Here is a 56,903-nt window from a genome sequence, read left to right as displayed (position 1 = left end):
GGCGCGGCGATCTCGGTGGACAGCGACCTCGACACGACAGCCCAGGGGCCTTTCGCCGCGGCGCAGTACCTCATGCAGGGCGCCGTCTCCCGGCTCCTCATGGGCCTGTTCCTGATCGCCCTGGGAATCGCCGTGTCGAAGCTCGGCCTGCTCCCGCGCTGGGTGGGCCGCTCCGCGTACGTCCTCGCCGTGATCAACCTCGCCTTCCTGCCGGCCGTGTTCTTCGGTGACAACCCCGCCGACTTCTACAGCGCACAGGGCTGGGGGACCACCGCCAGCATGGGCGCCCTCTGGAGTCTGTGGACTCTCGCGGTCAGCATCAGCACACTGCGCAGCGCCCGCCACGTCGCGCCCGCGGCCACGAGCGCCGTCGTGACTCCGGCTGCCGCCGTGGCCACGACACCGTAGTCGGAGGGCATCACAAGGTCGAGGACGGCAGGAACACGGCAGCCTGCTCTCCTCGACCTCATCTCGTACACGGTGAAGATCACCCGCTGATGCGGGACGGCCGCCTTGACCGTGCGCGCGTACTCCATCGCCTTGGTGAACTCCGGCCGCACCCGCCAACCGGCTCAGCGGCTCACTGCCCCTTTCTCGCGTACTTGGTCTGCCTCCCCGTTAGGCCGGCACCAGCGTGAGCAGCAGGGCCCAGGGACTCATGCGAGCAGCAAGGCCAGCGCGAGCGTGAGCAGCAGGGAGTCCAGCCGGTCCAGCAGGCCGCCCGCGCCCGCCAGCCACGACGCCGAGTCCTTGGCCCCGGCCCCGCGCTTGACCATCGATTCCAGCAGATCGCCCAGCGGGGCACCCAGCGCCACGGCGAGCGCGATCGGGACCGTGAACGCGCCCAGCAGCGCCAGCACACCCAGCCCCGCGACGGCGCCGGCCAGCGCGCCGCTCCAGCGCTTGGCCGGAGACAACGGCGACAGAGAAGGCCCGCCCAGCAGCCGCCCGGCGAACGAGGCCGCGATGTCGCCCACCGACACCGCGACGAACACCGCCAGCACGACCGGGCCAAGCAGCACCACCCCCACCAGCGGCAGCAACCAGACCACCCCGAACACCCCCAGCGACACCCTCCTGAGCCCGCCCGCCGCGTCGCCGCCGAACAGCGGGACGAGGGTGACGACCAGGACGGCGGCGATCAGCACGCGCGGCAGATACGGCAGAGCCAGCCAGGCCACCAGCGGTAGCGCGACCACCACCGCCACAAGCACCGCCCGGTCCGGGACGGCCAGCCCCATCAGCCCGCCGTACTCGAGCGCGCACTCGACCCCGACCATGACGGCCAGCGCCGCGGCCCCGCCCGGCCCGGCGTACAGCGCGGCGACCACCACGGGCACGGCCACCGCCCAGACACACCAACGCAGGATGTACTCCCGCCTGCGCGACAGCGCGACGGCGATCCCACCGACAACGAGCGCGCCCGCGATGTACGGGATCGCCACGCCAGGGGTGACCAGGTCCGTGGTGTGCGGGATCGCCGTGTCAGGCGTGATCACGCGGCGGTCCGCAGGTGGTTCAGCGTGGTGGCGACGGTGGCGGCGATGTCGTCGTTGGCGTCGGGGTCGCGTACCGAGATCCGTACCGTTCTGCCCTCGAAGGCGGGTGACAGCGGCGACAGGTCGCGCAGGAACACCCCGGCCCGCCGGCAGGCCGCCACCAGAGCGGCCGCGCTCGGGCCGGACCGGGGCAGTGTCAGCAGGACGAAGTTGGCGGCCGACTCGTGGACGTGCAGGTCGTCGCCGATCGCGGCGAGCCGTTCGGCGAGGCCGGAGCGCAGGGCGCGGGTCTGGGCCCAGCGTTCGGCGTAGTAGCCGGGGTCGCGCAGCGCGTGTACGGCGGCGATCTGGGCGGGCAGGCCGAGGCCCCAAGGCGGGGTCCAGCGGCGCAGCTCGGCCGCGAGCTCCGCCGGTCCGGTGAGGTAGGCGGCCCGCAGACCCGACAAGGCGTACATCTTGGACAGCGACTTGCACACCACGGTATTGCCGGAGGCCGCGGCGTACGTCTCCAGCGATTGCCCGGGACCGGCGTACTCGACGTAGGCCTCGTCGATCCAGAACCGCGTCCCGCCCGGCGCGTCCGCGATCACCCGGCGCAGGTCCGCGGCATCGGTGTGGACGCCGGTCGGGTTGTTGGGATTGACGATGACCACCAGGTCGTAGCGCTCGCGCAGCGCGTCCCGCAGGCGGTCGGGGTCCGGCCGCCAGTTGTCCGCCCGGCGCAGCGGGAAGCGGTCGGCGCGGCAGCCGATCACCTGCTCGACGACGTGGGCGTACTCGCCGTAGACGGGGTCGGGCAGCAGCACCCTGGAGGAGGGGTCCAGCCAGCCGCGGAACGCGCGGAAGATCAGGTCCGAGGAGCCCGCCCCGGCCGCCACGGCGTCCGGGGGCAGGTCGCGGCGTTCGGCGATCTCCTCGACGAGCCCTTCGGGGTGGGCCGGGGGAGAGGTGCGGGCGAGCCAGCCCAGATCGTCGCCCAGCAACTCGACCACGGCGGGAGCGGGCGGATACCACGCGTCGAGCACGTCGGCGGGAACGACGTCGCCGCGCGCCGGCAGGGTGTCGAACCGGTGGCCCAGCGCCCCGATCGAGGCGCCGCCGTGCTGGCAGGCGGGCGGGCCGGGCAGGAACGGCATCTCCAGACTCCAGCGCACCCTCGGCTCCAGGGCGCGCAGCAGCGGGCCGTGGTCCCGCAGCGCCCGTTCGGCCAGGTCGCTCACCTGCCCGGACAGCACCTCGAAGGTGACGGCCCCCGCGCGCACCCGCGTCCCGGTGCCGGTCAGCCCGGCGGCCAGGTACATGCCGAGGATCTCGGTCCGTCCCAGTGCCACGACGGTGCGGCCGCCGTGCGCGGCCACCCAGCGCAGCGCCGCGTGCATGAGCAGCGGCGCCGCCGCCGAACCCCGCCAACGCTGGTCCACGGTCAGAATGCGGATCTCGAACAGGCCGTCCCGGCTCAGGACCGGGTGCCCGTCGCGGCTGAGGTACTTGTCGATCGAATAGCGACCCGCCCAGGGCGGTGTCACGCTGATGAACCCCACGGGCCGGTCGCCGTGGGCCGCGACGAGGTAGACGTTGTCGTCGTCGAGCGCGTCGGTCAGCCGTTCGGCCTGGTTGGGCGCATGCTGGCCGAGCTCGTGCGCGTAGACCTCGTGCCGCAGCCGGTAGATCCACTGTCTGTCGGACGCGGACCCGGGGCGGATCTCCAGCATGATCATGCTTATCTGACGTACCCCGGGACCGGCCGGTTTCCACGGCCGTCAGTTAGTGGGCGGCGAGCAGGCGGGTGCGGCTGTTGCCCAGGTGGACGCGGGCCGCCGCCCGGGCGCCGTCGCTGTCCTGGCGCTCGATGGCCGCGTAGATGTTCTCGTGCTCGATCACGATCTGCTCGAAGTGCCCCTGCCCGGCGGGCGACAGCCGATCGCGCGGCACGATGATCATGGACGGGCCGAACGAGGTGATCAGGTCGGCGAAGTAGCGGTTGCCGGTGGCCAGGGCGACACGGAGGTGGAACTGGTAGTCGGCGTTCACCGCCGCGCTGGGGTTGCCGGCGCTCGCGGCGAACCGGTCGAGCGCCGCCCGCAGGTCCTCCAGGCGGGGCCCGCCGCGCCGGCGGGCGGCGAGCGCGGCGGCCTCGACCTCGAAGGCCGTGCGGAAGTCGAGCAGGTCGACCACGTCATCGAGGGTCAGCTCACCGCTCTGACCGAACTCGAACCTGGCCGAACCCGGCCGGGCCAGGACGAAGCTGCCGCGGCCGTGCTGGGTCTCGACGAGGCCGGCCGCCTGCAGCCGCGAGATGGCCTCGCGGACGACCGTCCTGCTCACGCCGTACGTCTCCACCAGGCTGCTCTCGGTGGGCAGCTTGTCGCCGGGGTGGATGACGCCTTCCTGGATGCGAGCCGTCAGGTCGTCGACGAGGGTCTGGGTCAGGCTCGCCATCGGGGGGTCAGTCCTTCCTGGTGCCGAACTCGCACTGGTCCGCGGTCCACTTGGCGGCCTGCTCGCTCGGAGTGCACCCGATGCCGGGGCGGCCGGGCACGATCATCCTGCCATCGCGGATCTCCAGGCGCTCGTCGAACAGCGGCTCCAGCCACTCGAAGTGCTCCACCCACGGCTCCAGCCCGTAGGCCGCGGCCAGGTGCAGGTGGATCTCCATCGCGAAGTGCGGGGCCAGTTGCAGGCGGTTGTGCTCGGCCAGCGCCGCCAGGCGCAGGAACGGCGTGATGCCGCCGATGCGCGGCGCGTCGGGCTGGATGACGTCGGCGGCGCCGGCGCGGATCAGCTCGGCGTGCTCGGCGACGCTGGTGAGCATCTCGCCGGTCGCGATCGGCGTGTCGAGCGAGGCCGCGAGCGCCGCGTGGCCGGTGCTGTCGTAGGCGTCCAGCGGCTCCTCGATCCAGACCAGCCCGAACTCCTCCAGGGCCCGGCCCATGCGCTGGGCGGCCGGCCGGTCCCACTGCTGGTTGGCGTCCACCATGAGGGGCACGCCGTCGCCCAGGTGCTCGCGGACCGCGCGGACCCTGGCCAGGTCGACGCGGGAGTCGGGGTGGCCGACCTTGAGCTTGATGCCGCCGATGCCGCGTTCGAGCGAGGCGCTCGCGTTCTCCAGGACCTGCTCGATGGGGGTGTGCAGGAAGCCGCCGGAGGTGTTGTAGCAGCGTACGGAGTCGCGATGGGCGCCGAGCAGCTTGGCCAGGGGGAGCCCGGCGCGCTTGGCCTTGAGGTCCCACAGCGCGACGTCGAGGGCTGCGATCGCCTGCGTGGCCAGCCCGCTCCGCCCGACCGACGCCCCGGCCCAGACCAGCTTCTCCCACAGGCGGGCGATGTCGCTGGGGTCCTCGCCGAGCAGCTCCGGGGCGATCTCCCTGGCGTGCGCGTACTGGCCGGGGCCGCCGGCCCGCTTGGAGTAGCCGAAGCCGAAGCCCTGGTGGCCGCTCTCGGCACCGATCTCCGCGAACAGGAAGGCGATCTCGGTCATGGGCCGCTGCCGCCCGGTGAGCACCTTGGCGTCACTGATCGGGGTGGCGAGCGGCAGGTAGACCGAGGAGAGCCGGACCCAGGCGATGCGATCGGAGGAAGTCATGGCAGTCATCGTACAACTCGCCATGTCGTCATACAACGACTAGAACTCGCCCAGGTCCATGGGGGCCATGCGCTCGATGGCCAGCCTGGTGCGCTCCATCGCCTCGGTGATCTCCTTCGCGCGCTCCTCGGTGAGGTTGGCGATGGGCACCGAGCAACTGATGGCGTCGGTCGGCGGGCTGGTGTAGCGCAGCGCGAAACCGAAGCACATCACGCCGACGTAGTTCTCCTCGTCGTCGATCGCGAAGCCGCGCTTGCGGGTCAGCTCCAGATCCCGAACGAGGGTCTCGCGGTCCACCAGCGTCTTGGGCGTCAGGGGAGTGAACTGCTCGGGGATCGGCACCTCCAGGCCGGTGCCGAGCCGCTCGGCCAGCAGCGACTTGCCCATGGCGGTGCTGAAGGCGGGGAGCCTGCGCCCGACGCGGCTGAAGGGGCGCAGGTACTGGCTCGACTCCTTGGTGGCCAGGTAGACGATGTCGCCCCGGTCCAGGCGGCCGAAGTGGATGGTCTCGTCGAGGAGCACGCTGAGGTCGTTGATGTGCGGCTGCACGATGCGCAGATAGGGGTCGGTGTCGAGGTAGGTGGTGCCCGCGAGCAGGGCGCGGATGCCGATGCTGTACAGCGTCCCGCTCGCGTCGGTGCGCACCCAGCCACGCTCGACCAGCGTCCGGATCAGCGCGTAGATGCTGCTCCTGGGCGCGCCGAGCGCGTCGCTGAGCTCGCGCAGCCGGGCCGGCCGGTTCTGCCGTGAGGCCAGGAGTTCCAGGAGTTCGACGGTACGGGCGGCGGACTTCACGCCTCGCACGCCGCCCTGCGCCGTGCCCTCGGCCTCGTCTAGGGGGAGTGTCATCGCACCTCATCTGTCATGGGAACGGCTGGTTGACACATTACCAATTTGCGAGCGAGACTGCTCGCCACGTAACAGGCATCTACATATGGAGACAGGATGACCGCTACGTATACAGTCGATGATGTACGCGCCAGGCTCCGCCGGGGCATGGAGAGCGCCGTGTTGTCGTTCCCGCTCACGCCGTTCGACACCGGCGGCGCCGTTGACCTCGACTCCTTCCGTGCCTATATCCGCGACCAGGTCGCGGCCGGACCGGGCGCGCTGTTCCCGTGCTGCGGGACGGGCGAGTTCTTCTCCCTGGCCGAGGACGAGTACGAGAGCCTCGTCACGGCCGCGGTCGAGGAGACGGCCGGGTCGGTGCCGGTGGTCGTGGGAGCCGGGTACGGCTGGGCCCAGGCGGCGCGCTTCGCCGCCATCGCCGAGCGGGCCGGGGCCGACGCGTTGCTGCTGATGCCGCCCTACCTGGTGGAGGCGCCCCAGGAGGGCCTGGTCGAGCACGTACGGCGGGTCGCGGCCAGTACGTCGCTGCCCGTCATCGTCTACCAGCGCGCCCAGGTGAAGGTGGCGGTGCGCAGCATCGCCGGGGTGGCCGAGATACCGAACGTGATCGGGTTCAAGGACGGCCACTCCGACCTCGATCAGTTGCAGCGGCTCAAGCTGGCCGCGCCGCCGGAGTGGCTGTTCTTCAACGGCGCCGCGACGGCCGAGATGCAGGCCCGCGCCTACCGGAGCATCGGCGTGCCCGCCTACTCCTCCGCCGTCCACGCCTTCGCCCCCGAGATCGCGAAGGCCTTCTTCCTCGCCTTCCACGCCGACGACCACGCGCGGGTCGACCTGCTGCTGAGCCGCTTCTACATCCCCCTGGTCGAGCTGCGCGACAAGGGGATCGGTTACAGCGTCTCGCTGGTCAAGGCCGGGGCGCGGCTCCGCGGCATCCCCGTGGGCCCCGTACGCGCCCCGCTCGCCGACCTCCCCCCAGAGCACCTCGAAGAGCTCCGTGCCCTGCTGGACACGGGTCTCGCCCTCGTCCGGTAAGGAAGGAATCCCCCTATGTCGCAACCCATCCCCCGGATCGTCAGGGCGACCGTCACGCCGATCCTGATCAGCGACCCGCCGCTGCTGAACGTCCTCGGCGTCCACCAGCCGTACACGCCGCGCACCATCGTCGAGCTCGAGACCGACACCGGCGCCACCGGGATCGGCGAGACCTACGGCGACACCGAATACCTCGAGGTGGCGCGGAACCTCGCCAAGGCCGTCATCGGCCGGCCGCTCACCGCGCTGAACGGGCTGCACGACCTGGCCTACGACTCGGCGGGGCTCACGCCCGGCAAGATCAACGAGTTCGACCCGGCCGGGCTGCGCGGCAGCCGGACGAACGAGAAGATCGTCCGCAGCGTGGTCTCGGCGTTCGAGGTGGCCAGCCTGGACACCCTCGGCAAGGCGCTCGGCCTGCCCGTGCACGCGCTGCTCGGCGGCAAGGTCCGCGACCGGGTCGACTACAGCGGCTACCTGTTCTACCGGTGGGCCGAGCACCCCGTGGCGGACGCCCCGCGCGACGACTGGGGCGCCGCCCTCGACCCCGAAGGCGTCGTACGGCAGGCGCGGCGGTTCACCGACACCTACGGATTCCGCTCCTTCAAGCTCAAGGGCGGCGTCTTCCCGCCCGAGCAGGAGATCGCCGCCATCAAGGCGCTGGCCGCCGCCTTCCCCGACCACCCGCTGCGCCTGGACCCGAACGGCGGCTGGTCGGTCGAGTCGAGCGTGCGCGTCGCCGAGGAGCTCGACGGCCTGCTGGAATACCTGGAGGACCCGACCACGGGCATCGACGGCATGGCCGAGGTGCGCGCCAGGACCGGCGCGCTGCTGGCCACCAACATGTGCGTCACCACCTTCGGTGAGATCCCCGAGGCGTTCGCCAAGGACGCCGTCCAGGTGGTGCTGTCCGACCACCACTACTGGGGCGGCCTGCACGCCACGCGCGAGCTCGCGGCGCTCTGCCGCACCCACGGGGTCGCGCTCTCGATGCACTCCAACACCCACCTCGGCATCAGCCTCGCCGCGATGACCCACGTCGCCAGCGTCATTCCGGACCTGGAGTACGCCTGCGACAGCCACCGGCCCTGGCAGACCGAAGACGTCATCACCGAACCGCACCGCTTCACCGGCGGCGCCCTCGAGGTGTCCGACGCCCCTGGCCTCGGGGTCGAACTCGACCGCGACGCCCTGGCCACCCTGCACGAACGCTGGACCGAGCTCGCCGGCTTCCGTGACCGGGACGATGTGGCCGCCATGCGACAGGCCGACCCCACGTGGGTCCAGCCCCCGCTCCCACGCTGGTGAAAGAGAGAACACCATGAGAATGCCCTCCACGATCGGCCTGCGCATCGGTGGCGCCCTGCTGGCGGTGGTCGCGCTGACCGCCTGCTCGGTCAAGGGCGGCGGTGCCGGCGACGGCGCCGCCTACCCCAGCAAGGCCGTGGAGTTCACCGTCCCCACGGAGCCGGGCGGCAGCACCGACCTGGTCACCCGCGCCCTGGCCAAGAGCATCGAGCAGCCGCTCGGCAAGCCGGCCGTGGTGGTCAACAAGCCGGGCGCCAACGGCAAGATCGCCGGCAAGGACGTCTTCAGCAGCAAGCCGGACGGCTACCGGGTGGCCGTGATGCCGCAGTCGCTGTTCGCCATCGGGCCGCTGATGGTCCAGGACCCCGACGCCATCAAGCTGGAGGACATGACCTTCGTCAAGGGACTGGCCGTCGAGGACTACGCCCTGGTCGTGCCGGCCGCCTCGCCGTACAAGACGCTCAAGGACATCCTCGCGGCCGACGACGTCAAGTACGGCACCACGGGCGCGGGGACGGGCAGCCAGCTGTCCCAGGCCCTGCTGTTCGGGGTGGCGAAGGTGAAGGCGACGCCCGTGCCGTTCGACGGCGGCGCCCCCACGATCACCGCGGTTCTGGGCAGCAAGGTCGACGCGGCGTCCGTGCAGATCGCCGAGGCCGCCAAGCACGTCCAGTCGGGCAAGCTCCGGGCGCTGGCCGTGTTCGGGAGCAAGCGCGTCGAGGCGCTGCCCGACGTGCCGACCGCCACCGAGTCCGGCTATGACGTCGTGGTGGACCAGCGCAGGTTCGTGGCCGGGCCCGCCGGGCTGCCGGCCGACGTACGCGACAAGCTGGCCGGCGCCATCGACAAGGCCATCGCCACGCCCGAGTACGGCGACCTGCTGAAGTCCAACTACATCGGCCGCTGGGAAGTCGGCGGCGACGAGGTCAAGACGCAGCTCACCAAGGCCCAGGGCGAGTTCGCCGCACTGACGAAGAAACTCGGGATCGACCTCACGGGCCAACAGTGACCAGCGTCACGCCGGAGGAAGACCTGCCGCGGGAGGACGGGCCGGAGGAAGAGGGCCTGCCCGTCCCGCCGAGCCCGGAATACGCGCGCCGGCAGAACATCGTCGCGGCGGTCATCCCGCTCGCCGTCGGCGTGATCGCCGGGATCATGTCGTGGAACCTCGGCATCGGCTCGCTGTCCAACCCGGGTCCGGGCCTGTGGCCGCTGGCCGTCAGCGTCGCCATGGTCGTGACCGCGGCGGTGCTCGCGCTGCGGTCCGGGCCGACCGGTGAGGAGGAGACCTTCACCCGGGAGACGCTGATCGTCGTCGTGGCGGCCGTCTCCCTCCTGGGCTACGCGTTCCTGTTCGAGCGGATCGGCTTCGAGATCCCCACCGTGGCGCTGCTGGTGCTGTGGCTGAAAGGGCTCGGGCGGGAGGGCTGGCGGATGACGGCGATCATCTCGCTCGGCACGACCGCCGCCCTCTACCTGCTGTTCGTCACCGGGCTCGGTGTGTCACTCCCGCACATCCTGCCCTTCTGAACGAGATCGGCTGACCATGGATTTCTTCTCCCCGGTGATCGCCGGGTTCGGGGTCGTCTTCCAACCGGAGAACCTGTTCTACTGCCTGCTCGGCGTCACGCTGGGCATGCTCGTGGGCGTGCTGCCCGGCCTCGGCCCCGCCGCCACGATCGCCATCCTGCTGCCGGTCACGTACAACATCGAGCCGACGGCCGCGATCATCATGCTCGCGGGCATCTTCTACGGCGCCCAGTACGGCGGCACGATCACCTCGGTGCTGCTGCGGCTGCCCGGCGAGGCGTCCAGCGTGGTGACGGCCATCGACGGCCACGAGATGGCCAGACAGGGACGGGCCGGCTCCGCGCTCGGCATCGCGGCGATCGGCTCCTTCATCGGCGGCACGGTCGCGGTCCTCGCGCTCACCTTCGTCGCCCCGCTGGTGGCCGGGTTCGCGCTGGACTTCGGCCCCGCCGAGTACACGGCGCTGGCCCTGCTGGGCATCCTGCTGGTCTCCACGCTCGGCACCGGCTCCACGACCAAGAGCATCCTGATGGCCACCATCGGCCTGCTCCTGGCGGCCATCGGCCAGGACCCGCTGGCCGGCACCTCGCGTCTGACGTTCGGCAGCGACCAGTTGCTCGACGGCATCGACTTCGTCATCGTGGCGATGGGCCTGTTCGGCGTCGGCGAGATCCTCTACAGCCTGGAATCGCTGCGCGGCAAGAGCGTCCCGCCCCCTCGCGTCGGCTCCGTCTACCCCTCGCGCAAGGACGTCAGCGAGTCCAAGGGCGCCATCACGCGCGGCTCGCTGGTGGGCTTCGTGCTCGGCATCCTGCCCGGCGGCGGCGCGACCATGTCGTCGATGGTGGCGTACGCGGTGGAGAAGAAGGCCGCCAAGCATCCCGAGAGGTTCGGCAAGGGCGCCATCCAGGGCGTCGCCGGACCCGAGACGGCCAACAACGCCGCCGCCACCTCCTCCTTCATCCCGCTGCTCACCCTGGGCATCCCGGCGAACGCGACCATGGCCATCATGTTCGGCGCGCTGCTGCTCCAGGGCATCACGCCGGGGCCGCTGCTGGTGCAGGAGAAACCGGACCTGTTCTGGGGCGTCGTCAACTCGATGTACATCGGCAACGTGCTGCTGCTGGCCATGAGCCTGCCGCTGATCGGGATCTTCGTCAGGATCCTGCGCATCCGGGCGGCGATCCTGGCCCCGCTGACGATCCTGATCACCATGATCGGCGTCTACACCGTCCGCATGAACGTCTTCGACATGTTCCTGATGGTCGGCCTCGGCATCGTGGGCTACCTGATGAAGAAGGTCGGCTTCGAGCCGGGGCCGCTGGTGCTCGCCTTCGTCCTCGGCAGCCTCCTGGAGTCGTCCTTCCGGCGCTCGATGCGCCTGTTCGACGGGCAGCTCACCGGCTTCTTCGGCCAGCCGATCGCCGCGACGCTGCTGGTGGCGATCCTGATCATCATCGCGGTCCCGCCGCTGACCCGCCTGCTGCGCAAGCCACGGAGAAAGGCCGAAGCATGACCGTCATCGTTGGATACCTGCCCAACAAGCTGGGCAGGGTCGCGCTCCAGCAGGCGATCGCGGAAGCCGTGCTCCGAGGGGCGCCGCTGAAGGTCCTCAACGTCTCGCGGCCCGGCGCCTACGTCGACGCCTCGACCGCGGACGCGGAGGAGCTCGGGCGCCTGATCGCGGAGCTGGCTCCGGGCGGGCTGGCGCACGAGTTCGAGCAGGTGACGGAGGACGACGTCGCCGAGGCCGTGCTCGCGGTCAAGGAACCTCGGGCCTGAGCCGCGGCTACCTGGTGATGGTCCCCGCCGCGACGAGCCAGTCGACCGCCTCGGCGATGGCCTCCAGCGAGGTGTGGCGCGGCCGGTGGCCAAGCAGGCGCTGGGCCTTCTCCATGGCGCAGTGGGGACTGTGCGCGATGTGGTCGTAGGTGGTGCGGGCCTGCTCCTCGGACACCGTGTCGCGCCACTGCTCCCACGGCAGGTAGGCGAGCCGGGCGTCCCGCCCGAACCAGCCCGCCACCGCCTCGGCGTAGCCGCGCAGCGTCAGGGCGGTGGTGGCGACGGAGTGGAAGCTCTCGCCCACGGAGCCGGCCGGGTTGGCCAGCGCGTCCATGAACAGGCGCGCCACGTCGTCGGCGTGGACGTGCTGGACGGTCTCCATGCCGAGGTTGGGGAGGGTCACCTCCGTGCCGTCGGCCAGGGCCTGGAACACGGCCGGATCGAGGTTGCCCGCCGGGTTGACCGGCACCCATCCCGGGCCGGTGATGTGGCCGGGATGGATGACGGTGGCCGGGAAGCCGTCACGGTGGGCGCGGTCGAGCAGGTGCGCCTCGATGGCGGCCTTCTGGCGGCCGTAGTGGGCGATCGGCCGCCGTGGCCGATCCTCGGTCGTGGGCACCCGGGTGCTGGGGCCGTGCACCCAGATCGTGCCGCAGTGCAGGAAGTGCCGGACGCGACCGGTCAGCGCGGCCGCCAGGCGGCGCGCGCTGGACTCCTCGAAGCAGATGAGGTCCATGACGACGTCCGGCTCCAGCGCGACCACGCGCTTGCCGAACGTGTCGTCGGCCTCCTCCGCATCGCGGTCGGCGGTGATCGTGGTGACCCGCTGCCAGGCGCCGTGCGGGGTGTAAGGGTCCCGCCGGCCCCGGCTCACGGCGACCACGTCATGCCCCGCGTCGACGAGACGGGGAATGAGGTAGGTGCCGATATGACCGCTGGCGCCGATCACCACTACTCGCATGAACTAAAGGCTAGTCCACGTATTCGTAGGCGCCGGCTTCGATGTTGCCGTCCGAGCCCACCGCTACCGAGTCCAGGTCGAGGGGGTTGAAGGCGGTGACGCCGAGACCGATCGCCGGGCTGCCGCTCAGCAGGTGCAGGGGGTTGTTCGGGTCGAACTTGGGGTCCCGGCGCACGTTGGCGGTGCCCGCCGTCATCTGGTACTGGCCGCCGTAGAAGATGTTGTGGTCGTTGGCGGTGAAGGTGGAGTCGCCGTACGCGCTCTTCCCCGCGGCCACGATGATGTTCTGCGACAGCTTGAAGTGCGCGTTCGTGCAGCCCGCGTAGCAGACGACGCCCTCGGATTCGGCGTTGGGCAGGTTCATCGAGTTGTTGCGGAACACGGTGCCGAACACCGGGCCGTTCGTCTCGATCTCGCCGTTGTCCTTCGTCGGGCCGCGGGTGACGATGCCCGACCGGGACCTGTCACCGTAGATGCCGTTGTACTCGAAGACGTTCCCGGAGGTCCCGTCGGGGTCGTTCGTCGATCCGTCGTCGTTGCGGCTGGTGCCCAGTTCGGTGAAGGTGTCGACGTCGATCGCGAGGTTGTGGTGGACGTAGTTGCGGGAGCCCATGAAGATCTCCACGGCCGCGCCGTCCCACTCGTAGTCGTAGCTGAAGGCCACCGATCCGGTGATGGTGTTCCAGCCGATGTTGGAGTCGTCGCCCTGCACCAGCATCGCGAACGCGCCGGAGTCGTCGTTGTCGTTCTCCTCCTGCGGCGTGAGCTTGCTCATGAAGTTGTTGTTGACGAAGTCGTTGCTGGTCACCGAGGTGTACTGGGCGCTCGTCTCGATGTAGACGCCCGCCGCGGCGCCGGTGATGTAGTTCTTCTCGATGACGTTGTTGCTGCCGCCTACCTTGATCCCCGACCACGAGCAGCGGCCCTGGTCCTGGTCCACGCCGATCTGCAGGTTGTAGACCTCGATGTGGTTGCCTTCGAGGGACAGGCAGGCCTCGATGTCGTCCTTGAGCACGGGGCTGTTGCCCGTGCCGTAGGCGTCGACGACGATCGGCTTCGCCGCCGTGCCCGACTCCGTGATGGTCAACTGCCCGGACCAGGAGCTGCCGCGCTTCAGCTTGAGTTTGGCGCCGGCGACCAGGTTCGCGGCGTTCGCCTTGGCCAGCGTCTTCCATGGCGTGGCGTCCGAGGTGCCGTTCGCCGAGTCATTGCCGTTGACGCTGTCGAGGTAGTAGGTGGGGGGTTCGTCGGCAGCGGAAGCGGGGGCTGGCACGGCCCCCGCCATGACTGATGCGAGTGCCGCCACACTCGCCGCGTACGCCGTTAATTTCCGGGTCGGTAAGTTCCAGGCACGCAACTGAGTTCTCAGCCTCCTGATCGCGGTGACAAGAAGCCGGATGAAGATCATCTGGCTTGCGGGGTCACTGTAACCGCGATGCCTGGTTAATTTCGACACCTAAAATGACCATTTTGTGTCCGGAAAGTGTCAGGAGGCCGAAAAGCATCCCCAAAGGGGCGTCAGATGATCACCCGGCACACCAGGGAGTCGGACGCGCCCCGCCTGGCGCTCATGACGACTTCCGTGGTGAGGAACTTGCACGCGAGGTAGGGATCGCCGGATCCGGCGTACTGCGGGGCGCCGCCGGTGCCGCTTATGTAGCAGCGGAGGCCGCCCGCTTCGTAGAAGCCGAGCCACGAGGCCGAGTTGACCTTGGCGTGGCAGTACTCGCCGATCGAGGACGGCCCGAACGGGATGTCCACTTCGGCCGCCTGGGCGGGCAGGGCGACGGCGAGCAGGGTGGCGGCGACGACCGAGGTCAGGGTGATGACGCGACGAAGCACAGCGACTCCAGGTTCGGGGGGTGAACACGTCATTCGGAGTATCTGTTAGGAAAGTTTCCTATGCAATATGTCGCCTGGAGGGAAAACTCCCGTCATTCCCTGGAAAACCGGTACCGTACCAGCAATCTCTGACGGATCACCGCATTACGCAGGACGACAAAGCCGCCTGCGCATGGCTCGCCACCCCACCCCCGTGCGCGCCGTCAGAGCGTCTGGATCGGCCCGGCCGCGTTTGTCGGTCGGGGTCGCTAACGTTCGGCGCAGCACAGCGGCAGGGGCTGGAAAACCCCTGCTCATTTGACGATGCATGCACGGTGAAAGGCGGGGACCGTTGGGTTGGCTGGCAGCGAGCGACGGCTACGAAGTCGCTCTTATAGAGGGCCGGGTGGCGGCGCGAGCCACCTCCGGCCGGGCAGCGGGACGGCAGCTGAAGTCGCTGCCGAAGGCGTTGCGGGATCATCCCGAGGTGGACCGGCTGCGCCGCTTCGCCGAGTGGCTCGACCGGCACGCCGCCGCGTGCGTGGCGCAGGTGGACCTCTGGATGGTCTCCTCCCTGCCCGTGCCGACCGGGCTGCTGGCCCGCGTGTGGCCGGACGAGGCGTGGCAGTCGGCCCTGCGGGACCTGGCCGTGGTCGGTGACGATCCCGACGAGGTCGGCTTCCTGCGGGACGCCACCGACTCCGGCGAGCTGCGGGTGGTCAACCTCGACGGCGAGACCGTGCGGCTGTCGCCGCGGACGGTGACCCTGCCGCACCCTGTCCTGCTGCCCGACCTGGACGACCTGCGGGAGTTCGCCGCGGAGCTGGGCGTGGCGCAGAAGGTCGAGCAGATCCACCGCGCCACGTGGCGCAAGCCCGACGACCTCAAGGCGAGCGAGACCGCCGTGTCGGAGTTCTCCGGCGGCTCCTACGACTCCCGGTTCGGTCTGGCCGCGCGGGCCACCTCGCTCGGCTACCGCGTCTCCGGCGGCTACGCCACGTGCCGGGTCCGCGACGCGGGCAGCCTCGCGGAGGCGGCCGTCTGGATCGGCGAGCCCTACTGGGAGGACGAGGTGACGACCGGCGGCCTGAGCTGGCAGGACCTCGACGGCAGGACACTGCCGCTGCGCGAGGTCGGGCCGGTGGCCTGGTCGGAGGGGATGCGGATGGCCGCGGCGCTCTACGCCGGGCGACGGGTCGAAGAGGGGAAGGACGCGTGAGCATGTCTCAGGCCGAAGAGCTGTTGAAGGCCGGGGCCGTGCTGCCGCCCGGCACCGAGGAGGCCGGCGAGCGGGCCGTGCCGATGACCGCGCGGCGCTACCGCCATCCCGGGCTGGACGACCGGGTGGTCGTGCGGCTGGTCGCCGGGGAGCTCGGCCCGGCCGAGGACCTGGCCGCGAGCTTCCTGGGCCTGGCGCCCGACGGGGAGCCGGCCGAGGTCGGGCTGGGTTTACGGCGGTCGCTCGGCTTCCCCGAATGGGTGCTGGTCAACTACCCCGAAGACGGGCAGCACGCGCTCGCCGTCGTGCCGGAGCTGGAGCGTACGGCCCGGCAGGCCAAGTCCAAGCCGAAGGCCGCGCTCGACACCTACCAGCAGCTGGCCCGCCAGCTTGCCGCGTCCGTTCCCCACTTCCTGCCCACGTTCTACGAGCAGAGCGGCCGGGTGTTCCTGGGCGTGGACAACACCGGCTACGCCGCGCAGATGTTCTCCAGCGCGCGCCGGGCCGAGGCGGAGCACGGGCTCGACGTGGACGAGGACCGGCTCGACGCGGTGTTCCTGGAGTTCGCGCTGGCGGGGGCGCTGCCGGTCAAGGTGCTGTCCGGCTACGCCAAGGAGCTGGCCGCCCGCGTGCCCGCCGACGAGGCGCTGCGCCGGTTCGCGCGGCTGTGCGTGCGGCGTACGGCGGGCGGGCTGCCGCCGTCGGCGCAGATGGCCACCGACCTGCGCCGCCTGGCCAAGGCGGCCGGGGCCGACGCGGACGCGGAGGAGCAGGCCTACCTGGCCGAGCTGCTCGCCCTGCCGGCCACCCACCGGGCCGCGACGGGCTGGTGGAAGGCCCACCGTACGGCGATCGCGGCCCTGGCCGCGCGGACGCCCGAGGTGCGCACGACGCTGCTCGACATCATGCCGGAGTCCAGGGAGCACGACCTGTCGGGCTTGTGGCTGGAGATCCTCGAGGCGTCCGGCGCCACCGCCGGGCTCATCTCCGGCGAGGTGCCGGAGCGCCCCGGCGACGGCACCGTCGGCTGGCTCCAGCGGTTCCTGAAGGCGCGCAACCACGGCTGGGGTTCCGCGCCGCGCCTGCCCGCCCTCTACACCCTGGTGGAGCGGGCGGTCGACCAGTTGCGGTCCGAGCTCACCGGGCAGGGCCGGACGCTGACGATCGTCTATGACGTCGACCTGCTGGACCTGCTGCTCACCCACAACCTCGCCGTGACCGATCCCGAGGAGCACGCCTCGCTGTCGCTGGAGCACTGGGCGAAGGGGGAGGGGCAGCGCGACCTGGTCGCCCTGGCCGCCGACGCCCGGTTCCGGCCCTCGTTCGAGCGCGCGGCCTACTCGTTCAGCAATGACGAGTCCGGCCGGCGAGCCATCCGCCTCCTGGTGGAGTCCCCCGGCGGGCGGCCGATGCTGGCCGCGTGGGTGGCCAAGGTGGCCCTGCGGTCGTCGGCCGCGGGGCTGCCGGAGCTGCCCGACGCCCTGAGCCGGCTGTCCTGGCTGCCGGGCGAGGCGCTGGCCCTGGCCGAGGACGAGGTGCGCCAGGCCGCCGCGACGCAGGTCGCGCCGGTGCTCGCCCGCACCCTGCGGGCCGGTCTGTTCGACGAGCTGGGCTGGCCGGCCTGGGAAGAGGCGGCCGCGACCCTCGTCGCCAAGAAGGACGTCGACGACATCGTGGTCGCCGACGCCTGGCCGCACCTGATCACCGCGGGCGCCGCGCAGGCCCGGGTGATCGGGCCCGAGGGCACCGTGCTCACCCACGACCTGCGCGTCCCGGCCGGAGACACCTGGAGCGACATCGGCCTGCACTATGTGGACGGCGAGCTGCTCGTCTACTGGCAGTCCCGTGCCCTCGACGGACTGCTGCGCGGATACTGGCACACCGCCGCCGACCGCCTCCACCCGGTGGAGGGCCGCGGCACCCGCGGGACGCGCATGGACTGGTACCGCGGCGAGGACCCGGTCACCCTGGCGCTGCCCGGCGGCGGGCGGGCCACCGGCTCGGGAGTGCTGCACCGCGGAGACACGGCCGTTCCCGAAGAGCAGTCGATGATCTCCGACGGCACCTCGTTCTGGGTGTGGACCTGGGACAGGTCCGACAACTCCACCGCCGACTGGTACGAGTACGACCCGGTCACCGGGCAGGAGGGCAGGCGGGGCGGCCCCGCCTTCTTCGCCGACGCGCTCCGCGACGCTCCGTCCGGCAGCACGTTCCACGCGGGCTGGCTGCTGCCCGCGCCCTCGGACGAGGTCACCCCCGTGGGCGCTCCCGCGGGCGGGCTGTTCGGCTGGCGCATAGTGCGCCTGCCCGACGGGTCGATGCGCGGTCAGGACGTCGCCGGCCGTACGGTCACCTTGCCGCCGGACGCCGGGACTCCGATGCGCGCCCTGACGTTCCCCGGGGACGACCGGCCGCGGGCCATCGTGAAGGGGAGCTACCGGATCAGCCTGGTCGACCCGGACGGTGTCGTCACGGCCTGGGCCAGGACGGACGACGCCCCCGGCCACTTCGCCATGGGCAGCCTCATCCTGCCGCCGCTGCGTTACTGGTACTGCCTGCGCCCGAGGGATCCGCAGGGCTCCGTGGCCCTGCGCGGCCTGGAGGTGGACACCGCGGCGGCCCTGCTGGCGGCCGGCGCGGACGAAGACCTGGAGGCGCGGGTTCGCACGCTGCTGCCCCAGGTGAGCCATGACGCGCTCGTGGCCGGCATCGCCGGGGTCGTGCGCTTCGCCCTGACCCAGGTGAGCGTGCTGGACGCCGTCGCGACCAGGCTCTCCGAGGCGCTGGCCGGCGGCCACCGGGAGGAGGCGCCCGCCGGTCCCGCGGACCAGCTGCTCGACCAGGCGACCAGTGGGCTCGGCAGCTCCGGCGGATACTCGTGGCTGCAACACCTCGACGGCGCGTTCCGGCAGATCCGGGCGATCGGCCAAGGGCTGGCGTCGGGGCCAGCAACGGGTTCCTCGGAGCCGGGCTCATCAGGACCGGGTTCCTCGGGACCAGGCTCATCGGGGTTGGGTGGCACTCACCTCGCCCGGCCGGGACTGCCCGACGTGGGCGTGCGCTGGGACGCCTTGCTCGACGACACCGCCGCCCTGGCGTTCCGAGCCGGGTCGATGTCGATCGAGGAGGAACACCGCGCCACGCTGCACGACTTCCTCCACGAACTCCACCGTCTCGGACTGCCTGTCACAGCCGATCCGTCCCGCTGGCGGCGGATGTCGCTGCAGCTCGACAAGCGCTTCCTCACCAAGCCCGACGGCAATTGGCGCGACGGCAACTGGCTCGGGACCCTGCCCCTGGACGACGGCGGGTTCCTCGCCTTCGTGAGTGTGGAGTCCCGGGAAGACTCCCGCTGCGTGTGGACGGTGCTGTTCCACGACCCGGCCGGCCGCTTCGACGTCCCCCAGCCGTACACCGTCCGGTCCTCGGACCCGGTCGGCGCGCCCCGCGAGGCGGGCTGGCTGGAGGCGTTCTTCACCGAACTGACCGCGCGGGGACCGGCGCCCTGGCGACCCGAGGCGGCCGAGGAGTTCGCCCGGCTCACCGGCGTCTCCCCGACGCTCGCCCGGCTCATCGTGGCGGGCCTGCCGTCCGTGGACACGCACGAGCGCAACTTCCTCACCAAGGAGGCGCGCACCACGCTCGGCGTGAAGCTGGCCGATGCCTCCGTCGCCAGGGACGAGCTGCGCAAGATGGACGCCGGCATCCGGCGAGCGGTCGTCGCGGCGCTCCTGCCCGGCGACCCGGCCCGGCTCTGGACGGACGGCCCGGACGTGGCCGCCGCGGCGGCGGTGTGGGAGGACAAGGTCGGGCGGCAGGCGGCGATTCCCGAATGGCTGCTGGCGGAGATGTCCCGTGCCGTGCAAACCGGCTGGGACACGAGCCGGGCGCTGCGCGCCCTCATCGACCCGGCCGCCGCGCCGGAGCTGAGCCGCGACCTGGCCTGGACCGTACGCGGCGACCGGGTCAGGCCCGCCGACGACAACGCCACCGGGTTCACCGCGAACGCGCTGGTCATGTTCGTCGCCGCCGCGGGGTGGCTGGCGTACCGGCTGCCCGCCGGAGACCCGATCCGGGCCGCGCTGCCGGCGGCGCTGGCCGAGGTGCGCGCCCGGCTGGCCAACCCGGACCTGATGCTCGACCTCGACAGCTATGTCGACCTGCCCGCGTTCAGGAAGGCCGCCGGAGCCCCGACCGAGACCGGGCAGGGCTACGAGCGGTACGGCGCCGTCATCATGCCCACCCATGATGACCGCCCCTCTCCGGCCATCCGCACCGCGTTGCTGGACGCGGCAGGCGAAGACCCCTACCTGCGTGCCCTGCTCGGGTCCGAGGCGCCGTTCGTCGCCGAGATCGCGTTGCGGTTCGCCCGCGACCCGCGGTTCACGGCGCTGCTCGCCGATCCGGGCGATCCGGCGCAGGGGGAGCGGGACGCGGACGGGACGTGGTCTCCGCAGGATCCCACCAGATCCGTGCCCGATCTGGTCATCGAGGTGGCGAAGGAACACGGGCTCGGCGAGGACGCCGCGGCCACGTACCTGATGCTGCTGGCTCTGCCCGATCCCACCGACCGCAACATGGCCCGGTGGACGGGCTGGAAGCCCGCCCGGCTCAAGGCGGCCCGCGCCGAGCTGGTCGGCAGCGGCCTCGTCATCGAGGCCAGCCGGAGCCGGGCGGGGCGCACGCTGTTCCTGCCCGGCGGCTGGGCGGAGCAGTCCTCGCCGCGCCTGCCGGTGGAGCAGTGGAAGCTGGCCATGTACGACCTGGGCAGCTACTACGGCACGCCGATCGTGCCGATCCAGCCCGTCGCCGACCTGTACGCCAGGGCGTGGCAGCGGGTGCGGGACGGCGACGTTCCCCGGTTCGAGCAGCTCCAGGTCAAGCGCGGACGGCGACGCTGAACGCGCGTCGCCCCGATTCTCTTAAGGACTTCACTTCATGACCCTGACCGAAGACCGGGCTCCGGCCCGGCAGGTAATCTCCGCCGAAGAGCGCTACGCCGACGAGCTCGCCTTCCTCGCCGCCCACGACACCGGGCCGCGCCCGCCCGGCTGGGCGCTGACCCCGCGCGCCGTGGTGACCTTCATCTGCGGCAGCGGCGACGAGACGCTGGTGGGACCCACGTCCAAGATGAAGGTGGCCGCCAAGTTCGTCGGCGAACGCGCCCTCGTCGAACGCTGCGTGGTGACCCTCGCCGGCGAACGCGGCCTGCTGCTGGTCGGCGAGCCCGGCACCGCCAAGTCGATGCTGTCCGAGCTGCTGGCCGCCGCCGTGTGCGGCACCAGCGCGCTCACCGTCCAGGGCACCGCGGGAACGACCGAGGACGCCTTCCGGTACGGCTGGAACTACGCCCTCCTCCTCGCCCAGGGCCCCAGCCCTGCCGCGCTGGTCGACTCCCCGGTGCTCACCGCCATGCGGTCCGGCCGGGTCGCCCGGGTGGAGGAGATCACCCGCTGCCTGCCCGAGGTACAGGACGCCCTGGTGTCCATCCTGTCCGACCGGCGGGTCAGTGTTCCGGAACTGGCCGGCAGCGAAGACGCCCAGGTGGCGGCCTCACCCGGGTTCACGGTGATCGCCACGGCCAACCTGCGCGACCGCGGCGTCTCGGAGATGTCGGCCGCTCTGAAGCGCCGGTTCAACTTCGAGACCGTCGACCCCATCTCCGACGCCGAGGCGGAGACCGCCCTGGTACGCCACCAGGCCACCGCCGTCGTCCAGCGGGCCGGCGCCGCCTTCGGCGTGGACGACGCCGTGCTCGACGCGCTGGTCACCGTCTTCCGCGACCTGCGCTCCGGGCGCTCGGCCGAGGGCTGGGACGTGGAACGGCCCGGCACGGTCATGTCCACCGCCGAAGCCGTGCAGGTCGCCGCCTCGCTGGGGGTGGCGGTGGCGTACCTGCCCAGTGGCGACGTCCTCGACCTGGTGCCGGGGCATCTGCTCGGCGTGGTGCGCAAGGACGACCCGGCGGACCACGGGCGGCTCCTGGGCTACTGGGACGGGCCGGTGCGGCGGCGGGCCGAGGACGGCTCCGCCATGTGGCGCCGGCTCTGGGACCTGCGGGAGAACCTCCGTTGACCATCCAGAACATCGATGCGCGGTCCGCGCAGGATGCCGGCGACGGCCGGGACGCCGATCCCAGGCGGGCCGTCGCCGCGCTGGCCTCCTCCGCGCGGCCGTACGTGCTGGGAGTCCGTCACCACAGCCCCGCGCTGGCCGTCGCGCTGCCCGCGCTGCTGGACGCCGCCGACGCCGAGGTGGTCTGCGTCGAGCTGCCAGCGGACTTCCAGCAGTGGCTGGTGCACCTGGCCGACCCCGGGACCATCGCGCCGGTCGCCCTCGCGGGCGCTCGCGGCGACGGTGGGCTGGGCTTCTACCCGTTCGCGGACTTCTCGCCGGAACTGGTGGCCATTCGGTGGGCCTGGAAACGCGGCGCGGAAGTCCTGTGCTGCGACCTCCCGCTGTCCGACCCCGGCTGGCACGCCACCGACCCACCGGCGGGCACGGCCGAGGACGCCGGCCCGCCCACGGGAACGTCGGCGGGTGCGGCCGAGGAGGCCGGTACGTTGCCGGAGGCGGTGTCGCGGGGGAGGTCGTTCGCCGAGGCGTTGAGCGCCGCGGGGACCGGCCGCGAGGGGGACGACATGTGGGACCGGGCCGTGGAGGTCCTGGCGCCCGGATGCGAACCCGAAGCGGTCCGCCGCGCCGCCCTCGGCGTCGGCTGGGCGTTGCGCCGGGACGCCGCGGCGGCAGGCGGCGTACCGGCCATGGACCTGGCACGCGAGGCGCACATGCGCCGCGTCGTCACGGGGGCCGCGGCCAACGGGCGGCGAGTTGTGGCAGTGGTCGGCGCCTTCCACGCACCCGCGCTGATCGTGCCCGACGCGGACGGCACCACCGGTTCGTCCAAGGACGACGACAATGTCGCCTCGTCCGAGAGCGACGGGACCGCCGCTCCGCCTTCGGGCGATGGCGGCACCGGTCCGTTCGCGGAGGACGGTTCGTCGTCGGTCACCTCGCTCGTCCCGTACGCCTTCGACCTGCTCGACTCCCGGTCCGGCTACCCGGCGGGCATTCGCGACCCGCGCTGGCAGCAGGCGGTGTTCACGGCCGGCGGCGATCCCGAGCGGGTCAGGGACGGCGCCGCCCGCGCCATCACCGACCTGTGCCGGGAGCTGCGCGCGGCCGGGCACACCGCGGGCACCGGCGAGGCCGTCGAGACGTTGCGGCTCGCCTGCGACCTGGCCCGGCTACGCGACCTGCCCGCCCCCGGGCGGGGTGAGCTGCTGGAGGCCGTGACGACCGTGCTCGGCCAGGGCGAACCCCTGGGCCGGGGACGGGCCCTGGCCAAGGCGCTCGACACCGTGTTCGTCGGCACCGAACGCGGCCGGACCGCGCCGGGCACGCCACGTTCCGGGCTCGGGCCCGCGGTCGAGGCGGATCTCGCCGCGCTCCGGCTCCCGTGCCCGGACGATCCCGAACGCCGTGAAGTACGCCTCGACCCGCTCCGCTCCGACCTGGACGCGCGCCGTGAGGTACTCCTGAAGCGCCTGCTGGTCTGCGGCGTCGGCTACGGCGAGCCGATCGAGGTGGTGGGTACGGGCGACTCCACCGCGCTCACCACCAGGTGGCGGCTGGCCTGGACCCCGGCGGTCCCGGCCCTGCTCGACCTGGCGGGCGTACGCGGCGTGACCCTCGCCCAGGCGGCGGCCGGCACGTTGCGTGAGACCTTCCGCCGTGAGTCCGCGGAAGGGGGGCCCACCTGCGGCCTGATCCTCGGCGGCCTGCGTGCCGCGGCCGGTTGCGACCTGCCCGACCTGGTCGCGGACCGCCTCGCCGACGCCGCCGTCACGCTGCCCGCCACCGCCACGCTCGCCGAGCTGCTCGATGCCCTCGACCTGCTGGAGGCGCTGCGCCGCCGGCATCTCCCCGGCACCACCCCGGAAGGTCGCGAGCGCGCCACCGAACTGGCCGGCACCCTGCTGGAGGCCGCGGTCCGCGCCCTGCCCGGCCTGGCCGGCAGCGACCAGCCGGAGGACGCGGTCGCCCTGGTCGCCCTCGCCTCCCGGGTCGGCGAAGAGCGCCTCGGGCTGCGGATGGACGACGCCTTGGCGGTGCTCGCGCGTACCGCGTCGCCGCTCATCCAGGGCGCGGCCCTGGCCGCCCGCGTGCTGCTCGACCTGGACGGTCCCGACTCGCTCGGCGATCGGGCGGCCGGCTGGGTCGACACCGCCACCAGCCCCGACGGACGCCTCCGCCTGAGCCGCCTGCTGACCGGCGTGCTCACGGCCGCCGGGCCGCTGCTCCAGTCGGCACCGGCGGCGCTCGACCCGCTCATGGACCGTGTCGACGGCCTGGCCGACAAGGAGTTCCTCGACCGGCTGCCGGCGTTGCGCGGTGGGTTCGACACGCTCAGCCCGGCCGGTCGCAGCCGGTTGCTGGGGGCCGTGTCCGAACGCCTCGGAGACCGGCTCGACCTGGCGCTGGACGCTCCGCCCGCGCTCCTCGCCCTCTGGACCGCCGCCGACTCCGCCGGTCTGGACGCCTTGCGCGCACTCCGGCTCCCCATCCCCGCTCTGACCGCATCCAGCGATCCGGAGGCACGGGAAGTCGTTCCTGATGGGGAGGCGGACGCGGGACTCCCTGAGCATCGGTCCCCGCAGGACGGGGAGGCGGATGCGGTTCGTACCGAGCGCCGGTCCGAGCTGGACGGCAACGGTCGTGTCGAGCGGAGGCTGCTGCCGGCCGACCGGTGGCGGTTGCTGCTCGGGCGGGAGTCGGAGCGGCTGCCAGCCGATGCCCGTGCCTACGCGCGGGCCCTCGACGAGCTGTACGGGTCGGGGCGCGGGGAAGGCGCCAACGACTTCGGCACGGGAGGCGACGCCGGTGGCCGGGAGGCCCCCTTCCCCACCGCCCGTGAGTGGGGTGAGGAGCTGGAGGCCCTCTTCGGGACCGAGGTACGCGAGGAGGTGCTGGCCCGAGCCGCCGATGCCGGGCGGATCGACGTGCTCAGCGAGCTCGATCCCGCCTCGGTGCGGCCATCCGTCGAGCTGCTGACCTCCGTACTGTCCCTGGCCGGCGGCCTGCCGGAGCAGCAGGTCGCCAAGCTGCGGCCACTCGTACGCCGCCTGGTGGAGGAGCTGACCCGGGAGCTCGCGACCCGGATGCGGCCCGCCATGACCGGGCTGGCGACCCCACGTCCGACTCGCCGTCCGGGTGGGCGGCTCGACCTGCCGCGTACCCTGCGCGCCAACCTGTCGCACACGCGCCGCCTCGACGACGGCCGGCTCGTGGTGGTCCCGGAACGGCCGGTGTTCAGCACCAGGTCCCGGCGGGAGGCCGACTGGCGGCTGATCCTGGTGGTCGACGTCTCCGGGTCGATGGAGGCGTCGGTGGTCTGGTCCGCTCTGACGGCCGCCGTCCTGGCGGGCGTGCCGACGCTGTCCACTCACTTCCTGTCGTTCTCCACACAGGTGATCGATCTGACGGATCGGGTGACCGATCCATTGTCCTTGCTGCTGGAGGTACGGGTCGGCGGTGGTACGCACATCGCCGCGGGCCTCGCTCAGGCCCGGTCGCTGGTCACGGTGCCCAGTCGTACGCTCGTCGTGGTCGTCAGCGACTTCGAGGAGGGCTACCCGATCGGGGGCCTGCTCGGTGAGGTACGGGCTCTGGCCGGGTCCGGTGTTCACCTGCTGGGGTGCGCGGCCTTGGACGACAGCGGCGTACCCCGTTACTCGATCCCCGTCGCCCAGCAACTCGTCGCGGCCGGCATGCCCGTCGCCGCCCTCAGCCCGCTCGCCCTCGCCCGATGGGTCGGCGACCGCCTCCGGGGAGAGAATCGATGAATTCCCCTACCGTTACCTCCGTCTCCTCGGCTGCCGGGCAACTGCCGCCGGTGGCGCCGCAGGTGGTCGCCGCCGCCGTCGAGGGCCTCACGTCCCGGCTGCGTAAGAAGCTGGACGCGGCGATCGAGCAGTACGCCGCCGTGCCCGTTGCCGTCGACGACGAGGGCATCCGGATCAGCTGTGGCGAGGACGCGGTGGTCACGCTCTCGCCGGGGCCGTCCGGTGCGATCGTCGACGACGGCCAGGCGCGGTGCAGTTGCCTCCTGGCGCCACGGTGCCTGCATCGCGCGGCCGTACTGAGTGCCTGCCCGGTGGCGGACCCGGAGCCCATCGGAACCGCCGAGAGCTCCGGTGCGGGTGATGTCCTACTCGGCGCCGACGCGGTCGCAGGGTCCGCACCTGACGGGACGGTCACCGACCCGGCCGCGGCGCCTGCTGCCGTGCAAGGGACTACGGGGTCTGGCAACGCCCAGGCGACGAGCGCGGGGTCAAGTGCCACCCAGGCCGTAGGGCAGGACGCCGCCAAGGGCGCAGCGCCGGATGTCGCGCAGGCGCCGGATGTCGCGCAAGTGGCGGCGGCGGCGAGTCTGTGGCGCGCCGCCGCGGCCATCCTGTCGACCGGGGCGCCCGCGGCTGGTGCGGTGCCTCAGGCCGAGCTGCTCAGGGCCGCGCACACAGCCAGGCTGGCCGGGTTGCCCAAGGCCGAGGCCGCTGCTCTGCGGGTGGTACGCGGGCTGCGCGCGGCTCGGGCCCGCCACGACGGGCATCGCCTCGCCGACCTGGTGTCCGCGCTTCGCGAGCTGCTGCTCACCGCGGGGCGGCTGGCCGGTGCCGATCCCGATCCGGCGCTGGTCGGCAGCGTGCGCCGGAACTATCAGCCGGGTGGGAGCCTGCGGGTGTACGGCGTCTTCCGGGAGCCGGTGATCAGCGCCACCGGCTACGGCGGCGTCGTCACCCACCTGGTCACCGACGACGGCCGGTGGTTCTCGGTGGCCGATGTCAAGCCGGGTGGTCCGGCCCGTGCCCGTGGGGCCGCCACCGCGCCCGTCTCCATCGGCCCCGCCATGCTGAACCACGCGCAGCTGGCACGGGCCGGGCTGCTGATCACCGGGGCGACGATCTCGCCTGATGGGCGTCTGGGGGCGGGCGGTGGCGTGCGGGCCACCCCGGTCTCGGGGATGTCGTGGACGGCGGGGCCGATGGCGGCGCTGTTCGCCCGCCCGCTGGCTGAGGCGGTCGGTCCCCGGCTCTCCGGGCACGCCTGGAGCGAGGCGGACACAGAGGATAAGGCTCGCGAACCGGTTGGATGCGACCTGGTGATCGTCGGCGCCGCAGGCGACCACGTACTCGCCCGCGAACTACTACCCGCGCATGACCACCCGCCCGCCTCGCCTGCGGACGACCTCTTGGGTGTCTCCGGAGCGTCGTCCGACGACGACCCGCCCTCTGCCCTGCCTACGGACGATCAGCCGATCGCTCCCGGATTGCCGCAAGTCGACCCGCAGATCCCGGTGCGCTCGGTCGGCCCGCTGATCCGGCTCGTTCCGGCTGCCCATCATCCCGACCTGGCTCACGTCGCCAACCTGCAGCGGCTCGCGTCCCGGCCCGGTCTGGTGGTGCGAGTGGTGGGCAGGGTGGATCCCGATCGGGCGGCCACCCTGCGTCCGCTGGCGGTGGGGCCGGTGCCGGGGGCTGAGGCGACGCTGCGGCTTCCCGCCGAGTGGCAGGGCCGGGCCGATCTCGGGTACGACCGTCTGCAGGGCTCCCACCTCCCGCCGCCGGAGGCGTGCCTGCCCAGGCAGACGGAGGCCGGGAGCGAGGTGGACCCGGTGGCGAGCGCACCGCTCTGGCGGGTTCGCCGACTGGTCGAGCTGGGCGTCTCCGGCGGGCGGCGGGCGGTGGCCGAATCGGCGCGCAAGGGCGACTCCCACGCGCCGCTGCGCCGGGCCGGGTTCCGGACCGCCGCCGAACTGGCCACCACGCTCACCGCCGAGGCCGACCGCAGGACGCGTGACGTGTTCGGCCGGTTGGCGGACTCCGGCCCCGACCGGTACGCGTGGGCGTGGCTGGCCGCGGCGACCCACCTCGCGGCCACGGAACGAGCCATGATCCAGTCCTCCTGGCAGGCGGACCATCTCCTGTGAAAGGCGGGCCTCCGTGAAGAGCGGCTCTCCGTGTATGGCGGTCCTCCCCTCCGTGAACGGTGGGCCCCTTCGCGGATGCAGGGATCGGCGGGGTTGACGCCGACCGCGTGAATGCGGACACGGACCTGCCCGGAGCCAGGGCCGGAGACTGCTGTACGGGTCTCCGGCTGCGCTGAGGCTGGGTCAGGTCGTGAAGATCTGGCGGCGGGCGTGGTCGAGGAGGGTCTTCCTGGGCAGGGCCGAGGTGCTGTGGGTGCTGGTCATGGCGCCCTTCTCGCAGGTCAGTGCGCTGTCGTGCGCGGATGGTGCACCCAGGCGTGCGGGTCGGGGGCACGGCCGGTCTGTACGGCCAGGAGCTCCTCGCGTAACCGGAGGGTGAGGGGACCGGGCTGGCCGTCGGCCATCTGCCAGGCGGTGGTGCGTGTGCGGGCCCGGCCGACGGGGGTGATGACAGCGGCGGTGCCGCAGGCGAAGACCTCGGTGATCGAGCCGTCCGCCGCGCCCGTTCGCCACTCCTCCAGACTGATGCGGCTCTCGCTGACGGGGTGGCCGAGGTCACGGGCGAGGGTGAGGACGCAGTCGCGGGTGATCCCGGGCAGCAGCGAGCCGGTGAGGGCCGGGGTGGTGATTTCGGCGGCAGGGCCGTGGCCGCGTACGAAGAAGAGGTTCATGGCGCCCACTTCCTCGATCCAGCGCCGCTCGATCGCATCGAGCCAGACCACCTGGGCGCAGCCGTGCTCGGCGGCGTCATTCTGGGCGAGGAAGGCGGCGGCGTAGTTCCCGGCGAACTTGGCGGCGCCGGTGCCGCCCGGGGCGGCCCGTACATAGTCCTCGGCGATCCACACCGACAGGGGTCTGATGCCTTCGGGGAAGTACGATCCGGCCGGGGAGGCGATGAGCAGGAACAGGTACTCGGTCGAGGGCCGGACACTGAGCGTGCTCTCGGTGGCGAACATCAGCGGCCGCAGATACAGAGAGTGCTCAGCGGCGTCGGGAACCCAGCACCGATCCTGATTCACGAGCAGCTCGCATGCCTTCATGAACAGCTCGACGGGCAGTTCCGGCATGGCCATCCGGCGGGCGCTCGCCTGGAAGCGGTGCGCGTTGGCCTCGGGCCGGAACAGCGCGACCGTACCGTCCGGCTGCCGATACGCCTTGAGACCCTCGAAGATCGACTGGCCGTAGTGCAGTCCCGTGGCGGCCGGGTCGATGGTCAGCGGGGCGTATGGGCCCAGCGCGGCGTCATGCCAGCCCGCCTCGCCGGTCCACTGGATGGTGACCATGTGATCTGTCATGTACCGGCCGAAGCCGGGCGCGGCCAGAATCTGCTGCCGCTCGGTGTCAGAACGCAGGTGAGGATGCGGTTTGACGGTGAACTGAGGGAGCGTGAGGGGCATCGGGGTTTCCCTAAAGGGCGAGTGCTCACCGTGGTGCGCGGTCAGCGGGTGCGGAACGGGCTTCGGAGGACTGGCTACGGGCCAGGGGTGCGGGCCGCCGAGGAGCCTGCGCAGGGCGCGGCGGAACTCGATGAAGAACCGCTCGCGTGTCTCGGCGGTGGTGCAGCCCGGTAACAGGCAGGGGTCGAGATCTTCCAAAACCATGAGCAAGCAACTGCCCGTCGCCCGTGCGTACAGCGTAGACCCACTGGATGCCGGGGTGAATGGCGTCGACGAAGGAGAACGGCACCCCGTACCGGATGACGGCCCTCGCCACTCAGCTCACGGAGGGGGCCGAACTTCATGACCGCGCGGGCTGTCAGGAGAGGCCGGCGAAGAAGGCCCTGATGTCTCCGGCGAGCAGGTCGGGTGCCTCCATGGCGGCGAAGTGGCCACCGCGCTCGAACTCCGACCAGCGCACGATGTTGTGGGCCTTGTCGGCGAAGACCCGGATGGCGTAGTCGGTGACGAAGACGGCGACCCCGGTGGGGACGGTGCCGCGCGGCTTGGGCGCCCACATGGTGTGGTCGTGGAAGCGCTCGTAGTACGAGTTGGCCGTCGAGCGCGCTGTCCCCGTCAGCCAGTACAGCATCACGTTGGTCAGCAGCCGGTCCCGGCCGACGGCGTCCTCGGGGAGCTTGGCCGCCGGATCGCTCCACTCCTGGAACTTCTCCACGATCCACGCCAGTTGCCCGACGGGGGAGTCGGTCAGCGCGTAGGCGAGGGTGTCCGGACGGCTGCCCTGCACCTGCATGTACGCGGCCCCCTCGTCCTGGAACCGCTTCATCGCCGCCAGACGTGCCTGCTCGGCCTCGGTGAGGCCCGCCATGTCGTCCGGGTCGCCCGTGGGGAAGGCGAACATCGCGTTGAGGTGCACCCCGATCACCCGCTCGGGCTCGGCCCGCCCCATCAGCGGCGCGATCAGGGCGCCGACGTCGCCGCCCTGCACGCCGTAGCGCTCGTACCCCAGCCGTTCCATCAGCTGCGCGAACGCCGCCGCGGCGCGCGCGTCGGTCCAGCCGGCCTCGGTGAGCGGGCTGGAGAACGCGAACCCGGGCAGCGAGGGGACGACCAGGTGGAACCGGTCGGCGAGCAACTCGACGACGTCGGCGAACTCCACCACCGACCCCGGCCAGCCGTGCAGCAGCAGGAGCGGTGTGGCGTCCGGGGCCGCGGAGCGGACGTGCAGAAAGTGGATCACGGCGCCGTCGATCACCGTGGTGTACTGCGGGTGCTCGTTCAGCGCGGCCTCGTTCGCGCGCCAGTCGTAACCGTCGGCCCAGTAGCCCACGAGGTCCTTCAGGTAGGCCGCGGGCACGCCCCGGCTCCAGTCCTCGGCGGGCGAGGCGTCCGGCCAGCGCGTCTGCGCCAGCCGCCGCCGCAGGTCGTCCAGCGTTCCCTGCGAAACGTCGATCGTGAACGGGCGGATGTCAGACATGGCTCTCAGGCCTTTCTCGATGATGCGCCGGTGGTGAAGGTGACGGTGCGCCGCCCGCCAGGCGTCGGCGCGAAGGTCCGTGCGACCGCAGGAGAGCAGGGCTTGGCCGATCGGCTCGGCCGTGCCCCGTTCGGGCTGGCAAGAGAGACACTAGGGACCGTTGAGGACAGGTATGGTCCTCAAGGAACGTCGCCTCTGGAGGAGTTTTCGCGCATGCTGGAGACCTCGGCGCGGTTGCTGCGGCTGTTGTCCTTGATGCAGTCGCGGCGCGACTGGCCGGGGCCGGAACTGGCCGACCGGCTGGGCGTGACCACACGCACGGTCCGGCGTGACATCGATCGGCTCCGCGACCTGGGCTACCCGGTGGAGTCCGCGACCGGCACGGCCGGTGGTTACCGTCTGGGTGTCGGCGCCGCTCTGCCGCCGCTGCTGCTGGACGACGAGGAGGCCGTCGCCGTAGCCGTGGGGCTGCGCGTGGCCGCCGTGGGATCGGTCTCCGGAATGGAGGAGACGTCGTTGCGCGCGCTGACCAAACTCGAACAGGTCCTGCCCTCACGGCTGCGCCACAGGGTGACGGCGATGCAGTCCGCGATCGTGCCGCTGACCGGCCCCGGACCGGCGGTGGACGCGAACCTGCTGGCGGCCCTGGCGGCGGCCTGCCGCGCCCACGAGCGAATCCGCTTCGGCTACCAGAAACGCACCCGCCGCGCCGAGCCCTACAGCCTGGTCCACACCGGCCGCCGCTGGTACCTGCTGGCCTTCGACCTGGACCGCGACGATTGGCGCACCTTCCGCGTGGACCGTATCGACGCCCCACCACAGCCCGGCCCGCGTTTCACCCCACGGCCGGCGCCGGCGGAAGACCTCCGTGCTTTCATGTCTGACGCGTTGTCCTCGGCGCCGTACCGATTCCAGGCGAAGATCCTGTTCCGCGCTCCGCTCGAAGTGGTCGCCGAACACACCTCACCCGCTGCCGGGAGGCTGGAGAAGCTCGACGAGCAGTCGTGCCTGTTCTACGCCGGCGCCGGCTCACTGGACCAGATCGCCGTGTACATCGCGCTCAAAGGCATCGACTTCCAGGTCGTGGACCCGCCCGAACTCCGAGCTCACGTCCGAGCACTGGCAGCCCGTCTGACCCGGGCCGGCGAAGAGCCGGGCGCCTGAGCGCTCACCTCGAGCACGAAGGGGAGTTGCTCTTGACGTGCGGGTCAAGGGTTAAGGTCGCGACGCCCTTTTAGCCGCACATCTGAGGAGCGCAACGTGCCGACCCTGCCGCGAACGTCAAGAGAAGTCCGGCTCGCCACCGTGCCCGACGGGCTGCCCAAGCCAGAGCATTTCGTGGTCGCCGAGGTCCCATTGCCGGTGCCAGACGATGGCCACGTGCTGGTCCGCAATCGTTTCTTCCACGTCTTGGCCGCGCTTCGCACGCTGATCGGCGGGAGCGTGAAGGACGCGCCCATGCCGCCGCTACGCCCCGGCGACACGCTGTTCGGGCCCGCGGTCGGAGAGGTCGTGTCGGCCCCCGGGGACAGCGGGCCCCAGGCCGGCGACCTGGTCTCACACTGGCTGGGCTGGCGCGAGTACGCGGTCGTGCCGGTCGGCCAGGTCACGCCCTTGGGTGACGCGCTGCCCGACCCCGTCGCGCACCTGGGCCAGGGCGGGCTCGCCTACGCGGCGCTGACCAGGGACGCCGAGGTCAGGCCCGGGGACACGGTGTTCGTCTCGGGCGCCGCGGGCGCGGTCGGATCGCTGGCCGGACAGATCGCCCGCCTGCTCGGCGCCGCTCAGGTGATCGGCAGCACCAGCTCGCGGGAGAAGGCCGATCGGCTGATCTCTGAGCTGGGGTACGACGCGGCCGTGATCCGCGGCGCGGCGCCGATCGAGGAGCAGCTCGCGAAGCTCGCCCCGGACGGCATCGACGTCTACCTGGACAACGTCGGCGGCGACCAGCTCCAGGCGGCGGTCGCCGCAGCCCGTCCCGGCGCCCGGTTCGTCCTGGTCGGCGCGCTGTCCGGGCAGATGTCACCCCGCGGAACGGGTGGGACGGCGCCGGTCGAACTCGACACCTACCAGCTCATCCTCAAGCGCATCTCGATACAGGCCTTCCAGGGCCTCGACGAACAGGCGCGATCCCAGTGGCTCGAACGCTTCGGCGGCTGGCTGCGCGAGGGCGACATCACATTCCCGTACGCCCGGATCGCGGGCATCGATGACGCGCCGCGGGCGTTGCAGGAGTTGATCGAGGGACGGCATTTCGGGACCGTCATCGTCGCACTGTAGGGCTTCTGGAGGATGGATGCGCATCGGCGACGCGGCAGCCGCGGCGGGCACCACGCCCCGGGCACTGCGGTTCTACGAGCAGCGCGGGCTGCTGACCGCGCCCCCGCGCACGGCGACCGGGCAGCGCGAGTACGGGCCGGGCGAGGTGGCCCGCGTGCGCATCATCCGCGAACTGCTGTCGCTCGGCCTGACCATCGAGGACGTACGTGGTTGCGCCGATCGCCTGCACCTGCTGGACGGCGACACGCTGCCGCCACGCGGCGGCCCCGGCTGCTCCACGGCGAGTGGCGTGGTGGAGCGCAGGCTCGCCACCCTCGACGCGGAGATCGCCCGCCTGTCCCGGCTGCGCGAACAACTCGCCACGCGGGCCGGGCTGAAGGAGGACGCGAAAACCGCGTAAGCGTCGGTTCACCGGGATCTGCGGGTCTACGCCATATTGCCTGTTGCGACGTGCAGTAATACGCCGACCGTCAGTCCGCGAAATGAGTGAATGGCCGATCAGGCGCCCCATATCCGTGAGGCCCCGCCCGGCAGCTCATCGAGGAGAATGATGATGACCAGAACCATCCGCCGCTTCGGGCGTTCTGCGGTGATCGCCGGTGCGTCACTCGTTCTCATGAGCAGCCCAGGTCTCCTCGCGCAGTCGGCACTGGCGGCGACCCCATCGCCCATCGTGGAGGACTGCTTCGGCAGCCCCATCAGCACCTTTGTCGTGCCGCTGTTCGTCCCACCCGGTGGTGCCGCCTTCGTCGGCACGAGCGGTGCCGACCTGATCTTCGGTACGGATGGACCCGACCGCATCTTCGGCGACGCAGGGAACGACAGGATATGCGGCGGAGATGGCGAGGACTATATCGAGGGCGGAAGGGGAGACGACCTTATTCACGGTGAAGGCCACAGAGACGAAATACACGGCGGAGAGGGGAACGACACGGTCTACGGCGGCCCCAATCCGCCCGGCGGATATCATGAAGCACTCTACGGAGAAGAAGGCGCCGACTACCTGATCGGCGGTACCGGGCCGGACATCTTGGTGTGCGCGACATTCCCTGATCTGCCGCAAGTCGGCGACTTCGTCGATGGCGGAACGGGAATGGGCAACGGCGCGCCGGAAGACGACTCCTTCCTGCCGTCGAGTGGCTGCGACTCGGAAGCGAATATTCCATGATGCGCGAATGGCCTATCCGGGTGTGGTGACGGGCATCGACGACGGCGCCATGCCCGGCGTCCTCGCCTGGACCGCCGAACGGTTCGGCGGCGAGCGGGCCGCCACGACCTGCTCCGGCTCGGGACCAACCTGGACGGCACAGCCGGCGGCCTCGGCCGCGCGGTCATCCGCAGCCCGCCCGACTCCGACCCCGGCTCCGAGTAGTACTTCGTCGCCAGTGCCTTGGCCGCCTCGGACGTGCTGGGGCCGAGTTCTTGACTGATCTGTACAAAAGCCGCTAGCTTCGGCCCATGGGCAGACCCCGCGAGTACAGCGATCAGGCCGTCCTGGACGCCGCGATGGAGGTGTTCTGGGAGAAGGGCTACGAGGCGGCCACCACCCAGGACCTGTGCGAGCGCACCGGGCTCGGTCGCGGCAGCCTGTACAACGCGTTCGGCAGCAAGCACCGCCTGTACGAGGAGGCCATCCGCCGCTACGCCGCGACCCGGGCCCAGGCTCAGCTGGCCATGCTGGCGGACCCGGAAGCCGGGCCGGTGCGGGAGCGGCTGCGGGCGATGATGCTGGGCGTCATCGACGCCGACCTGGCCGACCCCGGCCGGCGCGGCTGCCTCGCGCTGAACGCCGCCACCGAGCAGAGCGGGCGCACCGAGGACGTCGCGGCACTGGTGCGGCGCCAGTTCGTGGACCTGGAGCAGGCGATCTGCCACCTGGTGACGATCGGCCAGCGCACGGGTGAGCTGTCCGCCGGCCGGCCGCCGCTCCAGGTGGCGCGTACGTTCCAGAGCGCGTACTACGGCCTGCGCGTGCTCGCGAAGGTGACCGACGACAGGAACGCCCTGCTGGACGTCGTGGACGGGGCGCTCGCGGCCCTGTAAGTCCCAGCGGTCGGCAAGGCGGGCATTGTGCTGCCCCTTTTTTGTACTGATCAGTCAACTATTCAAGGTGGAACGAGTGGCGCTACTCTCCCTGATGCTGTGCGTGTTCGGCATCACGACCGGCGAGTTCGTGATCGCCGGCATCCTGCCGGACATCGCCGACGACCTGGCCGTGTCGATTCCGGCGGCCGGACTGCTGGTGACGGCCTATGCGATCGGGATGATCATCGGCGGCCCGGCGCTGACGGCGCTCACCGCGCGCTTCGCCCGCAGGCCGCTCATCCTCGTCCTTCTCGCCGTCGTGATCATCGGAAACCTGGCCTCGGTGCTCGCGCCGACGTACGCCGTGCTGTTCGCGGCACGGATCGTCACCTCGCTGGTGACCTCCACGTTCTTCGCCAACGCGATCGTCATCGCGGCCTCGACCGCCCCGCCGGGCAAGCAGGCGTCCACCGTGTCCAAGCTGGTTTTCGGGATGAACCTGTCGATGATCCTCGGTGCGCCCATCGGCACCTTCATCGGCAATGGGCTGGGGTGGCGGGCGACCTTCGTGGCCATCGCCGGGTGCTGTGCGCTCGGGTTGCTGCTGGTGCTGCGATTCGTACCGGATGTTCAGCAGGCCGCGCCCGGCACGTCCGCGCCGGCCGAGCTCCGGGTGTTCCGCGGCCGTGATGTGCGGCTCGCCATCGCGGTCACGGCGGTCGGCAATGCGGGGCTGCTCATCGTGTTCACCTATTTCGCGCCGCTGCTCACCGGCGTCACCGGATTCGCCGCCGACGCGGTCGCCCTTCTGCTGCTGGTGTACGGCGTCGGCGCGGCGGTCGGCAATGTCGCCGGCGGCTGGCTGTCCGATCGGGCGCTGATGCCGTCACAGGTCAGTCTGCTCGCCGCCCTCGCGGCGACGCTGGTGCTGATGTGGGCGGTCAGCGCCGGGACGACGATCACCGCGGTCCTGGTCTTCGTGATCGGCGCGCTGGGCTTCTCCGTCATTCCCGGTATGCAGACCAGGGTCCTGACCGCCGCGGCCGCGGCGCCGACCCTCGCCATGGCGGTGAACGCGTCCGCCTACCAACTCGCCGCGGCCTTCGCCGCGTGGCTGGGCGGCCGGGTCATCGACGGCGGGTTCGGGCTGCGGTCCCTCTATCTCGTCGGCGCCGCCGTCACCGTGGTCGGGATCGTCGTGAGCTGCTACGCGTGGTTCCGGGAGCGCGGAGTGGTGGAGCCGGGTTCGGAGGCTCTCCACGTTCAGCAAGACGACGTCTGAAGCCCGACGAGATCGCAGGTCACGCGGCCCCCAGATGGAACTGCTCGGCCCGCTGCGGCACGACCACCGCGATCAGCGCGCCGAGCACGGTGGTGCCGATCAGCAGCCCGAACGCGGCGGTATAGGAGAAATGGTCGACCAGCCAGCCCATCAGCACCGGCGCGATGACACCCGCCACCTGCCCGCCGACGTTGACCACGCCCATGCCCGAGCCGATCACCTCGGGCGGCAGCGCCCGCACCGGCATGCCCAGGATGCCCATCATCGACAGCCCGCCCACCGCCATGGCCAGCGTCTGGAACAGCGTGAACCCGGCCGCGGTCTCCGCGCGCAGCATCAGCACCAGCAGTGCGGCGGTGCAGAGCAGCAGCGGGATGACGTACAGGCGGGCCCGGTCGTGGAAGTAGCGATCGAACAGCCAGCCGCCCAGGATGATCGTCACGGTCATCACCAGGCCGGGGATGGCCGCGTACAGGCCCGTCTTCAGCAACGAGACGCCCCGCGCCTCCAGCAGATAACTGGGCACCCAGGTGATCATCCCGTACCCGAGCATGTTGGTCGCGCAGAACAACGCCGCGAACTTCCACACCGACGGCGCCCGCAGCACCGACCCCAGCGGGGGAACAGGGCGGGACAGATCGCCGGACCCGTTCAGCCCGGCGGGCAGCGGCGGGGGGAGCAGTGCCCACAGCAGCAGCCCGATCGCCACGCCTGCGGCGGCCGTCACCCAGAACGTGTGCCGCCACCCGAACGCCAGCAGCAGCGGCGCCACGACCAGCGGCGCCAGGCCCGCGCCCAACTGGCTGGCGGCCAGCATCGCGCCCGCCGCCGTGGCCCGCCGGGCGGGAGTGGTCCGCTCGGACAGGGCTTTGAAGGACGCGCCGGGGAACAGCCCCTGCCCCACGCCGAACAGCGCCCGGATCACCAGCAACGCGACCAGCCCCCAGGCCAGGCCGGTCAGCGCGGTGAACACCGACCACAGCATGAGCGACACCACGAGCAGCCTGCGCGACCCGAACCGGTCGGCGAGCAGCCCGCCGGGGATCTGGCACAGCAGGTACACCAGGGCGAACACGGTGACCAGCGAGCCCTGTTCGGTCTTGGTGAGCTCGAAGTCGGCGCCGATGAAGGGCAGGGCGACCGCGATCATCACCCGGTCGACGTAGTCGACGACCCACACGCCCATGAGCAGGCCGGCGGTGAGGGTGGCGGTCTTCCTGACATCGACGGTGTACGTGCTTACCAAGGCGACCTCCGGTGATGCGGGTGTTCCGCATTCTTCTTACCGATCAACCGGCGGCACTTCGGGCTGTTCGCCGAATCTCGGGGATGGCCTTGTCCGGGGAGGTGAGCGCTATGTCGCTTCTGTGAGGGCTTGGGTCATCTGGCCGAGCGTACGGTGCAGGTCGGCCAGTTCGCTCATCCGCAGGCCGGTGGCGTCGGCCACGTGCTCGGGCACCCGCAGGGCGGACTGCCGCAGCTCCGCGCCCGCCTCGGTGAGCCGCACCACCACGGACCGTTCGTCGCTGGCATTGCGTTCGCGCAGGACGAGCCCGGCCGCCTCCAGCCGCTTGAGCAGCGGCGACAGGGTGCCGGAGTCGAGCCGCAACGCCACTCCCAGCTCCTTGACCGTCACCGGCTCGCGCTCCCACAGCACCAGCATCACCAGATACTGCGGATAGGTCAGTCCCAGCTCCGCCAGTTGGCGCCGGTAGAAGCCGTCGAGCGCGCGAGACGCGGCGTGTACGGCGAAGCACACCTGATTCTCCAGCAGCAACGCGTTCATGACACCAGCATACCCGGGGTTGACGGCGGGCAACTTAATTGTGCACAATTGAGTTGCAGGCAACCGATTAGGAGCGATCATGAGCACCCTCTACACCGCCATAGCCACCGCCACGGGCCGCGAAGGCCGCGCCGTCACCTCCGACGGCCGCCTGGACGTGGCCCTGTCCCCGCCGAAGGAGCTGGGCGGCACGGGCGAGGGCACCAACCCCGAGCAGCTCTTCGCCGCGGGTTATGCCGCGTGCTTCGCCAGCGCCCTGACCCTGGTGGCCAAGCGCATGAAGGTGGACGCCGAGCAGGCGTCGGTCACCGCCGAAGTGGGCCTCGGCCCGAACGGCGACGGCGGCTTCACCCTGGAGGTCGCCCTCCGCGTCGAACTCCCCGACCACCTGCAGGGCGAGACCGGCCGCGCCCTGGTGGAGGCCACGCACCAGGTGTGCCCGTACTCGAACGCCACCCGCGGCAACATCCCGGTCGCGCTCGTCATCGAATAAGCCGACCTGATCTACGATTTCATGGTCTCCGATGACCATTCGTCTCGGAGGTGTCATGAAATCTCACCACCAGGAGTTCAGCCGGCGGAGGCTGTTTCGGGCCGCCGCCTTCGCCGCGGCGGGCTCCATCCCGTTCCTCGGCGCGGGCGCCGCGTACGCCGTCGTCCCCGACTCTCCCCGGTTCAAGCTCGCAGGAATGGGTGACGACCCGATCATCGGGAAGCAGCTGCGGGCCAACTGGGTGATGCAGTCGTTCGCGTACGACCACGTCGGCCAGCACGTCTACTTCGCCCAGCACAATACCGAGGACTCCGACCCTGACCACGTGGGTGACCTGTGGATCACCAAGACGGACACGGCCGGCAACCAGCTCGGCTCCATGGCGTTACACGGCTTCGGGCACGGTGTGCAGATCGGTGTGGAGCCGTTCGGGGGCTCGGTGTATCTGTGGACCGAGTGGCAGGCGAGCGGCGGTGGCTTCGGTACGAAGGTCGGGCGGTTCGCGTTCGTGAACGGCGCCGTCCTCGAGAGGGATGACGGCTCGATCGAGGACCGGACGATCGCGCTCGACAACCTGCATCCCGTCTCCCCGAACCCGCAGCCCGCCATCGACCCCCAGTACAACCGGCTGGCGGTTCGGTTCAGGGACGCGGACAGCACGATGCGCATCGTCCTGTACGACCTGGCCGACGCCCGCGCCGGCCGCCTCACCACGGGATACCGGAAAGTGGAGCGTGCGCTCCCGGTGCGGACCAAGGCTTGGGCCGCGGCGAATCCCTTCCAGGGATTCACTGTTTTCGGCCGCTACGCGTATCTGCTCGAAGGTGGGGTGAGCGACACCTCGTACATCACCGTCATCGACCTGAACGCCTCGGGGCAGAGCGTGGTGCAGGACAGATGGCCGACCCAGGCGGGCAAGAGCCTGCCCGGCCGTGAACCGCAGGGCATGGCCGTCTGGCTCGCGCCCGTGAGCGGCGGGGTTCAGCCGCGGCTGTGCTTCGGCTTCCATTCGAATACCGGCGGGGTCCGCCAGGCCAACGTCTTCTACAAGTCCGAGTTCGAGTGAGCATCGGCTAGGCGCCCCGGTAGTCGTACAGGTCGGCGAGGAACTTCCTGCGCAGCGCCGGGACCTTGCTGGTGAGGCTGAAGTACGACCGGGCCGCGAACAGGGCGATCCTGCCCGTGAACGGCTTGTAGAGCGGGTCGTCGCCGCTGGTGCCGTTGTTGTCGAGCGAGTCGGCGACCCTGGCGAAGCCGTACGGGATCATCTCGGCCTCGTAGTCGGCGACGGCCCGCAGCAGGTCCTTGCGGCCCGAGGCGGCGGCGGTGAGCTCGCGGCACAGCAGGGCGGCGTCGCGCAGTGCCGTGTTGGCGCCGACTCCCTGGCCTGGTGTCATCGTGTGGACGGCGTCCCCGAGCAGGGTGATGGTGGTGCTCTGCCACGGCTCGACCGGTACGGAGGTGGCGATGCGTACAGGGAAGGCCGCGGCGGGGTCCGACAGCTCGAACAGCTTGCGCAGGTGGGGATGCCAGTCGCCGGTGGCGGCCAGCGCGACCTTGACCAGCTCCTCGCCGCGCAGCTGTGCGGTGCCGGCCGGAAAGCGGCCGTCGGCGCTCCAGATCGACAGGTTGAGATAGTCGTCGGAGTCCGCCGACCCGTCGAACTCCATCACGTGGAGCATGCCGATCAGCCCGCGCGTGGCGAAGATCAACGAGAGCCCGAACAGAGCCTGCTCCGGCAGCAGGGCGCGGATATCCGGGGTGAGCGGGGTCTTGGTGGCGATCGCGGTGATGCCCGTGTCCTTGATCTGTGCGTGCGGCAGGTACTGGCGTCGTACGGCCGAGCGGGTGCCCTCCGCCGAGACCAGGACGTCGCCGGTGGCGCTGGTGCCGTCGTCGAAGTGGGCCGTGACGGTGCCGTCGTCGTGGCGTTCGTAGTGGGTGAAGACCTTGCCGAAGTGGACGACGTCCTCCATGCCGGTGAACAGCACCCGCCGCAGCGTCGCTCGCGACACCGACCGTTCGCTGTCGATGTCGTCGCGGTCGTCGCGCAGCGGAATCGAGGCCGTCAGGCGCATCTTCTCGGTGAGCACGTTGAAGTAGCGGGGCGTACGCGCGCAGGTCGCGACGAAGACGTCGAACAGTCCGGGCGGCAGGCACTCCTTGAGCGCCCGGTTGCCGGTCGGGTCGATGCCCACGCGGTAGCCGTACAGGCCGTCGGTACGGGAGCCGTACCGCTCGTAGACCGCGACGGAGACCCCGGCTCGCTTGAGCCCGTGCGCCAGGCACATTCCTCCGGTGCCGCCGCCGATGATGATCACATGCATGATGGTGGATCCTCGTGTATCTTGATGGTCGAGACATCATTAGCTTGATAGCCAAGAGGCTCGAATGTCAAGAGAAAACCTGGAAGCGCTCCGTCAGGCCGTGGGCGTGGAGACGCAATCGCTGCAGTCAGCGGTCGACGCCTTCGACGAGGCGGCCGCCGGTGTGCTGGGCGTCAACCGCACCGATCTGCGCTGCCTGGAGGCGCTCTTCCAGGGAGATCGGCTGACCCCCGGCGTGCTCGGGCCCGCTCTGGGGCTGACCACGGGCAGCGTGACGGCGATGCTCGACCGGCTGGAGCGGCTCGGCTACGTGACCCGCTCTTCCGACCCCTCGGACCGGCGCAAGGTGGTGGTGGGGATCACCGAGGAGGCGACCCGCAAGGTCTGGGACCTCTACGGGCCGATCGTCGCGGACAGCGACGAGTTCATGAAGGAGTACACGGCGGCGGAACTGACCGTGCTGTCGGGGTATCTGCGCCGCTCACGCGAGCTGTACGACCGCCACCTGGCGCGGGCGCGCGCGATGCCCGCCGCGGCGAAGCGCCGGTGAGATCACCGGAACCGAGCCCCGGACCGCCCAGGTGACCATGACGGTCACCGGGCGGTACGAGGGGACGGCTGACCGCTCAGAGCCCGGCGGCCTCTTCCAGGGCGCTGATGTCGATCTTCCGCATGCCCATCATGGCCTTCATGACCTGCTGCGCCTTGGCCGGGTCGGGGTTGCTCAGCAGCTCCGGCAGCGCTCGGGGGACGATCTGCCAGGACAGGCCCCACCGGTCCTTCAGCCAGCCACACTGCGACTCCTCGCCGCCATCCGTGAGCTTGGCCCACAGCTCGTCGACCTCCTCCTGCGACCCGCAGTCGACGAACAGGGAGATCGCCTCGGTGAACCTGAACTGCGGGCCACCGTTCAGCGCGAGGAACCGCTGGCCCGCCAGCTCGAACGCCACCATCATGGCCGTCCCCGCCGGTCCCGGCCCCGCGTCGCCGTAGCGGTTGACTTCGAGGATCCGCGAGTCCTCGAAGATCGAGGTGTAGAACTCGGCCGCCTCTTCGGCCTGGTTGTCGAACCACAGGTACGTGGTGATCTTCTGCATCGTGCGCTCCTCCGCGTTCGGGATGGTGTGTCCCGTGCTGTCCTGTCGCTGACGCGTCGAACGGGCCTACGGCGATTCGACACAGCGCAGCGAGAATTTTTCCGTGGATTTCACAAAGATCCTTTGACTCCGGCGATGATCAATTCGACGCCCTCGCGGAAGGCGCGGTCGCGGAGTTCCCTGGGCTGGCTCCCGCGGGCCTGTTCCTCGGTCGTGTAGCCGTTGACGTAGGCCATGACGGTGTCCACGGCGACGGCGGCCGTGCCCGCGGGGACGCCCGCGGCCGCCAGGGTGGCGATGAGGTCGTGGTAGAAGGCGACGGCCTCTTTGCCCGGGTTCTGGAAGGTGGACAAGAGGCGCGCGCCATCGCGGTGGGCCAGCATGAGCTCGCGCGTGCCGATGGCGAGGCCGCGCAGTCGCTCGTCCCAGGGGCCGTCGAGTGGCGGGACGGCGTCGGCCGGTGGGATGACCAGGTGCGCGACCATGGCGTCCAGCAGGGCCTGCTTGCTGGGGTAATGCCGGTACAGCGCGCCCGCCTGCACGCCGAGCCGGCTCGCCAGCAGCCGCATGGTGAGACCGTCCAGGCCGACCTCGTCGAGCAGTTCGATCGCTGCCTGAAGCACCTCGGCACGCCGCTGCCCCATCGAATCCTCCAAAAGTCCCGGTTGACAATCCGGCTCCGCGTACGTGAACAATGTACACGTGAACGTTGTTCACGTCGGAGACGGAGGGTTTCATGACCGAGCAAGGCGTGGGACGGGTGCTGGTGATCGGGGCGGGCCTCGGCGGGCTGACGCTCGCGCACGCGCTCGTCCGTGCGGGCATCGACGTACGTGTGTACGAGGCGGATGACGGCAGCGGCGAGCGGTTCCAGGGATACCGGATCGGGCTGGCCGAGCCCGGGTTGGCCGCGCTGCGCGCGAGCCTGTCGCCGCGGCTCTACGACCTGGTCGAGATCACCAGCGGGAGCCTTACGGGGCCCGGACTGCTGTTCGACGAGCGGCTCACGGTGCTCAGCCGCGACCTGGAGGGGCCGTCGGCGGAGGCCAGGGCGGTGGACCGGCAGGTGCTGCGGCGGATCCTGCTCGGCGATCTGGGGGACCGGGTCGCGCACGGCAAGCGGCTGAGGGGTTTCGCGGAGGAGGCGGACGGGAGCGTGACCGCGCGCTTCGCCGACGGCACGCAGGCAACGGGTGCGGTGCTGGTCGGCGCCGACGGCGGGAACTCCGTGGTGCGGCGGCACCTGGTGCCCGAGGTCGGACTCGTCGACTCGGACCTGTGCGGAGCGATGGGGCGCACGCCGATCACCGACCGCTTCCTGCGGCTGGTGCCGGGGCGCGGCACGATGGTCAAGGGTCCCGGGGTCACGCTGATGCTGGGGCGGATGCAGTTCGGCAGGGAACCGTCCGAGGCCGCCGCCGAGCTCGCTCCCGGGCTGGAGATGCCCTACCGGGACAGCTACGTACGGTGGGTGCTGCTGGTCCCGCCGGAGCACCCGGCGGTCACCGAGTCGGGGGACGCGCGCGAGCTGGTGCTGGACCTCATCGACGGCTGGCACCCCGACCTGCGGGATCTGGTGAGCTCCGCCGACATGAGCGCCGTGGGCCGGTCCAAGATCTACGACCGGCCGATGCCGTCCTGGCCGGTGGGCCGGGTCACGCTGCTCGGCGACGCCGCCCACCTGACACTGGCCAGCGGCGGGAACGGCGCGAACACCGCCATGCAGGACGCCGTACGACTGTCGGCCCGGCTGGCCGAGGCCGACCGGGGCGAGCGGGACCTGACGTCGGCGCTGGGGGAGTACCAGGACGATCTGCTCGACCGCGGGAACGCGGCGGTGGAGCACGGCAAGGAGGCGCTGAAGAGGTTCGTCCGTCCGCAGCCGCAGGAGACGCCGTGAAGGAGCGCGACTACAGCACAGGCCAGGTCCGATCCGCCGACGGGACCACGATCGGCTACCGGCGATGCGGCCGCGGACCCGGACTGATCCTCCTGCACGGCGGCATGCTGGCGGCGCAGCACTTCATGAAGCTCGCCGCCGCTCTGTCCGCCGACTTCACCGTCTACGTGCCCGATCGGCGTGGACGCGGGCTGAGCGGACCCCATGGTGCTGACTTCGGCGTCATGCGGGAGGTCGAGGACCTGCGGGCACTCGTCACGGCGACCGGGGCGACGCGGGTCTTCGGACTGAGCTCGGGTGCGCTCGTCACCTTGCGCACGGCCCTCACCACCCCCGCCCTTGACCGGATCGCCCTGTACGAGCCGCCGCTGTCCATCGACGGTTCGATGCCGATGGGCTGGGTGGCGCGCTACGACCGGGAGATCGCCGCCGGCAAGATCGGTTCCGCGCTGGTGACGGCGCTGAAGGGCCTTGACGCCGCACCGGTGCTCGGCCGGGTCCCGCGCTTCGTCCTCGTGCCGTTCATGGCGATCGGCATGCGCGTTCAGGGCGACCTGCCCGAGGACGACGTACCGATCGAAGCGCTGGTCCCCACCCAGCACTTCGACATGCGGCTGGTCCGGGAGATGGCCGGCACGGTCAAGGACTATGCGGCGCTCGACGCGCGGGTCCTGCTGCTCGGCGGCTCGAAGAGCCCGGCGTACCTCGACCGCACGCTGGACGAGCTCGCCGCCACGCTCCCGCACGCACGACGTGTCACGCTCGCGGGCCTGGGGCACTCGGGCCCGGAGGATCATCCGCAGGTCGTGGGGGCGGCTCTGCACGAGTTCTTCGGCACACCCTGACGGGCCGTGGCGGACGGTCATGACGCTGGAACACCAGGGTCCTTCGCCTCTTGCCTGACGGACTTCCGGCCCTGCACCGGCGGCCGGTGAGCGAGTGCGATGGGAGGGAGCGAAGGAGGACAGATCATGATCGTCGTAGGGGTGGACGGCTCGGTGACCGCGCGGGCCGCGGTGGAGTGGGCGGTCAACGACGCCCTCCGGATGAAGGAGCCGCTGCGGATCGTGCATGCGGTGGATCGTTCGCCGTACCAGATCGGTAAGTTCCCCAGCGCGGCGTTGCCCGACACGCTGCTGCGTGAGGGGCAGCGGATCCTGCGTGAAGCGTTGGCGCTGGCCCGTGAGCGGCAGCCCGGGGTCGAGGTCACGATGGAGGACATCGAGGGCGCGCCCGCCGAGGTGCTGCGCGCGCAGGCCGGGGACGCGACCGAGATCGTGCTGGGCAGCCGCGGGCTCGGCGGGTTCGTCGGCGCGTTGCTGGGCTCGGTCAGTACGCACGTGGCGGGGCGGGTGCGCTGTCCCGTCGTGGTGGTGCGGGGCGATCATCGGCCGGTGCTCGGCGAGATCGTGGTCGGGGTGGACGACTCGCCGCAGTGCGAGCCCGCGATGGCCTACGCCTTCCGGCAGGCTGCGGTGCGGGGGAGCGTGCTGAGGGTGGTGCACGCCTGGCAGTTGCCGGTGCACGCGTTCGCGCCCGAGGTGGTCTACGGCATGGACGAGGTGCGCACCGCGCAGTACCAGGTCGTCCTCGACCGGCTGGAAACCTTCAGGAAGCACTACCCGCGGGTGTCGGTGGTCGAGGACGTTCAGCAGGGGCTGCCGGTGGACGCGCTCACCGACGCGTCCGCCCGCGCCGACCTGCTGGTGGTGGGCTCGCACGGTCACGGCGCGCTGGGCGCGATGCTGCTCGGCTCGGTCAGCCGCGGCGTCCTGCACCACGTCCGCTGCCCGGTGGCGATAGTGCGCCAGTAAGGATCCGGAGGTGGTCGTCCTCCAGGGGCGGTGCGGTCCCGCGAGCACCCTGGACCAGCCGTTCAGGCGTGAACGGTCTTGTTTACCTGCTTCTGGGGTCTTTTGCCCGCAGCTCGATTGACCTTACTGGATCACTCCTGGTCGTGTGGTGATTACCGAATGTGGATATTGACCGTGGGGGGACGAGATGGCGGACAACGTAATCGCGCGGAAGCCCAGGGAGGGGGACGCGTACTGGGTGATGGGCGGTCTCTATGAGATCAAGGCCGCGAGCGACGAGACGGGTGGCGGCGCGACCGTCGTCGAGATGACCGTCCCGGCCGGAATGGGTCCGCCGCCGCACACGCATCCTGGTTCGGAAATGATCTACGTTTTGGAGGGAACGGTCCGCCTGCACATCGACGATCAGGTGGTGGAAGGCAGTGCCGGGTCCTTCTTCTACATTCCCCAGAAAACGTGGGAGCGCTTCGAACCCCTCACCGATGTGCGCCTTCTCGTGGTCTATTCTCCCGGTGGCATCGAAAGGTTCTTCACCGAGGTGGGCGAGCTGGCGCCGACCCGGGAGGCCCCGCCGTCGGAGCATCCGCTGCCCAGCCTGAAGGCAGTGACGGCGGCCGGGCTTCGCTACGGGCTGGAGATGAGACTTCCCGACTGAGCAGAGCGTTGGAATCGCGTCAACGCCATATGGAAGCCGTCAAGAAACGAAGCGGAACGGCAAGGAGGTGGGCAGCGTGCTCATCGGCCTGGCGCTCGACGGGCCATGAGCAGGGGGCGGCTACGGGTCTACCTCGGCGCGGCGCCCGGGGTGGGCAAGACGTACGCGATGCTCTCCGAGGGCCGCAGGGCGCTGGAACGGGGGAGAGACGTGGTCGTGGGTCTCGTCGAAACCTACGACCGCCCCCGTACCGCCGCCCTGCTCGACGGCCTGGAGCTGATCCCTCGCAGGACGCTCGTCTACCGCGGCGCCACGTTCACCGAACTGGACGTGGACGCGGTCATCGACCGCGCGCCGAAGGTGGCGCTGATCGACGAGCTGGCCCACACCAACGTGCCCGGCTCGCGCAACGCCAAGCGCTGGCAGGACATCGACGACATCCTGGACGCCGGCATCGACGTCATCTCCACGGTCAACATCCAGCACCTGGAGTCGCTCAACGACGTCGTCCAGCAGATCGCCGGCGTCCCGCAGCGCGAGACCGTGCCGGACGAGGTGGTCCGGCGGGCCGACCAGATCGAGCTGGTCGACATGTCGCCCGAGGCGCTGCGCCGCAGGATGGCGCACGGCAACGTCTATGGCCCGGAGAAGGTCAACGCCGCCCTGTCGAACTACTTCAGGGTCGGCAACCTCACCGCACTGCGCGAGCTGGCCCTGCTCTGGGTGGCCGGAAGAGTCGACGACCAGCTCGACCGCTACCGCGCCGACCACGGCATCTCCGCGACCTGGGAGACGCGCGAGCGGGTGGTGGTCGCGCTGACGGGCGGCCCGGAAGGCGACACGCTGGTACGGCGCGCGGCCCGCGTCGCCGCCCGCACCAAGGGCGCCGACCTGCTGGCCGTCCACGTGACCAGCTCCGACGGGCTGGCCGGCGGCGACCCGGTCCACCTGGCCCGCCAGCGCACGCTGGTGGAGAGCATGGGCGGCACCTACCACCAGGTCATCGGCGACGACATCCCGCGCGCGCTGCTGGACTTCGCCCGTGGCGTCAACGCCACCCAGCTCGTGCTCGGCGCGTCGCGGCGGGGCCGGCTCGCGCACATCCTGTCCCGGGGCGTGGGGGTGGAGACGACGGCACGGTCCGGTTCGATCGACGTCCACATGATCACCCACGACGAGGTCAAGAAGGGCCGCCGCCACCCGACGCGTACACGGGCCGCGCTCACCCGCGAGCGGCGGCTGAGCGGGTGGGCCATGGCGGTGGCCGGGCTGCCCGTGCTCACGGCGATCCTGAGCATGTTCCGCGAGGATCTGAGCCTGCCGAGCGAGATCCTGTTCTTCCTGCTCCTGACCGTCGGCGTCGCGCTGGCCGGCGGCATGTGGCCGGCGATCACGGCGGCCGTCGGCGGGTCGCTCCTGCTGAACTGGTTCTTCACCCCGCCGGTCGGCGGGCTCACGATCTCCGACCCGCAGAACCTCTTCGCGCTGATCGCCTTCGTGGTGGTCGCGGTCGCGGTCAGCACGATCGTGGACATCGCGGCCCGCCGTACCAGAGAGGCGGCCCGAGCCCGCGCGGACGCCGAGGTGCTGTCCACGCTGGCCGGGCATGTCCTGCGCGGAGAGGCCGCCGTGCCGTCGCTGCTGGCCAGGCTGCGGGAGACGTTCGGACTGTCGTCGGTGACGCTGCTGGAGCGCGTCGGCCGGCCAACGCCGGCCGACCGATCCCAGCCGAAGGACTGGCGGATCGTCGCCACCTCCGGCGGAACGCCGTGCATGAGCCCGTCAGACGCCGACACCGATGTGGTCATCGACGACGATCTGGTCCTGACCATGCGCGGCCACCTGCTCGACGCCGCCGACCGCGGGGTGGTCGAGGCCTTCGCCGCCGAGACGGCCGTCGCCCTGCGGCAGCAGCGGCTGGAGGAGGCGGCCGAGCAGGCCAGGCCGCCGGCCGAGCTCGACCGCTTGGTGACGAACCTGCTGGACATGAGCCGGCGGGCCGGCGTGCTAAGGCTCGCCCTGCAGCCGGTGGCGCTCGAAGAGGTGGTGCCCCGGGCGGTCGACGATCTCGGGCCGCTGTACGACCGCGTCGACGGCGACATCTCGATCGGGCTGCCCGAGGTGGTCGCCGACCCGGTCCTGCTGGAACGGGTGCTGGTCGACCTCATGTCCGACGCCGTCCGCCACAGCCCACCGGATCAGCAGGTCGCGATCACCGCGAGCCGGTACGGCGACCACGTGCGGATCCGCGTCATCGACCGCGGCCCCGGCCTGCCGCCGGAGGTGTACGACCGGGTGTTCCTGCCGCTCCAGCGCCTCGGTGATCGCGACGACCACTCCGGCGCCGGCCTCGCGCTCTCCCGGGGGCTGGCCGAGGCCATGGGCGGCACCCTCGTACCCGAGGAGACCCCGGGGGGAGGGCTCACCATGACCCTCACCCTGCCCATCTCGGCGAGCCCGGCTTGACGTCCGACAGGCCCCATACATTTAGGACGGGACCGGTCTCCTGATCAGGTCAGTCTGGTCAGGCGGCACAGCGCGGCGAAGCCGTCGTCGGTGCCGGGCCAGTGGCGGCGCACGGCCGGCAGACCGGCCCGGCGTACCACTGAGCGCAGGACGGCGGTGACGATGATGGCGTCGTCGGCGTAGCCGAGCACGGGGATGAAGTCCGGGATCAGGTCGATGGGGAAGGCCAGGTAGGCCAGCAGCAGTGCGAGCCGCACCCGTACCCCGCGGGGCAGCACGGGATCGGCGGCCAGGCGGCGTACCAGGCGCAGCACGTCGGGCAGCAGCCGCAGCGCCTCGCGCAGCAGTCCACCGCGGGGCCGCATGACGGCCAGCGTGGCGATGAGCGCCAGCCAGGTCACCAGCAGCGCGGCGGCGATCCCGATCAGCAGATCCCATCCCCACGATCCGGTCATCGCCGCTCGCTCTCGCGCGGGCTCGCCACCGTCGCCCCGCTCTCGATGGGCGTTTCGGCGGCCAGCGCGGCCTGCTCGAAGGCGGCCAGGTCGGCGGCCGCGTCCTCGACGGCCGCGCGGGCGGCCGCACCGATGGGGGCGGCGAAGTAGTCCCGCGCGGCGATCTTGGCCAGCCAGGAGCGGAAGCGCTCCAGATCGGCCTCGGACTCCTCGACCTCGGCGTAGGTGGTGCGGCCACGGGAGCGCTCGTGCTCGAGCTCCGCACGGAAGGCGGGCAGGCGCTCCAGGACCTCGGCGTACTCGGCGTCGCGCGCGGTGTCGAACTCGCCGATGATCTGCCGGCGTTCGGCCGGGTCGGTGATGGTCATGCGCAGGATCCGGCCGGTGCCGCCCTGCTGGTGCACCCGGTCGAGCAGGCGGCGCGCCTGCCGGGTGGTCTCGGCGCGTTCGGGCAGCAGGCACACCGACTGCTGGAGATAGAGCGCGCCGAGCGAGCGCAGCTTGCGCCACACCTGCACGCGCAACGTCCCGGCGGCGCCGGCGGTGGACACACTGATCAGCAACCAGCCCTGGTCTTCCGTAGTGTCCGTCACCATCGCATGTTACATCCGTTACATATCGGCTACTTGGTCGGCCGGCCCTTCGGCAGCAGATACACCAGGACGGCCGCGACGGTCGCGACGGTGAAGGTGAAGACCGAGGACATCGCCAGTGCGTGGGCCGCCGCGGCGGTTCGGTCGCCGCCGGCGGGGTCGAAGGAGTCGAAGAACACCACGCCGATGATGGCGACGCCGAGCGCGCCGCCCACCTGCTGCGCGGTCGACAGCACGCCGGAGGCGATGCCCGCGTCGTCGGGGTCTATGCGGGTCAGGACCGCGTTGAGCGACGGCGTGATGAGGAGCCCGCCGCCCACGCTCTGCAGCATGAGGGCCGGGATGACGACCCCCGGCGTGAACGGCAGGCCGCACGTCAGGACGGTCACGGTCGCCGCGTACCCGACCGCGAGCACGATCGCGCCGATCTCCAGGACGCGGCGGCCGTACTTCGGCACGAGCCTGCCGGCGATCATGCTGAAGACGAAGAAGGTCACCGCCGCGGGGGTGTACACCAGCCCTGCCCCGAGGGCCGACAGGCCGAGTCCGTCCTGCAGCGCGATCGACAGGACGAGGTAGTAGGAGGTGATGACGGCGTAGATGGCGAGGACGAGCACGATGCCGACGGAGAACGACCGCGTGGCGAAGAGGGAGATCCGCAGGAGGGGGTCGCCGCCGAGCCTGCCGATCCTGCGTTCGATGGAGACGAAGAGGGCGAGACCGAGGGCGCTCGCGGCCAAGCCGGCCCACGTCCACCAGGGCCAGCCCGCTTCGCGGCCTTGGATGAGCGGGAAGGCGAGCAGGAACAGCGCGACGCTGAGAACGACGACTCCCCGAACGTCGAGCTTGCGGGCGAGCGCCGCCCTGGACTCCGGTATGCGGCCGGTGGCGAGCCCGATCGCGGCGAGCCCGATCGGGACGTTGATCCAGAACACCGGCCGCCAGCCGGAGCCGAACAGGTCGGCGCTGATCAGCAGGCCGCCGACGACCTGACCGCCGATGGTGGCGAGTCCGATGACGACTCCGAGGACGCCGAAGACGCGATGCCGTTCCTTCTCGGGGACCAGCACGGCGATGACGGCGTACACCTGGGGCAGCATCAACGCCGCGCCCAAGCCCTGGACGAGACGTGCCGCGATGAGGCCGGGCGCCGTCTGCGCGATGGCGCACGCGGCCGAGGCCAGGGTGAAGAGCGCCAGACCGGCGATGAAGGTTCGTTTGCGGCCGTGCAGGTCGCCGAGGCGGCCACCGGTGATGAGGAACACCGCGAACGTCAGCTGGTAGCCGGCCAGGATCCACTGCAGTTCGCCGCCGGATGTGCCGAGGTCGGCCTGGATCGCCGGTCCCGCGACAATGACGATGAACGCGTCGAGGGTCGCCATGAACGCGCCGACCAGCACGATCGACACCGCACCCCACGGCGTGGCCGGTGGTGCGGGTTTCACGGATTCTTGGGTGGTGTCAGTCACGAAAGTGAGCGTACGATCGTTCGTACACTTATGGCAAGGGTGTGGCAGGATGGGGCCATGAGCGAGCTAGCACAACGGTCGGGTGCCGACGCGGACCCGGGCTCGTCCGAGCCGGTGGAGGCGGAGACCTCCGACCTGCGGCTGCTGCGCGGCGCGCGGACCAGGCAGGCGATCGCCCGCCACGCCGTCGACGTCGCGTCGCTGGAGGGGCTCAACGGGCTCAGCATCGGCCGGCTGGCCGGCGACCTCAAGCTCAGCAAGAGCGGCGTCGCGACCCTCTTCGGGACGAAGGAGAAACTGCAGGTCGCCGCCGTCGCGTCGGCCCGCGAGGCCTTCCTCGACGCGGTCGTCCACCCCGCGTCGGCCGCGCCCGGCGGCGCCTCCCGGCTGCGCGCGCTGACGGAGCACTGGATCTCGTACGCCGAGACGCCGCTGTTCGCGGGCGGCTGCTTCTGGGCGGCGAACCTCGCCGACTTCGACAGCCGGCCGGGGCGGGTGCGCGACGCGCTGGTCCGGCATCACCAGGGCTGGCTCGATCTCCTCGCCGGTGAGCTGCGACGGGCCGTCGACTCCGGCGAGATCGCCGACCTGGACGTCGATCTGGCGGCCTTCCAGATCGACGCCGTGTTCACCGCCGCGAACACCGCGTTGCGCCTGGGCGACAAGGACGCCGGGGACAAGGCCCGTCGCGTGGTCGAAGGGTTCCTCACGCCCCGCCGCTGACCGCTCGAAGGGTTCCTCACGCCCCGCCGCTGACCGCTCGACGGGTTCCTCATGCCTCGCCGCTGACCCGGTCGGCGGGTTCCTCGCGCCTCGACACTGATCCCTTCGGCGGGTCAACACGTTGGTGGGTGGCGCTGGTCAAGCGAAGATCTACGGGTTACGATCCGGGCACACATCCGATGTATGTGCCTCGCAGGAGCTCCCATGGCCGCGTTGATCCGTCTGTGCGTCGCTCTCCTCCTGGCCCTCGGCCTCCTCCCCGCGCTGCCCGCCCAGGCGGCCCGGGGAAGCTGGACGATCACCGGCTTCCCCGGCGGCCCCTCGGCGGAGCTCGTGCTCGACCCGCAGGTGGGCACCCTCGCCCTCGCCGTGACCCGCGGTGGCGTCCGGGTGCTGGAGCCCAGCCCCGTGGGCATCGTCACCGAGCGGGCCGACCTGTCGCAGGGCCTGCGGTTCCGGCACCGCCGTGACCGGGTGGTGGCCGAGCACTACACCACCACGGTCGGCAAGCGCCTCAAGCGGTGGGCCCTCATGCGGGAGGCCGCCTTCACCTTCGAGAACGCCGCCGGCGCCCGCCTCGACCTGGTCGTCAGGGTCGCCCACGACGGTGTCGCCTACCGCTACCGGCTGCCGGAGGACCACGGCGCGGTCCTGCGCGAGACCTCGGCGTTCACGCCCGCGCAGGACGCCACCGCCTGGCTGGCCGTGCATCGCCGCGACTACGAGAACCCGTTCCTGCAGTACCCGGTCCAGAGCGCGCCCGCGGCCGACTTCATGGTGCCCGCCCTGTTCGAGAACGGCGGCACCTACCTCCTGGTCACCGAGTCCGACCTCGACGGCCGCTACTCCGGTCCCAGGCTCACCCACGAGCAGGGCAGCGGCACCTACCGCCTGCAGTTGTGGGATCCGCAGGTCCAGGTCGGCGGGCCCCTGGCCACCCCGTGGCGCGTCATGATCGTCGGGGATCTGGCCACGGTCACCGAGTCCACGCTGGTGGACGACCTCGCCCCGGACTCCAAGGTCCGCGACACCTCCTGGATCAAGCCGGGCCAGGTGCTGTGGACCTGGCTCGCGGGCGGCAGGGAGGCCGGGCAGAGCCTGGACCTGCAGAAGGAGTTCGTCGACTACGCCTCGGCCCGCGACTGGCCGTACGTGGCGGTGGACGCGGGCTGGTACTTCCTGAAGGACCAATGGGACGTCACCGACCCGCAATGGCCGACCACGAGCTGGATACCCCAGCTTGTCGAGTACGGACGCGGCAAGGGCGTGGAGATCGTGGTCTGGATCCACTTCCGGGACCTGGACACGCCGGAGGAGCGCGCCCTGTGGCTGCCCACCCTGCGGAAGTGGGGCGTCCGCGGCGATAAGATCGACTTCATGGACGCGGAGTCGCAGGAGCGGCTGCGCTGGTACGACGAGATCCTGCCCGCCACCGGCGAGAACCACCTGATGGTCAACTTCCACGGCTCGACCATCCCCAAGGGCATCCACCGCACCTGGCCGCAGGTGATGACCATGGAAGGCGTGCACGGCGGCGAGAAGCGCACCCTGACCACCGCCCACCTGACGACCCTGCCGTTCACCAGGAACGTCGTCGGCTCGATGGACTACACCCCGATGGCCTTCCAGCGTCCGGCCCGGCCCACCTCCGACGCCCACGAGCTGGGCCTGGCCGTGACGTACGAGTCCGGTCTGCAGGACCTGGCCGGCACCGTGGCGTCCTACCAGACCCGGCCGGAGGCCGAACGCTTCCTGGAACAGGTGCCCACGGCCTGGGACGAGACGCGCCTGCTGTCCGGCCGCCCGGCCGACCACGTGGTGCTGGCCCGGCGCAGCGGCGACCGGTGGTTCGTGGGCGCCGGGATCTCGGGCGCGGCCCGGACGCTCGACGTCGCGCTCGGCATGCCGCACGGGCGGTGGCTGGTCGAGGTGGTGCGTGACGGTCCGGCCGGCCTGGTGCGGGAGAGCCAGGTGGTCGACGGGCCGCGCGGCCGGCTCTCGGTGGCGGTGCCGGCCGAGGGCGGGTACGCGGCGATCGCCTGCCGCTGGCATCCGGGGATCACGACCTGCGACCGATAAACCTCCGCTGCGACCAACTCCGTAATTGGCTACTTTTACCTCGCCACCACCCGTGATAAGCACGGGGCCATCGAGACGTACTGCATATTCATGCGTAACTTCAGTGCTCTCGAAAAAGGGAATGGCATGCTTGAGAACAAGAAGGTGCGCGCTTTTGTCTGGGCAAGTGCGGCGGCCGGCCTCGTCGCGGCGGTCGCGGGCGCCGGGGCCGCGGCGGCGGCCATCGCCGCCCCGACCAAGGTGACGGCCCCGTACGCGCAGGCGGCGGCCGTGGTCAACGCCGACGGAAGCATCAACCGGGCCAAGGGGATCGCGGCGGTCACGAAGCCTGGCACCGGGCGCTACTGCGTCGAGTTGGCGGACAAGGAACTGGACGTCACGAGGCTTGTTCCGTCGGCCACTCTGCAGTACACGTCCTTCGACTACGGAATCCGGGTGTCAATGTGGCCGGACCCCGCCTGTGGTACTCGGTCGGACACATTCCTTGTCATTACTGGAAAGCCACACATGTGGGAAGACCGGGCATTCTCCATCGTCATTCCGTAATTGCCTTCGGCGTCGACCCCGGCTTGCGGCGGCCGGGGAGGCGCATGGTGAGCAGCCTCGCGCGGGGCGCCACCCGTTCGGCCAGGTTGAACAGGGCCTCGGTCCGGGTGCGGTCGGCGTCGAGATGGGTGAAGAGGTTGACGCCGAGGTAGAACGTGATCGCCGCGTACGCCAGATCACGCGGTGGCAGCAGTTTGGCCAGGGGCGATCCCCCGATGACCCGGTCCAGGGCCTGCTCGATGAAGTCGATCCAGGGCTCGGACCGGGCGGTGATCTCCGCGCGGAGTTCGGGCCGGGCGATGCTCGCGCCGACCATTTCGGAGAAGAGCGTGATGTGCCCGCCTTCGAGGTCGGCCCGGTAGATCTCGCTCGCGGTCTGGACCAGTTCCTCGAGGTTCGCGGCCTTCTCCACGGCCTGCCGGTAGGTCGCCATGCGCTGCTCCGATGACCGGTCCAGCGCGGCGAGCAGCAGCGCGTCGACGCCGCCGAAGTGGTAGAAGACCAGCGCCGAGTTGACCTCCGCGGCCTTGGCGATGGCCCGCGCGCTGGTGCCGGCGTATCCCTGGCTCCGTATCGTCTCGGCCGCGGCGTCGATGAGCCGGTCGCGGGTCTCCGCACCCGCCTGTTGCTTTCCGGCCACCCGCACCTCCCGCTTGACAGAGTCCCGCGTCCTCATCGTACAGTTTAATCACCTGATTAAATCTCTCGATTAAGAGGTACGTGTGGAGCCTGAACGCCAACCGCAGGCGAGAGCGCGGCGCACGCTGGCCGGAGTGCTGGCCGCGCTGTTCGCGGCGATGCTGCTCTACAGAGTTCTGCACGAGGGGCATCTGGAGCAGACGGCGCTGTTCTACGTCGGCATCCCGGCCGTGATCGCCATCACCGTCGCCCTCACCGCCCGGGCCCGCAGCACCACCGGCATGGTCATGGCGTCCATCACCGTGGCCCTGGCCCTGGCCGGCCCGCTGCTCGGTGAGGGGATCGTCTGCCTGGTCATGGCCGCGCCGCTGTTCTATCTCGTCGGCGCGATGGTCGGGTTGTTCATCGATTCCGGCAGGCGCCGCGATGGCAACGGGCGGATGAACCTCCTCATCGCGCCGCTCCTCATCGCCGCCATGCTGGAGGGCACCGCGGCCTCGCTGCCCCGTGACAACGAGGTCAGCGTCACCCGGGCCACCGGAACCACGGACGTCGAACGGGCGCTGGCCGCCGAACCACGCTTCGGGCCGGTGGAGTCGTGGTTCCTGGCGCTCGGCTTCCCCCGGCCGTTACGGGCCGAAGGCACCGGACTGGCCGTCGGCGACACCCGGAAGATCTTCTTCACGCCGCGCCGCTCCCTGGGCATCGGCGCTCCCCTCGAACCTCGGTCCATGACCCTGCGCGTGAGCGAGCGCTCGCCCGGGCGGGTCGTGTTCGCCGTGGTGGCGGACACCACCCTCGCCCGCTGGATGGACCTGCGCCGGGCGACGTTCGACTGGCGAAGCGGCGACCTGAAGCTGACCCTCGGCTATCGCCGTACCTTCGACCCGGGCTGGTACTTCGGCCCGCTCCAGCGCTACGCGGTCTCCGAGGCGGCCGGCTACCTGGCCAAGACCTTCACCCCATGAACGACCCCGCGCTGATCCGCGGCGTCGCGCTCTTCGTCCCGATGGCCGCCGTCTGGATCGCGGCGGCCGTACGGCGGCCGGGGGAGCGGGACATCGCCGCGATGATCCTGGCCACGGCGTGGAATCTGCTCACCCTCGCGATCGTGAACGTCCTCGCCCCGTACGCGGGCTGGTGGCGCTTCGCCGCCGACGGCGCCGTCGTCGCGGGCATCCCGGTCGATCTGCTGCTGGGCTGGGCGTTGCTGTGGGGCGCGCTGCCCGCGCACACCGCGCGCGCCTATCCGCTCCCGCTGGTCCTGGCCGGGTTCGCCTGGCTGGACCTGGGTGTGATGCCGCTGGCCGAGCCGGTCGTGGTGCTGGGTCATGGCTGGCTGTACGGCGAGGCCGTCGCGATCGCGCTCTGCCTGCTGCCCGGCCTGCTGCTGGCCCGGTGGACCGCCGCGGACCGCCGGCTCGCCTGGCGCGCGTCGTTTCAGATGGTCCTCGCGGGCGGGCTCATGCTCGGCGCGCCCGTCGCGCTCACCGGCGTGTGGCGGCAGCCCGAGTGGGTGGCCGGGCTGCTGGCCCAGATCCTCGCCGTGCCGCTGCTGTTCGGTCTGGCCGCCGTCCGCGAGTTCGCCGCCGCAGGGGGAGGGACGCCGCTGCCGTACGACCCGCCGAAACGCCTCGTCACGAGCGGGCCGTACGCCTACCTGCGCAATCCCATGCAGGCCTCCATGGCGGGCGCCTACCTGGTGCTCGCGGTCCTCGACCTCCGGTTCGCCGCCGCTGCGGCGATCTGCGTCGCCTACGGCGCCGGGCTGGCCTCCTGGCACGAAGGGACACACCTCGCCACGCGGTACGGCCGGGACTGGGC

The 56,903-nt window shown here is 71.2% G+C and carries 50 protein-coding genes (2 of these 50 only partly in view); 31 read left to right on the top strand and 19 right to left on the bottom strand.

The window, feature by feature from the left end; genetic code table 11:
- Window positions 1-408: the 3' portion of a hypothetical protein gene (locus tag AB0F17_RS48840; RefSeq protein WP_358038269.1), read on the top strand. It extends 102 nt beyond the left edge of the window; the window shows 408 of its 510 coding nt (coding positions 103-510); its start codon lies beyond the left edge, outside the window; it ends in the stop codon at window positions 406-408.
- A gap of 248 nt (window positions 409-656) precedes the next feature.
- Here AB0F17_RS48840 and AB0F17_RS48835 read toward each other — a convergent pair whose 3' ends face one another.
- Genes AB0F17_RS48835 through AB0F17_RS48815 form a run of 5 tightly spaced genes read right to left on the bottom strand, consistent with a single transcriptional unit; the run spans window position 657 to window position 5,931 of the window.
- Window positions 657-1,499 (bottom strand): phosphatidate cytidylyltransferase, encoded by an 843-nt coding sequence (locus AB0F17_RS48835; protein ID WP_358038266.1) that lies wholly within the window; start codon window positions 1,497-1,499, stop codon window positions 657-659.
- On the bottom strand, window positions 1,496-3,211 hold the full coding sequence (locus AB0F17_RS48830; protein ID WP_358038263.1) for an aminotransferase class I/II-fold pyridoxal phosphate-dependent enzyme: 1,716 nt from the start codon (window positions 3,209-3,211) through the stop codon (window positions 1,496-1,498). The genes AB0F17_RS48835 and AB0F17_RS48830 overlap by 4 nt, the downstream gene beginning before the upstream one ends.
- Window positions 3,212-3,263: 52 nt before the next feature.
- Window positions 3,264-3,938 carry a FadR/GntR family transcriptional regulator gene (locus AB0F17_RS48825; protein WP_358038260.1) on the bottom strand — a complete coding sequence of 225 codons (675 nt, stop codon included), beginning with the start codon at window positions 3,936-3,938 and terminating at the stop codon, window positions 3,264-3,266.
- Between the two features lie 7 nt (window positions 3,939-3,945).
- Window positions 3,946-5,082 carry a mandelate racemase/muconate lactonizing enzyme family protein gene (locus AB0F17_RS48820; RefSeq protein WP_358038258.1) on the bottom strand — a complete coding sequence of 379 codons (1,137 nt, stop codon included), beginning with the start codon at window positions 5,080-5,082 and terminating at the stop codon, window positions 3,946-3,948.
- Window positions 5,083-5,121: 39 nt separating this feature from the next.
- Entirely contained in the window at window positions 5,122-5,931 is an 810-nt protein-coding gene (locus tag AB0F17_RS48815; protein ID WP_358038255.1) for an IclR family transcriptional regulator, read from the bottom strand.
- Window positions 5,932-6,027: 96 nt separating this feature from the next.
- Between AB0F17_RS48815 and AB0F17_RS48810 the strand changes: the two genes are divergently transcribed.
- From AB0F17_RS48810 to AB0F17_RS48785, 6 genes are read left to right on the top strand one after another with little or no spacing between them, the layout of a single operon-like run.
- Window positions 6,028-6,966 carry a 5-dehydro-4-deoxyglucarate dehydratase gene (locus tag AB0F17_RS48810; RefSeq protein WP_358038253.1) on the top strand — a complete coding sequence of 313 codons (939 nt, stop codon included), beginning with the start codon at window positions 6,028-6,030 and terminating at the stop codon, window positions 6,964-6,966.
- Between the two features lie 15 nt (window positions 6,967-6,981).
- Window positions 6,982-8,274, top strand: a complete 1,293-nt coding sequence (locus AB0F17_RS48805) for an enolase C-terminal domain-like protein (RefSeq protein ID WP_358038250.1) — start codon at window positions 6,982-6,984, stop codon at window positions 8,272-8,274.
- 13 nt (window positions 8,275-8,287) lie between these two features.
- Window positions 8,288-9,283 carry a tripartite tricarboxylate transporter substrate binding protein gene (locus tag AB0F17_RS48800; RefSeq protein WP_358038247.1) on the top strand — a complete coding sequence of 332 codons (996 nt, stop codon included), beginning with the start codon at window positions 8,288-8,290 and terminating at the stop codon, window positions 9,281-9,283.
- On the top strand, window positions 9,280-9,804 hold the full coding sequence (locus AB0F17_RS48795; RefSeq protein WP_358038244.1) for a tripartite tricarboxylate transporter TctB family protein: 525 nt from the start codon (window positions 9,280-9,282) through the stop codon (window positions 9,802-9,804). The genes AB0F17_RS48800 and AB0F17_RS48795 overlap by 4 nt, the downstream gene beginning before the upstream one ends.
- A 16-nt stretch (window positions 9,805-9,820) precedes the next feature.
- Complete coding sequence (locus AB0F17_RS48790) at window positions 9,821-11,320, top strand: tripartite tricarboxylate transporter permease (protein ID WP_358038241.1); 1,500 nt, start codon at window positions 9,821-9,823, stop codon at window positions 11,318-11,320.
- Window positions 11,317-11,586 (top strand): hypothetical protein, encoded by a 270-nt coding sequence (locus AB0F17_RS48785; protein WP_358038238.1) that lies wholly within the window; start codon window positions 11,317-11,319, stop codon window positions 11,584-11,586. Before AB0F17_RS48790 ends, AB0F17_RS48785 begins: the two co-directional genes overlap by 4 nt.
- A gap of 7 nt (window positions 11,587-11,593) precedes the next feature.
- Here the strand turns inward: AB0F17_RS48785 and AB0F17_RS48780 are convergent, their stop codons facing one another.
- The 3 genes from AB0F17_RS48780 to AB0F17_RS48770 form a co-directional block, all read right to left on the bottom strand.
- A complete protein-coding gene (locus tag AB0F17_RS48780; protein ID WP_358038235.1) occupies window positions 11,594-12,547 on the bottom strand; it encodes an NAD(P)-dependent oxidoreductase in 954 nt (317 codons plus the stop codon).
- A 10-nt stretch (window positions 12,548-12,557) separates the two neighbouring features.
- On the bottom strand, window positions 12,558-13,820 hold the full coding sequence (locus AB0F17_RS48775; protein WP_358038232.1) for a hypothetical protein: 1,263 nt from the start codon (window positions 13,818-13,820) through the stop codon (window positions 12,558-12,560).
- A 245-nt stretch (window positions 13,821-14,065) separates the two neighbouring features.
- Entirely contained in the window at window positions 14,066-14,389 is a 324-nt protein-coding gene (locus AB0F17_RS48770; protein WP_358038229.1) for a hypothetical protein, read from the bottom strand.
- A gap of 331 nt (window positions 14,390-14,720) precedes the next feature.
- Between AB0F17_RS48770 and AB0F17_RS48765 the strand changes: the two genes are divergently transcribed.
- Genes AB0F17_RS48765 through AB0F17_RS48745 form a run of 5 tightly spaced genes read left to right on the top strand, consistent with a single transcriptional unit; the run spans window position 14,721 to window position 27,576 of the window.
- Complete coding sequence (locus AB0F17_RS48765; protein WP_358038226.1) at window positions 14,721-15,587, top strand: DUF4132 domain-containing protein; 867 nt, start codon at window positions 14,721-14,723, stop codon at window positions 15,585-15,587.
- A gap of 2 nt (window positions 15,588-15,589) precedes the next feature.
- A complete protein-coding gene (locus AB0F17_RS48760; RefSeq protein ID WP_358038387.1) occupies window positions 15,590-20,488 on the top strand; it encodes a DNA-binding protein in 4,899 nt (1,632 codons plus the stop codon).
- A 37-nt stretch (window positions 20,489-20,525) separates the two neighbouring features.
- Window positions 20,526-21,662, top strand: coding sequence for an AAA family ATPase (locus AB0F17_RS48755; RefSeq protein WP_358038223.1), 1,137 nt, complete (start codon window positions 20,526-20,528; stop codon window positions 21,660-21,662).
- Window positions 21,659-25,432 carry a DUF5682 family protein gene (locus AB0F17_RS48750; protein WP_358038220.1) on the top strand — a complete coding sequence of 1,258 codons (3,774 nt, stop codon included), beginning with the start codon at window positions 21,659-21,661 and terminating at the stop codon, window positions 25,430-25,432. Before AB0F17_RS48755 ends, AB0F17_RS48750 begins: the two co-directional genes overlap by 4 nt.
- Window positions 25,429-27,576: an SWIM zinc finger family protein gene (locus tag AB0F17_RS48745; protein WP_358038217.1), complete on the top strand. Its 2,148-nt coding sequence runs from the start codon at window positions 25,429-25,431 to the stop codon at window positions 27,574-27,576. The genes AB0F17_RS48750 and AB0F17_RS48745 overlap by 4 nt, the downstream gene beginning before the upstream one ends.
- A 281-nt stretch (window positions 27,577-27,857) precedes the next feature.
- Here the strand turns inward: AB0F17_RS48745 and AB0F17_RS48740 are convergent, their stop codons facing one another.
- Both AB0F17_RS48740 and AB0F17_RS48735 read right to left on the bottom strand, forming a co-directional pair.
- The gene (locus AB0F17_RS48740; protein WP_358038384.1) at window positions 27,858-28,973 is read right to left on the bottom strand and encodes a branched-chain amino acid aminotransferase; all 1,116 of its coding nucleotides are present in this window, start codon (window positions 28,971-28,973) and stop codon (window positions 27,858-27,860) included.
- A gap of 358 nt (window positions 28,974-29,331) precedes the next feature.
- On the bottom strand, window positions 29,332-30,450 hold the full coding sequence (locus AB0F17_RS48735) for an epoxide hydrolase family protein (RefSeq protein ID WP_358038214.1): 1,119 nt from the start codon (window positions 30,448-30,450) through the stop codon (window positions 29,332-29,334).
- A gap of 213 nt (window positions 30,451-30,663) precedes the next feature.
- Here AB0F17_RS48735 and AB0F17_RS48730 point away from each other — a divergent pair, with 213 nt between their 5' ends.
- The 6 genes from AB0F17_RS48730 to AB0F17_RS48705 all read left to right on the top strand — a co-directional run bounded on the left by AB0F17_RS48730 (window position 30,664) and on the right by AB0F17_RS48705 (window position 36,037).
- A complete protein-coding gene (locus AB0F17_RS48730; RefSeq protein WP_358038211.1) occupies window positions 30,664-31,614 on the top strand; it encodes a WYL domain-containing protein in 951 nt (316 codons plus the stop codon).
- A 96-nt stretch (window positions 31,615-31,710) separates the two neighbouring features.
- Window positions 31,711-32,730: an NADP-dependent oxidoreductase gene (locus AB0F17_RS48725; RefSeq protein ID WP_358038208.1), complete on the top strand. Its 1,020-nt coding sequence runs from the start codon at window positions 31,711-31,713 to the stop codon at window positions 32,728-32,730.
- A 16-nt stretch (window positions 32,731-32,746) separates the two neighbouring features.
- The gene (locus AB0F17_RS48720; RefSeq protein ID WP_358038205.1) at window positions 32,747-33,130 is read left to right on the top strand and encodes a MerR family transcriptional regulator; all 384 of its coding nucleotides are present in this window, start codon (window positions 32,747-32,749) and stop codon (window positions 33,128-33,130) included.
- A 153-nt stretch (window positions 33,131-33,283) separates the two neighbouring features.
- On the top strand, window positions 33,284-33,898 hold the full coding sequence (locus AB0F17_RS48715; RefSeq protein ID WP_358038202.1) for a calcium-binding protein: 615 nt from the start codon (window positions 33,284-33,286) through the stop codon (window positions 33,896-33,898).
- A gap of 290 nt (window positions 33,899-34,188) precedes the next feature.
- Window positions 34,189-34,773: a TetR/AcrR family transcriptional regulator gene (locus AB0F17_RS48710; protein ID WP_358038199.1), complete on the top strand. Its 585-nt coding sequence runs from the start codon at window positions 34,189-34,191 to the stop codon at window positions 34,771-34,773.
- A 76-nt stretch (window positions 34,774-34,849) separates the two neighbouring features.
- Window positions 34,850-36,037 (top strand): MFS transporter, encoded by a 1,188-nt coding sequence (locus tag AB0F17_RS48705; RefSeq protein ID WP_358038196.1) that lies wholly within the window; start codon window positions 34,850-34,852, stop codon window positions 36,035-36,037.
- Between the two features lie 19 nt (window positions 36,038-36,056).
- Here AB0F17_RS48705 and AB0F17_RS48700 read toward each other — a convergent pair whose 3' ends face one another.
- Both AB0F17_RS48700 and AB0F17_RS48695 read right to left on the bottom strand, forming a co-directional pair.
- Window positions 36,057-37,283: an MFS transporter gene (locus AB0F17_RS48700; RefSeq protein WP_358038193.1), complete on the bottom strand. Its 1,227-nt coding sequence runs from the start codon at window positions 37,281-37,283 to the stop codon at window positions 36,057-36,059.
- Window positions 37,284-37,391: 108 nt separating this feature from the next.
- Complete coding sequence (locus tag AB0F17_RS48695; protein ID WP_358038191.1) at window positions 37,392-37,823, bottom strand: MarR family transcriptional regulator; 432 nt, start codon at window positions 37,821-37,823, stop codon at window positions 37,392-37,394.
- A gap of 79 nt (window positions 37,824-37,902) precedes the next feature.
- Here AB0F17_RS48695 and AB0F17_RS48690 point away from each other — a divergent pair, with 79 nt between their 5' ends.
- A complete protein-coding gene (locus AB0F17_RS48690) occupies window positions 37,903-38,316 on the top strand; it encodes an organic hydroperoxide resistance protein (RefSeq protein ID WP_358038188.1) in 414 nt (137 codons plus the stop codon).
- A gap of 55 nt (window positions 38,317-38,371) precedes the next feature.
- On the top strand, window positions 38,372-39,382 hold the full coding sequence (locus tag AB0F17_RS48685; RefSeq protein ID WP_358038185.1) for a hypothetical protein: 1,011 nt from the start codon (window positions 38,372-38,374) through the stop codon (window positions 39,380-39,382).
- Between the two features lie 7 nt (window positions 39,383-39,389).
- Here AB0F17_RS48685 and AB0F17_RS48680 read toward each other — a convergent pair whose 3' ends face one another.
- A complete protein-coding gene (locus AB0F17_RS48680; protein WP_358038182.1) occupies window positions 39,390-40,643 on the bottom strand; it encodes an NAD(P)/FAD-dependent oxidoreductase in 1,254 nt (417 codons plus the stop codon).
- Window positions 40,644-40,707: 64 nt separating this feature from the next.
- Here AB0F17_RS48680 and AB0F17_RS48675 point away from each other — a divergent pair, with 64 nt between their 5' ends.
- A complete protein-coding gene (locus AB0F17_RS48675) occupies window positions 40,708-41,193 on the top strand; it encodes a MarR family transcriptional regulator (protein WP_358038179.1) in 486 nt (161 codons plus the stop codon).
- A gap of 76 nt (window positions 41,194-41,269) precedes the next feature.
- On the opposite strand, the gene AB0F17_RS48670 is transcribed toward AB0F17_RS48675, so the two are convergent.
- The gene (locus AB0F17_RS48670) at window positions 41,270-41,740 is read right to left on the bottom strand and encodes a VOC family protein (RefSeq protein WP_358038176.1); all 471 of its coding nucleotides are present in this window, start codon (window positions 41,738-41,740) and stop codon (window positions 41,270-41,272) included.
- A 110-nt stretch (window positions 41,741-41,850) separates the two neighbouring features.
- Window positions 41,851-42,384, bottom strand: a complete 534-nt coding sequence (locus AB0F17_RS48665) for a TetR/AcrR family transcriptional regulator C-terminal domain-containing protein (protein ID WP_358038174.1) — start codon at window positions 42,382-42,384, stop codon at window positions 41,851-41,853.
- 92 nt (window positions 42,385-42,476) lie between these two features.
- On the opposite strand from AB0F17_RS48665, the gene AB0F17_RS48660 reads away from it, so the two are divergent.
- The 5 genes from AB0F17_RS48660 to AB0F17_RS48640 all read left to right on the top strand — a co-directional run bounded on the left by AB0F17_RS48660 (window position 42,477) and on the right by AB0F17_RS48640 (window position 48,575).
- Window positions 42,477-43,640 (top strand): NAD(P)/FAD-dependent oxidoreductase, encoded by a 1,164-nt coding sequence (locus tag AB0F17_RS48660; RefSeq protein ID WP_358038172.1) that lies wholly within the window; start codon window positions 42,477-42,479, stop codon window positions 43,638-43,640.
- Window positions 43,637-44,485, top strand: coding sequence for an alpha/beta hydrolase (locus AB0F17_RS48655; RefSeq protein ID WP_358038170.1), 849 nt, complete (start codon window positions 43,637-43,639; stop codon window positions 44,483-44,485). Before AB0F17_RS48660 ends, AB0F17_RS48655 begins: the two co-directional genes overlap by 4 nt.
- A 126-nt stretch (window positions 44,486-44,611) precedes the next feature.
- Complete coding sequence (locus tag AB0F17_RS48650; protein ID WP_358038167.1) at window positions 44,612-45,454, top strand: universal stress protein; 843 nt, start codon at window positions 44,612-44,614, stop codon at window positions 45,452-45,454.
- Between the two features lie 241 nt (window positions 45,455-45,695).
- Entirely contained in the window at window positions 45,696-46,109 is a 414-nt protein-coding gene (locus tag AB0F17_RS48645) for a cupin domain-containing protein (protein WP_358038164.1), read from the top strand.
- 105 nt (window positions 46,110-46,214) lie between these two features.
- Window positions 46,215-48,575 carry a DUF4118 domain-containing protein gene (locus AB0F17_RS48640; protein WP_358038161.1) on the top strand — a complete coding sequence of 787 codons (2,361 nt, stop codon included), beginning with the start codon at window positions 46,215-46,217 and terminating at the stop codon, window positions 48,573-48,575.
- Window positions 48,576-48,619: 44 nt separating this feature from the next.
- Here the strand turns inward: AB0F17_RS48640 and AB0F17_RS48635 are convergent, their stop codons facing one another.
- The 3 genes from AB0F17_RS48635 to AB0F17_RS48625 are packed head-to-tail and all read right to left on the bottom strand — an operon-like array spanning window position 48,620 to window position 51,092.
- Complete coding sequence (locus tag AB0F17_RS48635) at window positions 48,620-49,030, bottom strand: DUF1232 domain-containing protein (protein WP_358038159.1); 411 nt, start codon at window positions 49,028-49,030, stop codon at window positions 48,620-48,622.
- Entirely contained in the window at window positions 49,027-49,623 is a 597-nt protein-coding gene (locus AB0F17_RS48630) for a Chromate resistance protein ChrB (RefSeq protein ID WP_358038156.1), read from the bottom strand. The genes AB0F17_RS48635 and AB0F17_RS48630 overlap by 4 nt, the downstream gene beginning before the upstream one ends.
- A gap of 29 nt (window positions 49,624-49,652) precedes the next feature.
- Window positions 49,653-51,092, bottom strand: coding sequence for an MFS transporter (locus AB0F17_RS48625; protein WP_358038153.1), 1,440 nt, complete (start codon window positions 51,090-51,092; stop codon window positions 49,653-49,655).
- Window positions 51,093-51,149: 57 nt separating this feature from the next.
- Between AB0F17_RS48625 and AB0F17_RS48620 the strand changes: the two genes are divergently transcribed.
- From AB0F17_RS48620 to AB0F17_RS48610, 3 genes are all read left to right on the top strand, one after another.
- Complete coding sequence (locus AB0F17_RS48620) at window positions 51,150-51,815, top strand: TetR/AcrR family transcriptional regulator (RefSeq protein ID WP_358038151.1); 666 nt, start codon at window positions 51,150-51,152, stop codon at window positions 51,813-51,815.
- A 204-nt stretch (window positions 51,816-52,019) separates the two neighbouring features.
- A complete protein-coding gene (locus tag AB0F17_RS48615; RefSeq protein ID WP_358038149.1) occupies window positions 52,020-53,894 on the top strand; it encodes a glycoside hydrolase family 97 catalytic domain-containing protein in 1,875 nt (624 codons plus the stop codon).
- Between the two features lie 126 nt (window positions 53,895-54,020).
- Window positions 54,021-54,440 carry a hypothetical protein gene (locus AB0F17_RS48610; protein WP_358038146.1) on the top strand — a complete coding sequence of 140 codons (420 nt, stop codon included), beginning with the start codon at window positions 54,021-54,023 and terminating at the stop codon, window positions 54,438-54,440.
- On the opposite strand, the gene AB0F17_RS48605 is transcribed toward AB0F17_RS48610, so the two are convergent.
- Window positions 54,430-55,116, bottom strand: coding sequence for a TetR family transcriptional regulator (locus AB0F17_RS48605; RefSeq protein WP_358038143.1), 687 nt, complete (start codon window positions 55,114-55,116; stop codon window positions 54,430-54,432). The two genes, AB0F17_RS48610 and AB0F17_RS48605, sit on opposite strands and share 11 nt — an antisense overlap.
- 46 nt (window positions 55,117-55,162) lie before the next feature.
- On the opposite strand from AB0F17_RS48605, the gene AB0F17_RS48600 reads away from it, so the two are divergent.
- Window positions 55,163-56,047 carry a hypothetical protein gene (locus tag AB0F17_RS48600; RefSeq protein WP_358038140.1) on the top strand — a complete coding sequence of 295 codons (885 nt, stop codon included), beginning with the start codon at window positions 55,163-55,165 and terminating at the stop codon, window positions 56,045-56,047.
- Window positions 56,044-56,903: the 5' portion of a methyltransferase gene (locus AB0F17_RS48595; RefSeq protein WP_358038137.1), read on the top strand. The gene runs 376 nt beyond the window's last position; the window shows 860 of its 1,236 coding nt (coding positions 1-860); its start codon is at window positions 56,044-56,046; the stop codon falls past the right edge of the window. The genes AB0F17_RS48600 and AB0F17_RS48595 overlap by 4 nt, the downstream gene beginning before the upstream one ends.

Source organism: Nonomuraea sp. NPDC026600, assembly GCF_040638335.1.
Lineage (GTDB): Bacteria > Actinomycetota > Actinomycetes > Streptosporangiales > Streptosporangiaceae > Nonomuraea.
The sequence above is the reverse complement of the archived record's forward strand: the minus strand, read 5'-3'. Positions and strand labels throughout refer to the sequence as shown.

Bases quoted from the DNA above. Each gene is read 5' to 3' on its own strand.
- AB0F17_RS48650 (WP_358038167.1), top strand. From the start codon at position 44,612: ATGATCGTCGTAGGGGTGGACGGCTCGGTGACCGCGCGGGCCGCGGTG.
- AB0F17_RS48645 (WP_358038164.1), top strand. From the start codon at position 45,696: ATGGGCGGTCTCTATGAGATCAAGGCCGCGAGCGACGAGACGGGTGGC.
- AB0F17_RS48610 (WP_358038146.1), top strand. From the start codon at position 54,021: ATGCTTGAGAACAAGAAGGTGCGCGCTTTTGTCTGGGCAAGTGCGGCG.
- AB0F17_RS48755 (WP_358038223.1), top strand. From the start codon at position 20,526: ATGACCCTGACCGAAGACCGGGCTCCGGCCCGGCAGGTAATCTCCGCC.
- AB0F17_RS48640 (WP_358038161.1), top strand. From the start codon at position 46,215: ATGAGCAGGGGGCGGCTACGGGTCTACCTCGGCGCGGCGCCCGGGGTG.
- AB0F17_RS48715 (WP_358038202.1), top strand. From the start codon at position 33,284: ATGACCAGAACCATCCGCCGCTTCGGGCGTTCTGCGGTGATCGCCGGT.
- AB0F17_RS48825 (WP_358038260.1), bottom strand. From the start codon at position 3,938: ATGGCGAGCCTGACCCAGACCCTCGTCGACGACCTGACGGCTCGCATC.
- AB0F17_RS48670 (WP_358038176.1), bottom strand. From the start codon at position 41,740: ATGCAGAAGATCACCACGTACCTGTGGTTCGACAACCAGGCCGAAGAG.
- AB0F17_RS48830 (WP_358038263.1), bottom strand. From the start codon at position 3,211: ATGCTGGAGATCCGCCCCGGGTCCGCGTCCGACAGACAGTGGATCTAC.
- AB0F17_RS48660 (WP_358038172.1), top strand. From the start codon at position 42,477: ATGACCGAGCAAGGCGTGGGACGGGTGCTGGTGATCGGGGCGGGCCTC.
- AB0F17_RS48675 (WP_358038179.1), top strand. From the start codon at position 40,708: ATGTCAAGAGAAAACCTGGAAGCGCTCCGTCAGGCCGTGGGCGTGGAG.
- AB0F17_RS48785 (WP_358038238.1), top strand. From the start codon at position 11,317: ATGACCGTCATCGTTGGATACCTGCCCAACAAGCTGGGCAGGGTCGCG.
- AB0F17_RS48710 (WP_358038199.1), top strand. From the start codon at position 34,189: ATGGGCAGACCCCGCGAGTACAGCGATCAGGCCGTCCTGGACGCCGCG.
- AB0F17_RS48695 (WP_358038191.1), bottom strand. From the start codon at position 37,823: ATGAACGCGTTGCTGCTGGAGAATCAGGTGTGCTTCGCCGTACACGCC.
- AB0F17_RS48790 (WP_358038241.1), top strand. From the start codon at position 9,821: ATGGATTTCTTCTCCCCGGTGATCGCCGGGTTCGGGGTCGTCTTCCAA.
- AB0F17_RS48760 (WP_358038387.1), top strand. From the start codon at position 15,590: ATGTCTCAGGCCGAAGAGCTGTTGAAGGCCGGGGCCGTGCTGCCGCCC.
- AB0F17_RS48740 (WP_358038384.1), bottom strand. From the start codon at position 28,973: ATGCCCCTCACGCTCCCTCAGTTCACCGTCAAACCGCATCCTCACCTG.
- AB0F17_RS48620 (WP_358038151.1), top strand. From the start codon at position 51,150: ATGAGCGAGCTAGCACAACGGTCGGGTGCCGACGCGGACCCGGGCTCG.
- AB0F17_RS48745 (WP_358038217.1), top strand. From the start codon at position 25,429: ATGAATTCCCCTACCGTTACCTCCGTCTCCTCGGCTGCCGGGCAACTG.
- AB0F17_RS48810 (WP_358038253.1), top strand. From the start codon at position 6,028: ATGACCGCTACGTATACAGTCGATGATGTACGCGCCAGGCTCCGCCGG.
- AB0F17_RS48635 (WP_358038159.1), bottom strand. From the start codon at position 49,030: ATGACCGGATCGTGGGGATGGGATCTGCTGATCGGGATCGCCGCCGCG.
- AB0F17_RS48800 (WP_358038247.1), top strand. From the start codon at position 8,288: ATGAGAATGCCCTCCACGATCGGCCTGCGCATCGGTGGCGCCCTGCTG.
- AB0F17_RS48815 (WP_358038255.1), bottom strand. From the start codon at position 5,931: ATGACACTCCCCCTAGACGAGGCCGAGGGCACGGCGCAGGGCGGCGTG.
- AB0F17_RS48605 (WP_358038143.1), bottom strand. From the start codon at position 55,116: ATGAGGACGCGGGACTCTGTCAAGCGGGAGGTGCGGGTGGCCGGAAAG.
- AB0F17_RS48680 (WP_358038182.1), bottom strand. From the start codon at position 40,643: ATGCATGTGATCATCATCGGCGGCGGCACCGGAGGAATGTGCCTGGCG.
- AB0F17_RS48730 (WP_358038211.1), top strand. From the start codon at position 30,664: ATGCTGGAGACCTCGGCGCGGTTGCTGCGGCTGTTGTCCTTGATGCAG.
- AB0F17_RS48780 (WP_358038235.1), bottom strand. From the start codon at position 12,547: ATGCGAGTAGTGGTGATCGGCGCCAGCGGTCATATCGGCACCTACCTC.
- AB0F17_RS48615 (WP_358038149.1), top strand. From the start codon at position 52,020: ATGGCCGCGTTGATCCGTCTGTGCGTCGCTCTCCTCCTGGCCCTCGGC.
- AB0F17_RS48690 (WP_358038188.1), top strand. From the start codon at position 37,903: ATGAGCACCCTCTACACCGCCATAGCCACCGCCACGGGCCGCGAAGGC.
- AB0F17_RS48665 (WP_358038174.1), bottom strand. From the start codon at position 42,384: ATGGGGCAGCGGCGTGCCGAGGTGCTTCAGGCAGCGATCGAACTGCTC.
- AB0F17_RS48720 (WP_358038205.1), top strand. From the start codon at position 32,747: ATGCGCATCGGCGACGCGGCAGCCGCGGCGGGCACCACGCCCCGGGCA.
- AB0F17_RS48685 (WP_358038185.1), top strand. From the start codon at position 38,372: ATGAAATCTCACCACCAGGAGTTCAGCCGGCGGAGGCTGTTTCGGGCC.
- AB0F17_RS48735 (WP_358038214.1), bottom strand. From the start codon at position 30,450: ATGTCTGACATCCGCCCGTTCACGATCGACGTTTCGCAGGGAACGCTG.
- AB0F17_RS48820 (WP_358038258.1), bottom strand. From the start codon at position 5,082: ATGACTTCCTCCGATCGCATCGCCTGGGTCCGGCTCTCCTCGGTCTAC.
- AB0F17_RS48805 (WP_358038250.1), top strand. From the start codon at position 6,982: ATGTCGCAACCCATCCCCCGGATCGTCAGGGCGACCGTCACGCCGATC.